The sequence below is a fragment of the Kocuria arenosa genome (assembly GCF_042879215.1).
Lineage (GTDB): Bacteria > Actinomycetota > Actinomycetes > Actinomycetales > Micrococcaceae > Kocuria > Kocuria arenosa.
Map to the genome: position 1 here is coordinate 56,483 of NZ_JBHZTA010000001.1, position 55,952 is coordinate 112,434.

51 protein-coding genes, 3 tRNA genes and 3 pseudogenes (2 of these 57 running past the window's edge) are annotated in these 55,952 nt (G+C 73.7%); 40 read left to right on the forward strand and 17 right to left on the reverse strand.

Features of this window, described 5'->3' with window-relative positions:
* The 8 genes from ACFYE3_RS00260 to ACFYE3_RS00295 all read left to right on the forward strand — a co-directional run.
* Positions 1-1,086, forward strand: the 3' portion of a protein-coding gene (locus ACFYE3_RS00260) for a nitrite/sulfite reductase (protein ID WP_387605911.1). Its footprint begins 609 nt before the window's first position; 1,086 of the gene's 1,695 nt are visible here — the last part of the coding sequence; its start codon lies beyond the left edge, outside the window; the stop codon is at positions 1,084-1,086.
* The gene (locus ACFYE3_RS00265) at positions 1,083-1,850 is read left to right on the forward strand and encodes a phosphoadenylyl-sulfate reductase (RefSeq protein WP_368830907.1); all 768 of its coding nucleotides are present in this window, start codon (positions 1,083-1,085) and stop codon (positions 1,848-1,850) included. Before ACFYE3_RS00260 ends, ACFYE3_RS00265 begins: the two co-directional genes overlap by 4 nt.
* Before the next feature lie 26 nt (positions 1,851-1,876).
* A complete protein-coding gene (gene cysD / locus ACFYE3_RS00270) occupies positions 1,877-2,809 on the forward strand; it encodes a sulfate adenylyltransferase subunit CysD (RefSeq protein WP_368830906.1) in 933 nt (310 codons plus the stop codon).
* A 2-nt stretch (positions 2,810-2,811) separates the two neighbouring features.
* Entirely contained in the window at positions 2,812-4,203 is a 1,392-nt protein-coding gene (locus tag ACFYE3_RS00275) for a sulfate adenylyltransferase subunit 1 (RefSeq protein WP_387605909.1), read from the forward strand.
* A 1-nt stretch (position 4,204) separates the two neighbouring features.
* On the forward strand, positions 4,205-5,338 hold the full coding sequence (locus ACFYE3_RS00280) for an ABC transporter substrate-binding protein (RefSeq protein WP_387605906.1): 1,134 nt from the start codon (positions 4,205-4,207) through the stop codon (positions 5,336-5,338).
* Positions 5,335-6,114 (forward strand): ABC transporter ATP-binding protein, encoded by a 780-nt coding sequence (locus ACFYE3_RS00285; protein WP_368822084.1) that lies wholly within the window; start codon positions 5,335-5,337, stop codon positions 6,112-6,114. The genes ACFYE3_RS00280 and ACFYE3_RS00285 overlap by 4 nt, the downstream gene beginning before the upstream one ends.
* Positions 6,104-7,075 carry an ABC transporter permease gene (locus ACFYE3_RS00290; protein WP_387605904.1) on the forward strand — a complete coding sequence of 324 codons (972 nt, stop codon included), beginning with the start codon at positions 6,104-6,106 and terminating at the stop codon, positions 7,073-7,075. The genes ACFYE3_RS00285 and ACFYE3_RS00290 overlap by 11 nt, the downstream gene beginning before the upstream one ends.
* Before the next feature lie 98 nt (positions 7,076-7,173).
* Entirely contained in the window at positions 7,174-8,601 is a 1,428-nt protein-coding gene (locus ACFYE3_RS00295; RefSeq protein ID WP_387605901.1) for an FAD-dependent oxidoreductase, read from the forward strand.
* A gap of 99 nt (positions 8,602-8,700) precedes the next feature.
* Here ACFYE3_RS00295 and ACFYE3_RS00300 read toward each other — a convergent pair whose 3' ends face one another.
* Entirely contained in the window at positions 8,701-10,062 is a 1,362-nt protein-coding gene (locus ACFYE3_RS00300) for a D-arabinono-1,4-lactone oxidase (RefSeq protein WP_387605898.1), read from the reverse strand.
* 179 nt (positions 10,063-10,241) lie between these two features.
* On the opposite strand from ACFYE3_RS00300, the gene ACFYE3_RS00305 reads away from it, so the two are divergent.
* Positions 10,242-11,321: a universal stress protein gene (locus ACFYE3_RS00305; RefSeq protein WP_387605896.1), complete on the forward strand. Its 1,080-nt coding sequence runs from the start codon at positions 10,242-10,244 to the stop codon at positions 11,319-11,321.
* Positions 11,322-11,331: 10 nt separating this feature from the next.
* Here the strand turns inward: ACFYE3_RS00305 and ACFYE3_RS00310 are convergent, their stop codons facing one another.
* On the reverse strand, positions 11,332-11,676 hold the full coding sequence (locus tag ACFYE3_RS00310; RefSeq protein WP_387606027.1) for a metallopeptidase family protein: 345 nt from the start codon (positions 11,674-11,676) through the stop codon (positions 11,332-11,334).
* Between the two features lie 166 nt (positions 11,677-11,842).
* Between ACFYE3_RS00310 and ACFYE3_RS00315 the strand changes: the two genes are divergently transcribed.
* The 6 genes from ACFYE3_RS00315 (at position 11,843) to ACFYE3_RS00340 (ending at position 13,490) form a co-directional block, all read left to right on the forward strand.
* A tRNA-Glu gene (locus ACFYE3_RS00315) sits at positions 11,843-11,915 on the forward strand.
* Between the two features lie 78 nt (positions 11,916-11,993).
* Positions 11,994-12,067 (forward strand) — tRNA-Asp (locus tag ACFYE3_RS00320).
* Positions 12,068-12,131: 64 nt separating this feature from the next.
* A tRNA-Phe gene (locus ACFYE3_RS00325) sits at positions 12,132-12,204 on the forward strand.
* Between the two features lie 108 nt (positions 12,205-12,312).
* On the forward strand, positions 12,313-12,774 hold the full coding sequence (locus tag ACFYE3_RS00330; RefSeq protein WP_387605893.1) for a hypothetical protein: 462 nt from the start codon (positions 12,313-12,315) through the stop codon (positions 12,772-12,774).
* 63 nt (positions 12,775-12,837) lie between these two features.
* Positions 12,838-12,996, forward strand: coding sequence for a hypothetical protein (locus ACFYE3_RS00335; RefSeq protein ID WP_387605891.1), 159 nt, complete (start codon positions 12,838-12,840; stop codon positions 12,994-12,996).
* Positions 12,993-13,490: a hypothetical protein gene (locus ACFYE3_RS00340; protein WP_387605890.1), complete on the forward strand. Its 498-nt coding sequence runs from the start codon at positions 12,993-12,995 to the stop codon at positions 13,488-13,490. The genes ACFYE3_RS00335 and ACFYE3_RS00340 overlap by 4 nt, the downstream gene beginning before the upstream one ends.
* A 40-nt stretch (positions 13,491-13,530) precedes the next feature.
* Here the strand turns inward: ACFYE3_RS00340 and ACFYE3_RS00345 are convergent, their stop codons facing one another.
* Together ACFYE3_RS00345 and ACFYE3_RS00350 are read right to left on the reverse strand one after the other, a co-directional pair.
* Entirely contained in the window at positions 13,531-15,234 is a 1,704-nt protein-coding gene (locus ACFYE3_RS00345; RefSeq protein WP_387606024.1) for a glycoside hydrolase family 13 protein, read from the reverse strand.
* Between the two features lie 324 nt (positions 15,235-15,558).
* Positions 15,559-16,422: pseudogene (locus tag ACFYE3_RS00350) on the reverse strand (EamA family transporter); the annotation flags it as partial.
* A 256-nt stretch (positions 16,423-16,678) separates the two neighbouring features.
* Between ACFYE3_RS00350 and ACFYE3_RS00355 the strand changes: the two are divergent.
* Entirely contained in the window at positions 16,679-18,193 is a 1,515-nt protein-coding gene (locus tag ACFYE3_RS00355; RefSeq protein WP_387605888.1) for a carboxylesterase family protein, read from the forward strand.
* Here the strand turns inward: ACFYE3_RS00355 and ACFYE3_RS00360 are convergent.
* The 6 genes and pseudogenes from ACFYE3_RS00360 to ACFYE3_RS00385 all read right to left on the reverse strand — a co-directional run.
* A pseudogene (locus ACFYE3_RS00360) lies at positions 18,136-19,086 on the reverse strand (Gfo/Idh/MocA family protein); the annotation flags it as partial. The gene ACFYE3_RS00355 and the pseudogene ACFYE3_RS00360 overlap by 58 nt on opposite strands.
* 51 nt (positions 19,087-19,137) lie before the next feature.
* Positions 19,138-20,385, reverse strand: coding sequence for an MFS transporter (locus ACFYE3_RS00365; protein ID WP_387605887.1), 1,248 nt, complete (start codon positions 20,383-20,385; stop codon positions 19,138-19,140).
* Positions 20,386-20,397: 12 nt separating this feature from the next.
* On the reverse strand, positions 20,398-20,604 hold the full coding sequence (locus ACFYE3_RS00370) for a hypothetical protein (RefSeq protein WP_387605885.1): 207 nt from the start codon (positions 20,602-20,604) through the stop codon (positions 20,398-20,400).
* Between the two features lie 413 nt (positions 20,605-21,017).
* A complete protein-coding gene (locus ACFYE3_RS00375) occupies positions 21,018-21,323 on the reverse strand; it encodes a DUF4193 domain-containing protein (RefSeq protein WP_368822070.1) in 306 nt (101 codons plus the stop codon).
* Between the two features lie 151 nt (positions 21,324-21,474).
* Positions 21,475-22,347 carry a hypothetical protein gene (locus ACFYE3_RS00380; RefSeq protein ID WP_387605883.1) on the reverse strand — a complete coding sequence of 291 codons (873 nt, stop codon included), beginning with the start codon at positions 22,345-22,347 and terminating at the stop codon, positions 21,475-21,477.
* 6 nt (positions 22,348-22,353) lie between these two features.
* Complete coding sequence (locus tag ACFYE3_RS00385) at positions 22,354-23,160, reverse strand: exodeoxyribonuclease III (RefSeq protein WP_387605881.1); 807 nt, start codon at positions 23,158-23,160, stop codon at positions 22,354-22,356.
* Positions 23,161-23,273: 113 nt separating this feature from the next.
* Here ACFYE3_RS00385 and ACFYE3_RS00390 point away from each other — a divergent pair, with 113 nt between their 5' ends.
* From ACFYE3_RS00390 to ACFYE3_RS00405, 4 genes are all read left to right on the forward strand, one after another.
* The gene (locus ACFYE3_RS00390) at positions 23,274-23,672 is read left to right on the forward strand and encodes a GntR family transcriptional regulator (RefSeq protein ID WP_387605880.1); all 399 of its coding nucleotides are present in this window, start codon (positions 23,274-23,276) and stop codon (positions 23,670-23,672) included.
* Entirely contained in the window at positions 23,669-24,592 is a 924-nt protein-coding gene (locus tag ACFYE3_RS00395) for an ATP-binding cassette domain-containing protein (protein ID WP_387605877.1), read from the forward strand. Before ACFYE3_RS00390 ends, ACFYE3_RS00395 begins: the two co-directional genes overlap by 4 nt.
* Before the next feature lie 281 nt (positions 24,593-24,873).
* Positions 24,874-25,158, forward strand: coding sequence for a hypothetical protein (locus tag ACFYE3_RS00400; protein ID WP_387605876.1), 285 nt, complete (start codon positions 24,874-24,876; stop codon positions 25,156-25,158).
* Between the two features lie 278 nt (positions 25,159-25,436).
* Positions 25,437-26,732 (forward strand): CAP domain-containing protein, encoded by a 1,296-nt coding sequence (locus ACFYE3_RS00405; protein ID WP_387605875.1) that lies wholly within the window; start codon positions 25,437-25,439, stop codon positions 26,730-26,732.
* Positions 26,733-26,808: 76 nt separating this feature from the next.
* On the opposite strand, the gene nadE is transcribed toward ACFYE3_RS00405, so the two are convergent.
* A complete protein-coding gene (gene nadE / locus ACFYE3_RS00410; protein WP_387605872.1) occupies positions 26,809-27,633 on the reverse strand; it encodes an ammonia-dependent NAD(+) synthetase in 825 nt (274 codons plus the stop codon).
* A gap of 155 nt (positions 27,634-27,788) precedes the next feature.
* On the opposite strand from nadE, the gene ACFYE3_RS00415 reads away from it, so the two are divergent.
* The 13 genes from ACFYE3_RS00415 (at position 27,789) to ACFYE3_RS00475 (ending at position 40,593) form a co-directional block, all read left to right on the forward strand.
* A complete protein-coding gene (locus ACFYE3_RS00415; protein WP_387605870.1) occupies positions 27,789-28,640 on the forward strand; it encodes an enoyl-CoA hydratase in 852 nt (283 codons plus the stop codon).
* 46 nt (positions 28,641-28,686) lie between these two features.
* On the forward strand, positions 28,687-31,041 hold the full coding sequence (locus tag ACFYE3_RS00420; protein ID WP_387605868.1) for a glycoside hydrolase family 65 protein: 2,355 nt from the start codon (positions 28,687-28,689) through the stop codon (positions 31,039-31,041).
* A complete protein-coding gene (recQ, locus tag ACFYE3_RS00425) occupies positions 31,038-32,879 on the forward strand; it encodes a DNA helicase RecQ (protein WP_387605866.1) in 1,842 nt (613 codons plus the stop codon). Before ACFYE3_RS00420 ends, recQ begins: the two co-directional genes overlap by 4 nt.
* Positions 32,880-32,904: 25 nt before the next feature.
* On the forward strand, positions 32,905-33,303 hold the full coding sequence (locus tag ACFYE3_RS00430; RefSeq protein WP_387605864.1) for a TOBE domain-containing protein: 399 nt from the start codon (positions 32,905-32,907) through the stop codon (positions 33,301-33,303).
* A gap of 7 nt (positions 33,304-33,310) precedes the next feature.
* The gene (modA, locus tag ACFYE3_RS00435; protein WP_387605861.1) at positions 33,311-34,063 is read left to right on the forward strand and encodes a molybdate ABC transporter substrate-binding protein; all 753 of its coding nucleotides are present in this window, start codon (positions 33,311-33,313) and stop codon (positions 34,061-34,063) included.
* Positions 34,060-34,866: an ABC transporter permease gene (locus ACFYE3_RS00440; RefSeq protein WP_387605859.1), complete on the forward strand. Its 807-nt coding sequence runs from the start codon at positions 34,060-34,062 to the stop codon at positions 34,864-34,866. Before modA ends, ACFYE3_RS00440 begins: the two co-directional genes overlap by 4 nt.
* Positions 34,863-35,519 (forward strand): sulfate/molybdate ABC transporter ATP-binding protein, encoded by a 657-nt coding sequence (locus ACFYE3_RS00445; protein ID WP_387605856.1) that lies wholly within the window; start codon positions 34,863-34,865, stop codon positions 35,517-35,519. The genes ACFYE3_RS00440 and ACFYE3_RS00445 overlap by 4 nt, the downstream gene beginning before the upstream one ends.
* A gap of 123 nt (positions 35,520-35,642) precedes the next feature.
* Entirely contained in the window at positions 35,643-36,851 is a 1,209-nt protein-coding gene (locus ACFYE3_RS00450) for an acyl-CoA dehydrogenase family protein (protein ID WP_387605855.1), read from the forward strand.
* Positions 36,852-36,914: 63 nt separating this feature from the next.
* Positions 36,915-37,673: an SDR family NAD(P)-dependent oxidoreductase gene (locus tag ACFYE3_RS00455; protein WP_387605852.1), complete on the forward strand. Its 759-nt coding sequence runs from the start codon at positions 36,915-36,917 to the stop codon at positions 37,671-37,673.
* Positions 37,674-37,698: 25 nt separating this feature from the next.
* Positions 37,699-38,280 (forward strand): orotate phosphoribosyltransferase, encoded by a 582-nt coding sequence (pyrE, locus tag ACFYE3_RS00460; RefSeq protein ID WP_387605850.1) that lies wholly within the window; start codon positions 37,699-37,701, stop codon positions 38,278-38,280.
* Positions 38,273-38,926, forward strand: coding sequence for a TrmH family RNA methyltransferase (locus tag ACFYE3_RS00465; protein WP_387605847.1), 654 nt, complete (start codon positions 38,273-38,275; stop codon positions 38,924-38,926). The genes pyrE and ACFYE3_RS00465 overlap by 8 nt, the downstream gene beginning before the upstream one ends.
* Before the next feature lie 99 nt (positions 38,927-39,025).
* Positions 39,026-40,048: a class II fructose-bisphosphate aldolase gene (fbaA, locus tag ACFYE3_RS00470; RefSeq protein ID WP_368830875.1), complete on the forward strand. Its 1,023-nt coding sequence runs from the start codon at positions 39,026-39,028 to the stop codon at positions 40,046-40,048.
* Between the two features lie 125 nt (positions 40,049-40,173).
* The gene (locus ACFYE3_RS00475) at positions 40,174-40,593 is read left to right on the forward strand and encodes a DUF3151 domain-containing protein (protein WP_298584880.1); all 420 of its coding nucleotides are present in this window, start codon (positions 40,174-40,176) and stop codon (positions 40,591-40,593) included.
* 51 nt (positions 40,594-40,644) lie between these two features.
* Here ACFYE3_RS00475 and ACFYE3_RS00480 read toward each other — a convergent pair whose 3' ends face one another.
* The 3 genes from ACFYE3_RS00480 to ACFYE3_RS00490 all read right to left on the reverse strand — a co-directional run bounded on the left by ACFYE3_RS00480 (position 40,645) and on the right by ACFYE3_RS00490 (position 43,360).
* Positions 40,645-41,400, reverse strand: coding sequence for a trimeric intracellular cation channel family protein (locus tag ACFYE3_RS00480; RefSeq protein WP_387605843.1), 756 nt, complete (start codon positions 41,398-41,400; stop codon positions 40,645-40,647).
* Between the two features lie 162 nt (positions 41,401-41,562).
* The gene (locus ACFYE3_RS00485; RefSeq protein ID WP_387605842.1) at positions 41,563-42,813 is read right to left on the reverse strand and encodes a phospholipase D-like domain-containing protein; all 1,251 of its coding nucleotides are present in this window, start codon (positions 42,811-42,813) and stop codon (positions 41,563-41,565) included.
* Positions 42,814-42,853: 40 nt separating this feature from the next.
* Positions 42,854-43,360, reverse strand: a complete 507-nt coding sequence (locus ACFYE3_RS00490; RefSeq protein ID WP_387605840.1) for a RidA family protein — start codon at positions 43,358-43,360, stop codon at positions 42,854-42,856.
* A gap of 55 nt (positions 43,361-43,415) precedes the next feature.
* On the opposite strand from ACFYE3_RS00490, the gene ACFYE3_RS00495 reads away from it, so the two are divergent.
* Positions 43,416-44,174, forward strand: a complete 759-nt coding sequence (locus ACFYE3_RS00495) for a maleate cis-trans isomerase family protein (protein ID WP_387605837.1) — start codon at positions 43,416-43,418, stop codon at positions 44,172-44,174.
* Positions 44,175-44,278: 104 nt separating this feature from the next.
* Here the strand turns inward: ACFYE3_RS00495 and ACFYE3_RS00500 are convergent, their stop codons facing one another.
* Positions 44,279-44,989, reverse strand: coding sequence for a maleate cis-trans isomerase family protein (locus ACFYE3_RS00500; protein ID WP_387605836.1), 711 nt, complete (start codon positions 44,987-44,989; stop codon positions 44,279-44,281).
* A 121-nt stretch (positions 44,990-45,110) separates the two neighbouring features.
* On the opposite strand from ACFYE3_RS00500, the gene ACFYE3_RS00505 reads away from it, so the two are divergent.
* Positions 45,111-45,614: a DUF3830 family protein gene (locus ACFYE3_RS00505; protein WP_387605834.1), complete on the forward strand. Its 504-nt coding sequence runs from the start codon at positions 45,111-45,113 to the stop codon at positions 45,612-45,614.
* Positions 45,615-45,660: 46 nt separating this feature from the next.
* Here the strand turns inward: ACFYE3_RS00505 and ACFYE3_RS00510 are convergent, their stop codons facing one another.
* A complete protein-coding gene (locus ACFYE3_RS00510) occupies positions 45,661-46,662 on the reverse strand; it encodes a D-2-hydroxyacid dehydrogenase (protein ID WP_387605831.1) in 1,002 nt (333 codons plus the stop codon).
* 65 nt (positions 46,663-46,727) lie between these two features.
* On the opposite strand from ACFYE3_RS00510, the gene ACFYE3_RS00515 reads away from it, so the two are divergent.
* The 3 genes from ACFYE3_RS00515 to ACFYE3_RS00525 are packed head-to-tail and all read left to right on the forward strand — an operon-like array spanning position 46,728 to position 52,581.
* Positions 46,728-48,005, forward strand: a complete 1,278-nt coding sequence (locus tag ACFYE3_RS00515) for an aspartate aminotransferase family protein (protein ID WP_387605828.1) — start codon at positions 46,728-46,730, stop codon at positions 48,003-48,005.
* An 8-nt stretch (positions 48,006-48,013) separates the two neighbouring features.
* Positions 48,014-51,094 (forward strand): FAD-binding and (Fe-S)-binding domain-containing protein, encoded by a 3,081-nt coding sequence (locus ACFYE3_RS00520; protein ID WP_387605825.1) that lies wholly within the window; start codon positions 48,014-48,016, stop codon positions 51,092-51,094.
* Complete coding sequence (locus ACFYE3_RS00525; RefSeq protein ID WP_387605824.1) at positions 51,091-52,581, forward strand: NAD-dependent succinate-semialdehyde dehydrogenase; 1,491 nt, start codon at positions 51,091-51,093, stop codon at positions 52,579-52,581. Before ACFYE3_RS00520 ends, ACFYE3_RS00525 begins: the two co-directional genes overlap by 4 nt.
* Positions 52,582-52,829: 248 nt before the next feature.
* Here the strand turns inward: ACFYE3_RS00525 and ACFYE3_RS00530 are convergent, their stop codons facing one another.
* On the reverse strand, positions 52,830-53,492 hold the full coding sequence (locus tag ACFYE3_RS00530; protein ID WP_387605821.1) for a GntR family transcriptional regulator: 663 nt from the start codon (positions 53,490-53,492) through the stop codon (positions 52,830-52,832).
* A 593-nt stretch (positions 53,493-54,085) separates the two neighbouring features.
* Between ACFYE3_RS00530 and ACFYE3_RS00535 the strand changes: the two are divergent.
* Positions 54,086-55,501: pseudogene (locus ACFYE3_RS00535) on the forward strand (amidase).
* Positions 55,502-55,724: 223 nt separating this feature from the next.
* Positions 55,725-55,952: the 5' portion of an MFS transporter gene (locus ACFYE3_RS00540; RefSeq protein WP_387605819.1), read on the forward strand. The gene runs 1,170 nt beyond the window's last position; the window shows 228 of its 1,398 coding nt (coding positions 1-228); the start codon lies at positions 55,725-55,727; the stop codon falls past the right edge of the window.

The window sequence follows — 55,952 nt, forward strand, 5'->3', positions numbered from 1 at the left end:
CCGGAGTTCTCCAACCTGCCGCGCAAGTACAAGACCGCGATCACCGGCCACCCGTCCCTGGACGTGGTGCACGAGATCAACGACTGCGCGTTCGTGGGCGTGGTCCACCCCGAGCTCGGCCCCGGCTACGACCTGTGGGTGGGTGGCGCCCTGTCCGTGGTGCCGTTCCTCGGCAAGCGCCTCGGCGCCTTCGTGACGGAGGAGCAGGCCCCCGCGGTGTGGAAGGGCGTCACCAGCATCTTCCGCGACTACGGCTACCGGCGGCTGCGCAACCGCGCCCGGCTGAAGTTCCTGGTCCAGGACTGGGGGCCGGAGAAGTTCCGGCAGGTGCTCCAGGACGAGTACCTCGGCTACGAGCTCGCCGACGGCCCCGCGCCGGAGAAGGCGGCCACCCCCGGCGACCACATCGGCGTGCACCGGCAGAAGGACGGCCGGTTCTACATCGGCGTGGCCCCGCGCGTGGGCCGCGTCTCCGGGGCGAAGCTGCTGGCCCTGGCGGACGTGATGGAGAAGTACGGCTCCGACCGGCTGCGCACCACCCCGCACCAGAAGCTCGTGCTGCTCGACATCGAGGAGGCCGACGTCGAGAACGCCGTCGCCGACCTCGACGCCCTGGACCTGCCGGCGAGGCCCTCCGCGTTCCGCCGCTCGACCGTGGCGTGCACCGGCATCGAGTACTGCAAGCTCGCGATCGTCGAGACCAAGCAGACCGCCTCCGACACGATCGACGAGCTCGAGCGACGGCTCGACGGCGTGGAGCTGCCCCACCCCATCTCGATGCACGTCAACGGCTGCCCCAACTCGTGCGCCCGCATCCAGACCGCGGACATCGGGCTCAAGGGCCAGTTGCTGCCCACCGAGGACGGCGGGCAGAAGCCCGGCTACCAGGTCCACCTGGGCGGCGGGCTCGCCGCCGACGACCGCGCCGAGGCCGGCCTGGGCCGGACCGTGCGCGGACTGAAGGTGTTCCAGGACGACCTCGCCGACTACGTCGAGGGACTGGTCCGGCGCTTCCTGGCCCAGCGCACCGGGGACGAGAGCTTCGCCGAGTGGACCCACCGGGTCGAGGAGAGTGAACTCGCATGACCGGCACCGACACGGGCACCCGCCCCGCCCTGCGCGACGAGCAGCAGCTGCGCGACCTCGCGGCGGCCGGCGCCGCCGCCCTGCACGCCGAGCTCGACGCCGAGGGCCGGGTCCCGGCCGCGGGGGAGGCCTCCACGGAGGAGGCGATCCGCTGGGTCGCGGAGAACTTCGACCTGCGCAACGTCACCGTGGCCTGCTCGATGGCCGACGCCGTGCTCCCGGCCCTGGTCGCCGAGCAGTTGCCCGGCGTGGACGTGCTCTTCCTCGAGACCGGCTACCACTTCCCGGAGACCATCGGCACCCGGGACGCCGTGGCCCACATGCTCGACATCACCGTGGTCGACGCCCTCCCGGAGCTGACCGTGGCGGAGCAGGACGAGAAGCACGGCAAGGACCTCTTCGCCCGCGACCCGGGCCTGTGCTGCGCGATCCGCAAGGTGGCCCCGCTCAAGAAGTCCCTCGAGGGCTACGAGGTGTGGTTCACCGGCGTGCGCCGCGACGAGTCCTGGACCCGCACCAACGCCCCGATGGTGACCTTCGACGAGACCCACAAGCTCGTCAAGGTCAACCCCATGGTGCGCTGGACCCTCGACGAGCTGGTCGAGTGGTCGCAGGACCACGGGGTGCCGACGAACCCGCTGATGGCGGAGGGCTACCTCTCCATCGGCTGCGCCCCCTGCACGCGGCCCACCGCCCCGGGCGAGGACCCGCGCGCGGGCCGCTGGGCGGGCAAGGACAAGATCGAGTGCGGTATCCACCTGTGAGCGCACCCACGACGACGGAGGCGAACGTGACCACCCCGACCACCGCCCCGGCCCCTGCGGAGGCCGGCGTGCACAGCAGCCTCGACGCGCTCGAGGCCGAGTCCATCCACATCCTGCGCGAGGTCGTGGCGGAGTTCGACCGCCCGGCCATGCTGTTCTCCGGCGGCAAGGACTCGGTGGTCATGCTGCACCTGGCGGCCAAGGCCTTCTGGCCCGGGCGGATCCCCTTCCCGGTGCTGCACGTGGACACCGGCCACAACTTCCCGGAGGTCCTCGGCTTCCGGGACCGCACCGTGGAGCGGCTCGGTCTGCGGCTGGTCGTGGCGAGCGTGCAGGACTACCTCGACGACGGCCGGCTGCTCGAGCGCGCCGACGGCACCCGCAACCCGCTGCAGACCGTCCCGCTGCTGGACGCCATCGCGGAGCACCGGTTCGACGCCGTGTTCGGCGGCGGCCGCCGCGACGAGGACAAGGCCCGCGCGAAGGAGCGGATCCTGTCCCTGCGCGACGAGTTCGGCCAGTGGGACCCCCGCAACCAGCGCCCCGAGCTGTGGAACCTCTACAACGGCCGGCACACCCCCGGCCAGCACGTGCGGGCGTTCCCCATCAGCAACTGGACCGAGCTGGACATCTGGCGCTACATCGAGCGCGAGAACATCGAGCTGCCGCCCATCTACTACGCCCACGAGCGGGACGTCTTCCGCCGCGACGGGATGTGGATGGCCGTGGGCGAGTTCTCGGCACCGGCCGGGGCCGAGACCGTGGAGCGGCAGACGGTGCGCTACCGCACCGTGGGGGACATGTCCTGCACCGGCGCCGTGCTCTCCGCGGCGCGGACCGTGGCCGACGTGGTGGCCGAGGTCGCCGTGTCCACCCTCACCGAGCGCGGGGCCACCCGCGCGGACGACAGGATCTCCGAGGCCGCCATGGAGGACCGCAAGAAGGACGGGTACTTCTAGACATGACTTCCCCCAGCACCGTGACCGGGCACGCCCCCGCCGCCGAGCACGTCCCCACGATCGACCCCGGCTCGCTGTTCCGCTTCGCGACCGCGGGCTCCGTCGACGACGGCAAGTCCACCCTGGTGGGCCGGCTGCTCCACGACGCCAAGGCGATCCTCGCCGACCAGCTCGAGGCCGTGGGCCGCACCTCCGCCGAGCGCGGCTTCGGCGGCGGCACGGGCCGGCTCGACCTCGCGCTGCTCACCGACGGCCTGCGCGCCGAGCGGGAGCAGGGGATCACCATCGACGTGGCCTACCGCTACTTCGCCACGGACCGCCGCTCCTTCATCCTCGCCGACTGCCCCGGCCACGTGCAGTACACGAAGAACACCGTCACGGGCGCCTCGACGGCCGACGCCGTCGTGCTCCTCGTGGACGCCCGGCACGGCGTGGTCGAGCAGACCCGGCGGCACCTGGCCGTCGTGTCGCTGCTGCGCGTGCCGCACGTGGTGGTCGCCGTGAACAAGATCGACCTCGTCGACTACGACCAGGAGGTCTTCGACCGGGTCGCGGCCGACGCCACGAGCATCGCCGCCCGGCTGGGCATCGAGGACGTGCACGTGGTGCCCGTCTCCGCCCTGGAGGGCGACAACGTCGTGGAGCCCTCCGCGCGGACCCCCTGGTACTCCGGGCGGCCGCTGCTGCGGGTGCTCGAGGAGCTGCCCACGGTGGACGAGTCCGGCCGCGGCACCGCCCGCCCCTTCCGCTTCCCCGTCCAGTACGTCATCCGCCCGCAGGGCGGAACGGCGCCGGGCGCGGACGCCGAGGCGCTGCGGGACTACCGCGGCTACGCGGGCCAGATCGCCTCGGGCACCGTCGCGGTCGGGGACGAGGTCGTGGTCCTGCCCGCGGGCCGGCGCACCACCGTCACCGGCATCGACGTGGCGGGCACCGCGCCCGCCCCCGGAGCGCCCCTGCCCGGGAAGCAGCTGACGGAGGCCGCGGCGCCGCTGTCCGTGACCCTGCGGCTGGCCGACGACATCGACATCGCCCGCGGCGACCTCGTCGCGAGCGCCGACGACGAGCTGCCGGAGCCCGTCCGGGACCTCGTCGCCTCGGTGGCCTGGCTCGGCGAGCGGCCCCTGCAGCCCCGCGCCCGCGTGCTCGTCAAGCACGGCGCCGCCACGGTCCAGGCCATGGTCGTCGAGCTCGAGGGGCGGCTGGACCTCGAGGAGCTCGTGCTGCGGGACGCGGCGACCCTCGAGCTCAACGACATCGGGCGGGTCCGGCTCCGGCTGGCCTCCCCGCTGCCCGTCGACCCCTACGACCGGCTGCGGCGCACCGGCGCCTTCCTGGTCGTCGACCCGGCCACGGGCAACACGCTCGCCGCCGGGCTCGTCCGGGACGCCTGAGGTGGCTCGGCAGCAGCCGGCGGATCTCGTCACGGTAACGGCCGGGGACGGCGGCCGGCCCGCCGGCGGGCGCCGCCCGGGCTGGCCGCTGGTGCTGGTCTCCCTCGCGCTCCTGGCCGCCCTGACCGTGGCCGCCACCGTGCTGCGTGCCAACGGCACCCTCGAGGCCTGGGAGTACGCCGCGGTGGAGACCTCCGACGCCGCCGAGCTGCGGCTGGGCTACTTCGGCAACCTCACGCACGGACCCGCCCTCGTCGGGCTGGAGAACGACTACTTCGCCGAGGAGCTGGGGGGCACCGGGCTGGCCACTCAGGTCTTCAACAGCGGTCCCACGGCGGTGGAGGCCATGAACGCCGGGTCGATCGACGCCGCGTTCGTGGGCCCCAGTCCGGCGATCAACTCCTTCGTCCGCTCCCAGGGCCGTTCCCTCGCCGTGGTCGCGGGCGCCGCCTCCGGCGGGGCGCAGTTCGTGGTGCGTCCCGGGGTCACGGGTCCGGAGGACCTGGCCGGGCACACCGTCGCGAGCCCCGAGTTCGGAGGGACCCAGGACGTGGCCCTGCGTACCTGGCTCACCGAGCAGGGCTACGAGGTGGACGGCGACGGCGAGCGCGCCGTGGCGATCACCCCCATGGCCAACGGCCAGACCATCTCGATGCTGCGCCAGGGTCGCGTGGACGGCGCCTGGCTGCCCCAGCCCTGGGCCACCCGCGCCGTCCAGGACGGGGCCCGGGTCCTCGTGGACGAGCGGGACCTCTGGGCGGACGGGCGCTACCCCACGACCGTCCTGGTGGTGCGCAAGGAATACCTGGAGCGCCATCCGGAGACGGTCGAGAAGCTCGTGCGCGGACTGCAGCGGTCCGTGGACTGGCTGCACGAGCACGAGGAGGAGCCCCGCCTGCTGGCCTTCACCCTGAACCGGGGACTGGAGCGGGCGCAGACCGAGACGCTGCCCGAGGAGACGGTCGAGGGCGCCCTCGCGTCCATCGAGTGGACCACCGACCCCCTCGCGGACACCTACACCGCGCTTCTCGCCGACGGCGTCACGGCCGGGACCACGGACGACGCCCCGCTCGACGGGCTCGTGGACACCACGGCCCTCGACCGCGTCCGCCCGACCGAGGAGGGGGGCTCATGAGCACCACGACCACCACTGCGATCCGCCTGCACGGCCTCGGCAAGACCTTCGCCGCCGAGGACGGGCCCGTCCTGCAGGGCGTGGACCTCGACGTGGAGCGCGGGCAGTTCGTCGCGCTGCTCGGCGCCTCGGGCTGCGGCAAGTCGACGCTGCTGAACATCGTCGCGGGCCTCGAGGAACCGACCGAGGGCTCCGTGACCGTCCCCGCGGAGGGGGCGGCCCTGATGTTCCAGGACGCCGCGCTGTTCCCCTGGCTCACGGCGCGGCGCAACGTCGAGCTCGCCCTGGAGCTGCGCGGTGTCCCCGCCGCGCAGCGTCGGGAGCGGGCCGGGGAGCTGCTCGAGCTGGTCCGGCTGCCGCACGCGGCGGACAAGCGCCCGCACGAGCTCTCCGGCGGAATGCGCCAGCGCGTGGCCCTGGCCCGGGCCCTGGCCCAGGAGCGGGAGGTCCTGCTCATGGACGAGCCGTTCTCCGCCCTGGACGCCATCACCCGGGACCTGCTGCACGAGGAGCTGCTGCGCGTGTGGCGCGCCACCGGCCGGACGATCGTGTTCATCACCCACAACGTCGCCGAGGCCGTGCGGCTGGGCCAGCGGGTGCTGCTCATGTCCTCCCGTCCCGGGCAGGTGGTCCAGGAGTGGGACACCCGGCCGTGGAAGGACCCCGAGTCCTACGGCTTCGAGGGCAGCGCGCAGTCGCTCGACGACACCCTCGGCGAGCTGACCCGCACCATCACCGCACGTCTGCGTGAGGAGATCAGCCGCCATGCGAAATGACACCGTCGTCCCCGCCGCGCCGCCGGCGGCCCCCGGGCCCCCCGCGTCCCGGGACGCCGAGCGGCCGGTCCCCGCCCCGCCCCCGGTGCCGCACGACGACCGGGACGGCGCCGGCGAGGAGCTCGCCGGGCTCGACGCCCTGCAGACCGAGCGCACGCGCAAGACCTCGGCCGGCGAGGTGCTCCGCACCAAGGTGGCCCCGCCCCTGGTCGCCCTGGTGGCCGCGCTGCTGCTGTGGCAGCTGCTCGTCGCGCTCCTCGGCCCCCGTCCGGACGTCATGCCCGGCCCGCTGGACGTCGCGCGGCAGTTCGGCGCGCTGCTCGGCGACGGCACCGTCCTGAGCGCCCTGGGCACGAGCCTGTGGCGGGGGATCAGCGGCTTCCTGGTGGCGGCGGCGGTGGCCACGCCGCTGGGGCTGCTCATCGCCCAGTGGCGCGGACTGCGCGACGCCGTGGGCCCGATCATCTCGGGCCTGCAGGTGCTGCCGTCGATCGCGTGGGTGCCCGCCGCGATCATCTGGTTCGGTCTGTCCGACGCCACGGTGTACTTCGTGGTGCTCATGGGCGCCATCCCCTCGATCATCAACGGCATGCTCGCGGGCGTGGACCAGATCCCGCCGCAGCTGCGCCGGGCCGGGCACGTGCTCGGCGCCCGGGGGTGGACCATGGCCAGCAAGGTCGTGCTCCCCGCGGCCCTGCCCGGATACCTCGCCGGGCTCAAGCAGGGGTGGGCCTTCTCCTGGCGCTCGCTCATGGGCGCCGAGCTCATCGCCATCGGCGGCTCGATCGGCTTCGGCCTCGGCTCCCTGCTGGAGCAGGGCCGGACGGTCTCCAACATGGCGGTGGTGATGGTCGCCGTCCTGGCGATCCTCGTCGTCGGCATCCTCGTGGAGCTGCTGTTCTTCAACCCCGTGGAACGCCGGCTGCTGCGCGGGCGGGGGCTGCTCGGCCACCGGCCGTGAGCGTCCGCACCCAGGAGATTCTGCGAGAACTTCACTAATCTTGGACCCGGTCTACGTTGCGCGCGGTGCACGCCGTGCGCGCCATCGAAAGGAACCTAGTGGCTGACACCACCACCCGCCCCCTGCGCGTCGCCGTCATCGGCGCCGGCCCGGCCGGCATCTACGCCGCGGACATGCTCACCAAGTCCGAGCTCGTGAAGAACGGGCAGCTCGAGGTCAGCATCGACCTGTTCGACCGCTACCCGACGCCGTTCGGTCTCATCCGCTACGGCGTGGCCCCCGACCACCCCCGGATCAAGGGCATCATCACCGCGCTGCGCGCCATCCTGGGCCGCGGCGACATCCGCTTCTTCGGCAACGTGGAGTTCGGCCGGGACCTGACCCTCGCCGACTTCGGCGCCCACTACGACGCCGTGATCTTCGCGACCGGGGCCGTCTACGACGCCCCGCTGAACATCCCCGGCAACGACCTCAAGGGCGTGCACGGGGCCGCCGAGTTCGTGGCCTGGTACGACGGCCACCCGGACTTCCCGCGCACCTGGCCGCTCGAGGCCCGCGAGATCGCGGTCATCGGCAACGGCAACGTGGCCCTCGACGTCGCCCGCGTGCTCTCCAAGCACGCCGACGACATGCTCGTCACCGAGATCCCCGGCAACGTCTACCAGGGGCTCAAGGCGTCCCCGGTCACGGACGTGCACATCTTCGGCCGCCGCGGCCCCGCCCAAGTGAAGTTCACGCCCCTCGAGCTGCGCGAGCTCGCCAAGTCGCGGGACGTCGACATCGTCGTCTACGACGAGGACTTCCAGTACGACGAGGGCTCCGAGCGGACGATCGCCGAGAGCAACCAGGTCAAGGTGATGGTCAAGACGCTCGAGAAGTGGCGGGCCGACGACTCACCGCAGACCGCCTCCCGCCGGCTGCACCTGCACTTCCTGCAGAGCCCCCGCGAGGTGCTGGGGGAGGACGGCCGGGTCACGGGTCTGCGCATGGAGCGGACGCGTCTCAACGGCGACGGCTCCGTGTCCGGGACCGGCGAGCACGTCGACTACCCGGTGCAGGCCGTCTACCACGCGGTCGGCTACCTGGGCTCCCGGCTGCCCGAGCTGCCGTTCGACGACGGCCGCGGCGTGATCCCCAACGTGGAGGGCCGCGTCCTGGCCGAGGACGGCACCGTGCTGCACGGCCTCTACGCCACCGGGTGGATCAAGCGCGGTCCGGTGGGGCTGATCGGCGCCACCAAGTCCGACGCCCTCGAGACGGTCACCCACCTCCTGGAGGACCGCTCCGTGCTGCCGGGCGCCACCCGTCCCGACCCCGAGTCCGTCAACGACGTGCTCGAGGCCCGCGGCGTCGAGTACACCACCTGGGAGGGGTGGCTGGCCCTCGACGAGTACGAGCAGAATCTCGGCCAGTCCTCCCACGACGCCGAGGGCAACCCGCGCGAGCGCGTCAAGGTGGTGGAGCGCGAGGAGATGGTCAGCGTCTCCCGCGAGGGCGTGACGGAGCCGGTCTCCTCACCCGTCTGATCCGCGGGCCCGGCCGCCGTTCCGGGCCGCCGTGCTGAGCCGAGAGGGGCCGCGTCCTGCCGGGCGCGGCCCCTCTTGCCTGTCGGACCGTGCGCCGGGCTACAGGCCCAGCAACCCGCGGACGTGGTCGTTGAGGAACACCCCGTCCGGGTCCGCCGCCGCCCGGGCGTCGAGGAAGTCCTGGAACCGCGGGTACACCGCGTGCAGGTGCTCCGCGTCCTGTGTGTGCACGGTGCCCCAGTGCGGGCGGCCGCCGTGGGCCACGAAGATCTCCTCCGCCGCGGCGAAGACCTTGGGGTCGTACCTCCGCCAGTACTGCCGCAGCGCGATCCAGCCGGTCTCCCGACCGTGGGCGGGGGAGAGCCAGGCGTCCTCCGCCGCGGAGCAGCGCACGTCCACCGGGAGCGAGAACGAGTAGTCGCGGCGCTCGATGAGCGTCTGCAGCTCACGGAAGGCCACGACGAGCTCCTCGACGGGCAGCGCGTACTCGGAGGAGACGAACCGGGTCCGGCGCGGCACGGTGAACACCCGGAAGGAGAGGTCGCTGTACTGCCGCGGGCTGTTCGTGAGGGCGTCGAGGCGGTTGAGCCCCGGCGTGGAGCGGGGCAGGGCGGTGGCCAGCTGGTTCAGCCCCGCGGTGAGCGTGTTGCGCAGCAGGGCGTCGTCGAGCCGGCGGACGGTGCGGGCCACGGGGGAGCCGGGCCGCGTGTAGGAGTCCGGGAGCTTGTGCAGGCGCGTCAGGATCCGGGTCTGGGCGGTGGCGGTGCCCGGCGTCCAGAAGAACTGGAAGTGGTCGGCCCCGGCCATCCGGCTCCCCAGGGTGTCCACGAGCTGGCCGAGGGGTTCCTTGAGCTCGGCCGCGTGCAACCGGAACGTCGGCTCGCACACCAGGGTGACGCTCGCGATGATCCCCACGGCTCCCAGGCCCACGCGCGCGGCCTCGAACAGCTCGGGGCGCTGCTCGGCGGAGCACTCCACCAGCTCGCCCCCGGCCGTGACCAGGCTCAGGGCGACCACCTGCTGGGAGAGGGAGCCGAAGGCCAGGCCGGTCCCGTGGGTGCCGGTCGAGACGGCGCCGGCGACCGTCTGCCAGTCGTTGTCGGGCAGGTTGGTCAGGGCCAGACCGTGGGCGTCCAGCTCCTGGTTCAGGTCGCGGATCGTGGTGCCCGCGAGGACCGTGACCCGCTGGTTCTCCCGGTCGACGGCCGGCAGCCCGGAGAGCTCCGAGAGGTCGAGCAGGACGTCGGGGGCGAGGGGCAGCGCCGAGAAGCTGCACCCGGAGCCCACCGCGCGCACGCCCAGTCCGCGGCGCACGGCGGCGGCGACGCCCTCCGCGAGCTCCGGCACCGAGCTGGGGCGCAGGACGTGCCGGGGAGTGACGGAGTGCGTCCTGGCCCACGTGGCCCACTCTTTCGTCCCGGTCTCGCCGGGCAGGGCGTCGGGCAACGAGACCTCGCTCATCGGCGGGACCGTCCTTCCTCGCAGGCAGGTGCACAGTGCGCCCTCATCCTCTCATCCCGGGGGCGCTCCGGCGCCCCGCACGACCCCGTCCTGCCGCCCCGCCGCGCGTACCATCGGAGGCGAAGCCCGCGGCGGGACCGGAGCACCGCGGACCGAGGACGCGCACAGGAGGCAGCACCATGACCGACCACCCGTCCCCGGACCGGGAGCGCGAGGAGCCGCACGAGACCACGCTGGGCGAGGAAGCGGTGCGCCACCGCGTCCCCTCGGGCGGCGGGCAGAGCCGGTCCCTCGACGCCACGGGGGAGGTCGTCGTGGGCATCGACGGCTCCGAGCAGAGCCTCGGGGCCCTGCGGTGGGCGGCCCGTGAGGCGCGCCGCCGGCGCCGCCCGGTGCGGCTGGTCACCGCGTACAGCCTGCCCGTGTTCTCCGGCTCGGGGTTCGACACCGGCTACGCCACCGTGGACGAGGCGGCCCTCACCCAGGGCGTCGAGGAGCTGCTGAACCACGCGGCGGACCAGGTCCGGGACGTGGGGGTCGAGCTGCGGGCGACCGTCGAGACGGGGGACCCCTCCGGGGCCCTGCTCGAGCTGAGCCGCACCGCGGAGCTGCTGGTCCTCGGCTCCCGCGGCCGGGGCGGTCTGCTGGGCCGGCTGCTCGGCACGGTCTCCACTGCGGTGCCGGCGCACGCGAAGTGCCCCACGGGCGTGGTGCCCCTGCCGTGGGCGCAGCAGCACCTGGGCGCGGAGGAGCTCACGAGCAGCCGGGCCCTCGTGGACCGCGTGGTCGTCGGCTCGGACGGCTCCGCCCAGGCCCGGGCGGCCATGCTCTACGCCGCGGAGGAGGCGCGCCTGCTGGGCGTGCCGCTGACGGTGCTGTGCGCGCTCCCGCCCGTGAGCGGGGCGCTCGCGTGGATGCCCACGGCGGTGGACTTCGAGGCGATGTACGACGACGTCGCGCGGGCGCTGAACGGCGGCGTCGCCTGGCTCGAGAGCTGGTTCCCGGACCTGCAGATCGGCTCCGAGCTCGCGGACGGGGCGCCGGTGCAGGTGCTGGTCGAGCAGACCCGGCGCAACGGCCTGGTGGTGATGGGCACGCGCGGCCGGGGCGGGTTCGCCGGGATGCTCCTGGGCTCCACGTCGCAGGGTGTGCTGCACAACGCGGCCGGGCCCGTGCTGATCGTCCCGGACCGCTACGACGAGCGGATCGAGACCCGCAAGGACTTCGACTCCGACGACGTCCGCCCCTGGGACGCCTGAGCGGACCGGCTCAGCCCCAGCCCAGTTCGTGCAGGCGCTCGTCGTCGATGCCGAAGTGGTGGGCGACCTCGTGGATGACGGTGACCGTGATCTCCTCCACGAGCTCCTCGCGGTCCGCGCACATGCGCTGCAGCGGTCCCCGGTAGACGAAGATCCGGTCCGGCAGGGACCCGGCGCCCCAGCCGCCGTCCCGGGCGGTGAGGGGCACGCCCTCGTAGAGGCCGAGCAGCGCGGGGGAGTGCTCCGGCGGCTCCTCCTCGACGAGGATCACCACGTTGTCCATCGCCCGGAAGAGCGCGTCCGGGATCAGGTCGACGGCGTCGTCGACGGCGCCGTCGAACTCCTCGCGGGTCATCTCGATCACTCTCCCATTCCTACCGCACGAGCCCGGGCGGCGGCCGGTTCCCGAGGGGGCGGGCGTGGATTGTGCAGGATCCGCGCGAGCCTCTAAGCTGTACTCGGTTTCTCCCGTGTCACGGTCCTCGGTCGCCGAGGTCGTGGCCGTCGGCGCGGGTGTCCTGGCCCCCATCGTCTAGCGGCCTAGGACACCGCCCTTTCACGGCGGCGGCACGGGTTCGAATCCCGTTGGGGGTACGCGATCGGAGGGTCACCCGCCGATTTGCACAACCGCCGAGGAATGCTGGTAAGATCAGTCCTCGTTGGAAACAGCAAGGCCCTGTAGCGCAGCTGGTTAGCGTGCCGCCCTGTCACGGCGGAGGTCGCGGGTTCAAGTCCCGTCAGGGTCGCTCAGACGGCGTTTCATCGACACGATGCGGCGCCGTCGCGGCATATCCGCTGCGGATGTGCCGGGGCTCTGTAGCTCAGTTGGTAGAGCGTACGACTGAAAATCGTAAGGTCACCGGATCGACGCCGGTCGGAGCCACCGCGGAAACCGCCGGTCCCCCTCGTGGGGGCCGGCGGTTTTCTCGTGCCGGGGGTCGTGCTGCCGGCTGCCAGCCGACACGGAGGTTCGCTCCCTACCCTGGGAGCCGTGATCCGGTATCCCCGTCCCCCGAGCCCGCGCGGGGCAGCAACGGCCGCGCTGACCGTCCTGTGCCTGCTGGCGCTCATGGGCTGCGGCACCGGCCCGCAGACGTCCGGGCTCGTCCTCGAGCCGACGGCGGGCTCGCCCTCCCCGGCGCCGTCCGGGCCCTCCGCGGAGCCGGAGACCTGCTTCGACGTGGCGAGCGCCTACACCGCGCTGACCCTCGTGCCGCTGTCCGGCGACGAGCCGGACCCCCACTTCCGGCCGCAGGGGGCGGCCGCCTCCGTGCGGGACCTCGCCCCCCGGCTGCCCGCCGAGCTGCGCCCCGCGTTCGACGACGCCGTGGCCGCCCTGGACGCGGCAGGCCCGTCCGTGCAGCCCGCCGAGCTGGCCGAGCTGCAGCGGACGCTGGCGCCGGTCAGCCACTGGCTGCAGCGGGCGTGCGCGGAACCCACCCCCTCGGAGTGATCAGCGCCCTGCCTACACTGGGGGCAGGCCGCCGGCCCGGGGGCCGCGACGGAGGGAGCCGACATGACCGAGCACGGACGCGAGCAGGAACCGGGGCACGGACCGGTCGACGACCAGCGCGAGGACGGCGTGGTCGTCGAGCCGGGTGCCGAGCTCGACCGCGACCTGGAGCAGCAGGGGCTGGGCCCCGAGCAGACCCGCGACGAGCAGGAGCGGCCGTGACCGGGCCGGCCCGCCGGAGCGTGCTCGGACGGGCCGCGGCGACCGGTGCCGCGGCGGGGATCGCCGGCGCGGGACTGATGCTGCTGAGGGAGAAGGCCGAGCAGGCGCTCACCCGCCGCCCGGACTCCTACGTCCCGGCGCGCGCCCTGCTCACCCTGCTGGGGCGGCAGCCCGGCGACGACGAGCAGCCCGCGGGCTGGAACTCCGCCATGCACTACGGCACGGGTGCCGCCCTCGGCGCCCTGCGCGGGGTGTGGGCCGTCACCGGCATCCGGGGCCCGCACGCCAACGCCTGGCACACGGTGGTGCGGCTGGCCTTCGACCAGACCGTGGAGAACGCGACCGGCGTCGGGGCCCCGCCGGCGTCCTGGCCGGCGGGCGAGCAGGCCGTCGACGTCCTGCACAAGGCGGTGTACTCCGTGGCGACGGGCGTGCTCGCCGACCGGCTGCTCGCACCGGTGCTCGCGTCGACCCGGGGGCGCTCCAGCCACTGACCCGCCGGCCGGCCCGGCCGGTCCCGCCGGGAGGGGGCGCTCAGGCCAGGCGCCACCACACCGCCCGCTCGGGCCGCAGGGCACCGTCCAGCACGGCGTCCTGGTGGCTGAGCACGAGCGGCTCTCCCGGGGGCAGGGGCACCGGGGCGCCGCCCAGGTTCGCCGCCACGAGGACCCGCTCCCCGGCGCCGGTGGTGTTCACGAAGGAGAGCAGGCCCGTCGCGGCGTCGTGGGTCCCGTGCCAGGCGAAGGTACCGCGGCCGAGACCGAGCTCCCGGCGCACCCGGAGCGCCGTGCGGTACACCGTGTGCGTGGAGCCGGGGACCCCCACCTGCCGGTCCGCCGCGAGCTCCGCGAAGACCTCGGGCTGCGGCAGCCACGGGTCGGCCCCGAAGCCGTGGCCCGGCTCTCCCGCGGCCCAGGGCAGCGGGACACGGCAGCCGTCGCGGCCGATCTCCTCGCCCCCGGTGCGGGCGAACGCCGGGTCCTGGCGCAGCTCGGCGGGCAGGCGCGTGTGGTCGGGCAGGCCCAGCTCGTCCCCCTGGTACAGGTAGGCGGAACCGGGCAGGGCGAGCTCCACCAGGGCGGCGGCGCGGCCGCGGGCGAGACCCTGCTCGTGGTCCGGCTGCTCGCCGTCCGCGTCGATCCCCTTGGGGTAGGCGATGGGGTCGGCGAGCCCGAAGCGGGAGACGTGCCGGACGGTGTCGTGGTTGGACAGCACCCAGGTGGTCGGGGCGCCGACTCCCGCCGCCTCCCTGAGGGAGTCCTCGATGGCCCGGGACATCCGGGCCCAGTCCCACCCGGCCACCAGGAAGTCGAAGTTGAACGCCTGGTGCATCTCGTCGGAGCGGACGTACATCGCCAGCCGGTGCGCCGGTTCGACCCACGCCTCGGCCACCATCATCCGGTCGCCCTCGTACTCGGCGAGAACCCGGTGCCAGTCGCGGTAGACCTCGTGCACGCCGTCCTGGTCGAAGTAGGGGCTGCCGGTGCTCAGGGGGGTCTCCGGGGCGTCGTGCTCCCGCGCGTCGTGCTCGCCCTCGACCATGCGCACCTGGTGGTCCCAGTCCGGCAGCCCCTCGGCCTTGACGAGGCCGTGGGCCACGTCCACGCGGAAGCCGTCCGCGCCCCGGTCCAGCCAGAAGCGCAGGACCGAGCGGAACTCCTCCCACACCTCCGGGTTCTCCCAGTTGAGGTCCGGCTGGGTGCTGTCGAACAGGTGCAGGTACCACTGCCCGTCCGGCAGGCGGGTCCAGGCCTCGCCGCCGAACACGGAGCGCCAGTTGTTCGGCGGCAGCTCGCCGTGCTCGCCCCGGCCGTCCCGGAACAGGTACCGGTCCCGCTCGGGGCTGCCGGGCCCGGCCGCCACGGCGGCCCGGAACCACTCGTGCTCGCTCGAGGTGTGGTTGGGCACCAGGTCCACGATCAGCCGCATGCCCAGCTCCGCCATCCGGGCGCGCATCCGGTCGAAGTCCTCGAGGGTGCCGAAGCGGGGGTCGATGTCCCGGTAGTCGGAGACGTCGTAGCCGGCGTCGTGCTGCGGCGAGACGTAGAACGGGGACAGCCACAGGGCGTCCACGCCCAGGTCCGCGAGGTAGTCCAGCCGGTCGATGATGCCGGGGAGGTCGCCCAGGCCGTCACCGTCGGAGTCGTTGAAGGAGCGCGGATAGATCTGGTAGATCACCGCGGAGCGCCACCACTGGCCGTCCTCGGCCGTGGGGGACTGGCTGACCTGCTGCGTCATGGGCTGCTCCTCGGGTTCTTCGTCGGGGGTGTCCGGTGCGGGGTGTCCGGTGCGGGGGCTCCGGTGCCGCGGCGTCCGGTGCGGGGCGTCCCCAACCTGGTCAGTCCCCGGGGGCGGTGTCACGGCCGCCTGCACGGCGGCCGTTCGCGCCGCGGCCGGGTGCTCCACGGACCGGTGCCCCGCCGCGGGCGCCGGGGCGGACGGTATCTCGGCGGACGGTGTCTCGGCGGACGGTGCGTGGGCGGCCTGCGCCGGGGCGGTCGGGGCCTGTGCGCCGGGCGGGAGCGCGACGACGTTGGTGGGGGCGAGGGCCAGGACGACGAGCGCGGCGGCGATGACGGCCAGCCCGGTCCAGCCGGCGCCCGTCAGCCGTTCGCCGACGACGACGACGGCCAGGACCGCCGCGACAGCCGGTTCGGTCAGGGTGAGGGTGGTCGCCGTGCTCGGGCGCACCCGTGCGAGTCCCACGCCGAACAGGAAGTACCCGAGGAACATCGGCACCAGCGCCATGTACGCGGCCACGGCGAACGCCTGCCCCGAGGCCAGCAGGGGCGCCCCCGTGAGGGCGAGGACCGGGAGCAGGAGCGCCCCTCCGGCGCCGAAGACGGCGCCCATCGAGGCCGCGCGCCCCACCCCGTGGCCCATCAGCCGGTGCACCACCCACGAGTAGAGCGCGTACGTCGCCCCGGCCACCAGCCCGAGCCCGATGCCGGCGGCGGTGTCCGCGGCCGAGGCCTCGGACCCCCCGGCCCTGGACAGGCACAGCAGGGCGCTGCCGAGGACGCCGAGGAACGCGGCGCACATCCACCACCGGCTCAGGGGGCGGCGCTCGAGGAAGCGCTCCAGGACGCCCGAGGCCAGCGGCGCGGAGGCCAGGGAGACGACCGTGCCGATCGCGACGCCGCCCAGGTGCATCGAGCTGTAGAACGCGAGCGGATAGACGGCCACGGCCACGGCCCCGGCCGCCACCAGCCCGGCGCGCGAGCGCAGCGCCCGCCGCGAGCGGCGCAGCGCGGGCAGGGCGATCGCCGCCTGCAGCAGCCCGCCCACCCCCAGGGCGGCGGCCCCGATCGCCAGCGGCCCGGCGCCGGGGGCGAAGGTCGCCGCGGTCCCCGTCGTGCCCCACAGGACCGAGGTCACCAGGATCGCGGCGACGCCGAGGCCGGCGTGGCGCCCCGTGCGGCTCACGTCGCGTCCACCACGTCGTCGGCGGGCACGTCGCCGGCCGTCGAACGGGCGCGCGCGGAACCGCGGCACCGCGCCGGGCGCTGCGGGGGTGCGGTCATGGAAGGCTCCTGTCGGTCGACAGCCCAATCTACCCAGGGCGGCCGACGGATGCCGCCGGGCAGGGCGCGGTGGGGCGGGCGAGGACGACGCTCCCCGGCGCCCGCCGGGCCGAAAGCGCCGCTGACGTCCTCGGCGGGCCGCGTGGTAGAAGGAGAGCATGACCACTTCGACGTGCGCGTTCGCCCCTCCCTGCGGTCCGGTGCGCGGCCGCGTCGACGGCGACGTCGTCCGGGCGACCGGGATCCCGTACGCCACCGCCGACCGGTTCGCCGCGCCCGTCCCGGTCGCGGACCGGGAGGAGCCGTTCGACGCCACGGACCCGGCCCCGGCCTGCCCCCAGGCGCACTCGCCCTTCCTCACCGGGGTCCTCGGCGACACCCTCGCCGGGCTCCCGCAGGACGAGCACTGCCAGCGGCTGTCGGTGACCCTGCCCCTCGAGCGCACAGCGAACGAGCGTCTGCCGGTGATGGTCTGGATCCACGGCGGCTCCTACACCACGGGGGCCGGGGACGCCCCGATCATGGATCCCCGGCCCCTGGTCGCCGAGCAGCGCGTCGTGGTCGTGAACGTCACCTACCGGCTGGGACTGTTCGGCTACCTCGGCGCGGGCCGGGACCGCCCCGCCAACCTCGGTCTGCTCGACCAGCTCGAGGCGCTGGGCTGGGTGCGGCGCAACATCGCGGCCTTCGGCGGCGACCCGGACCGGGTGACCGTGTTCGGCCAGTCCGCCGGCGGCGACGCCGTGGCCCACCTCATGGCCGTCCCCGGCGCGGAGCTGCTGTTCCGCCGGGCCATCCTGCAGAGCCCTCCGCTGGGCATCGCCCGCGGCCGGGCGGCGATGACCGCGGCGATGGCGGCCGCGGCCGGGGCCGTCACCGCCGGGACGCCGGCCGCCGAGGTGGTGGCCCTGCAGGCCGAGGTCGAGGCCGGCGCGTCCTCCTTCGGGCTCCGGGGCCGGATGCCGTTCGGCACCCAGTACGGGCACCACCCCCTGCCCGACGAGGAGGGCGTCGAGGCGGCCTGGGACCGGGTGGCCCCGCACATCGACGTCCTCATCGGCCACACCCGCGAGGAGGCCCGGCTGTACCTGCCCACGCTGCCCGCTCTGCACCAGGTCACCCGGCTCCCGCTGATCGGCCCGGTGCTCCGCCGGGCGGTCGTGGGGCACGTGACCGCGGCCGTCCACGCCCGGGCCGTCCGCCGGTTCGCCGCCCGGCACGCCCGGGCCGGCGGCAGCGCCCACGCCTACGTGCTCACCTGGGGCGCGCCGGGCAGCCCGTACGGATCCGCCCACACGGTCGACCTCCCGCTGCTGTTCGGCGACGAGGCCGCGTGGGCCGGTACCGGGCTGCTCGCCGGGGCCCGGTGGGAGGACGTCCAGGCCCACGGCCGGCGCCTCCGGCGGCTGTGGGCCGACTTCGCCCGCGGCGTGCCGCTGGGGGACGCCGGGGGCGTCCCCGGCGTCCTGCGCTACCGGGCGGCCGGGGGCGCACGGCTCCCCGGCCGCGTCCTCGGCGCGGTGCGCCGCGCTCAGGGGGCGGCGGGCACCTCCCGCGCCCCCGTGCGGGCGCTGCGCCGGGCGGCGTCCAGCACCGCGGCGACGGCCACGGCGTCCCAGGGGTCCACCGGGACCTCGCCGCCGCCGAGCAGCCACCGGGCCACGGCCCGGTAGAAGTCGGCGGGCTCGCCGGGCGCGGTGGGCACGGGGTCGCCCCCGCTGCCGTGGACGAGCAGGCCCGTCATCCCCTCCCCGGGGTCCAGGGGGTCGAAGGGCGCGGGGCTGTCGTCGTGCCCGGGAACGAGGAAGGCACCGGCCGAGCCGAGCACCCTGGTCCGCGGACCCGGCGCTCCCACGAGGCTCCCGGCCCACAGATGGCTGATCGTGCCCGAGGCGTGGTCCAGGGCCAGGAAGACGTCGTCCTCGGCCGGGGTCGTCAGGGCGCGCAGCTCGGCCCGCACCGCGGCCACCGGCCCGAACAGCTGGATCGCCGCGTCCACCAGGTGCGGACCGAGGTCCAGCAGCAGTCCGCCGCCCTGGCCGACCGCGTTCTCCCGCCACCGGTCCTTGGGCACCGGGCGCCACCGCTCCCAGCGGCGCTCGAACCGGTGCACGTCCCCGAGGTGCCCCTCGGCGAGCACCCGGGCCAGGGTCAGCTGCTCGCTGTCCCAGCGCCGGTTGTGGAAGACCGTCAGGGGTGTCCCGGTCTCCTCGGCACGGCGGACCACGGCCGCCGCGCCCTCGTGGTCCAGGGCCAGCGGCTTGTCGACCACCACGGGGATCCCCGCCTCCAGGCCGGCCAGCGCGTGCTCCACGTGCAGCCCGGTGGGGGAGGCGACGACCAGCACGTCGGGCCGCGCGTGCTCCAGCAGGCCGGTCAGGTCCCGGTGCACCTGCACCCCCGGCCAGTCGGCGCCCGCGCGGGACGCCCGCTCCGGGTTGCCGGTGACGACGTCGGTGACCCGGCCGCCGGCCCGCCGCAGCAGGTCTCCGTGGAAGTCCCGCCCGGCCATGCCGTATCCGACCAGTCCGGCGGTGAGCACTCGTCCTGCACCCTGTTCGGTCATGCGGTCACGATAGTCCCTCCGTGCCGTGCCGTGCCGTGCCGTGCGGTGCCGCTACGCCTCGCCGGTGCCCGCGATCTCGTCGTCGACGAAGCGGGGCGCCGCCGCGACGCCGCCGGCGACGACGAGGAGCGCCGCGGTGGCCATCAGCAGCAGCAGGGGGGCGGTCCAGCTGCCGGTGGCCTCGTGCAGGGCGCCGACGGCGAAGGGCCCGGCCGCCGCGAGCAGATAGCCCACCGGCTGGGTGAACCCGGACAGCTGCGCGGTGACCCGGGGGTCCCGGGACCGGGCCGTGAGCAGGGCCAGGGCGGTGGGGAACGCGAAGCCGCCCACCCCCAGCAGCAGGGCCCAGGCCCAGGGGGCGGTGGCGGGCGCCAGGAGCAGCCCGAGGTAGCCGGCGACCATGCAGGCGCCCAGGCCCACGATCCACCGCCGCAGGTGCGGTGAGCGGGCCACGAGGACGGGCATCAGGAGTCCGCCCGGAATGCCCATGGCGGCGATGAGGGCGGCCATCAGTCCCGCCTGGGCCTGGCCCAGGCCGCCGTCGCGGTAGATCTGGGCCACCCAGCCGAACTGGACGTAGGCGTGCATCGACTGGATGCCGAAGTAGACGCACAGCGCCACGGCGGTGCGGGAGCGCAGGATCGAGGTGGTGCGCCCGGCGCCCAGGGCGCGGCCCGGGGCCGTGGCGGGCTCCCGCCGGTCGCGGACGGTGACGAGGACCCACGGGACCACGGCGGCCAGGGCCACGAGGCCCCACAGGCCCAGTGCGGCCCGCCACCCGTCGGGTCCGCGTGCGGCCAGCGGCCCGGCCGCCAGCAGGGGCAGCGTGGCGCCGACGGCCAGGCCGGTCGTGTAGAGGGAGTTCAGCGCCGCCGTGCGCCGGCCCCCGTGGCGCTTGATGAAGGCCGGCACCAGGATGTTGCCGACGGCCATGCCGGCGAAGCCCAGCACGGTCAGGCCCAGGAACACCGGCACCGACCCGGTGACCGACCGGGCCAGCAGCCCGACGGCCACCAGCACGAGACCAGCGGTGACGGCACCGCTGATCCCGGTCCTGCGCGACAGCGCGGCCGCGCACGCCCCCGCCGCGGCGAACGTGAGCCCGGGCAGGGCGGTCAGCACCCCGGCCATCGTGGGGCTCAGCCCCAGCCCCTGCTGCACCTCCGCGAGGACGGGTCCCACGGAGGTGGCCCCGGGGCGGAGGTTGATCGCCACGACCAGCACCGCGAGCACCACCAGCCACCCCGGCACCCGGGGCGAGGAGGGGGAGCGGTCAGGGGACGGGGTGGACTGGCGCACCGGCCCGTTCTATCACGGAGCGCGCTCGGTCCCAGGACGGGACGGCGAGCGCGGACCCTGCCGGGCGGTGTCCCGCAGCGTCAGGGCGGTGTCGACCAGGGCGGCGTGGGTGAGGACCTGCGGGAAGTTGCCCAGGTGCTCCCCGGTGGCCGGGTCCACCTCCTCCCCGTAGAGGCCCAGGACGGTGGAGCGCTCGAGCAGCTCCTCGAACAGTGCCACGGCCTCGGGACGGCGACCGGTGGTCGCCAGGGCCTGGACGAGCCAGAACGAGCACGGCAGGAAAGCTCCTTCCCCGCCGGGCAGCCCGTCCCGGCCGGGGGACAGCGGTGGAGCAGCGGCCCCCGGCCGGCGGCTCGGTCCGGATGGCGTCCACGGTGGCGCGCGCCCGCGAAGCCCAGGGCGAAGCCCTGGCCGGCGACCAGGTGCAGGAACTCCCCGACGACCCGGGCCCGGTCGGGGTCGCCGGTCATCAGCGTGCCCGGCACCAGGGGCAGGACCAGGCGGGTGAAGCCGTCCATCTGCGCGGCGATCAGCACCACGGTCAGCGCGCTGGTGGACGGGCAACGACTCAGGCCCCGGGCGCATCGTGCGCCGGGGCCTGAGTCGTGTCTGCCGTCAGTGGTCCGCGGGGCTCAGCCCTCGCAGTCGGTGCAGTAGCTGGCCCCGTTCTTCTGATGGGCGAGCTGGGAGCGGTGGCGGACCAGGAAGCAGGAGGCGCAGGTGAACTCGTCGACCTGCTCCGGGATGACGGCCACGGTGAGCTCTTCGTGGGAGAGGTCGGCGCCGGGCAGGTCGATGCCCTCGGCGGTGTCGAAGTCCTCGGCGTCGATGACCGCGGTCTGGGTGGTGGCGCTGCGCTGGACCTGGATCGCCTCCAGGGACTCGTTGGCCGGCTCGTCCTCGGGTCGGGTGCGCGGGGCGTCGTAATCGGTGGCCATGATGTGGTGCGTCCTCCTGGAACGGGGTGTTGCTGTGCAGAGGGTGCCCTGCACGGAAGGACCAGAGTGTACCCCTTCGACATGGGGAACTGTCGAGTCCCCGGCTGACGGGCGGGTCCACGGCGGTGCGACGGGTGGTCCCCGGGAGGGCTCAGCTGGCGCTCTCCAGGTGCGCGAGGCGCAGCCAGCGGTGCATGAGCCGGCGGAACGCCACGGCGGCGCCGTGGGCGTCCCGGGAGGCCAGCAGCTCCACGGCGTCCGAGAAGTCCTGCGGGCTCTCGTCCGGCTGGAACGGGTCCGCGAGCGAGCCGTAGTGCAGGACCACGAGGGAGTTGGCGGAGAACGCCCCGAGCCACCGGCCCAGGTGTGTGAGGTCCTCGGCGAGGTCCTCCAGGTCCTCCCCGCCCGCGTCCTCCACCACCTGCGCGGCGCGCACCACCCGGCGGGTCGCGAGATCCACCGGCACCGCGCACCGGTGCACGCGGTTGCCGTGGTGGAAGCTCTCGGTGTGGTCCTGGGCGGTGAAGAGGGAGAACCACGCCATGGGCACCGTGAACGCCGACTGGCGGGCGTGGACGGGCACGAAGTGCTCCCGGCTCACGCGCTCGCCCGCGGCCCGGACGGCGTCCTCGGGGATGAGCAGGTTGGGCAGGGGCTGGCCGCCCTCCTCCTCGGCGAGCGCCACGAGCCGCAGCGAGCGCCGCAGCCGCTGCGGGGGGTGGTAGACGGGGAAGTCGCCGACCCCCGCCGCGAGCATGTCCCGGCCGCGGGGCGCCGCGGAGAACGGCAGGGTCCACAGCGGCTCCACGGCCGGGGGCAGCGGCTCCTGGCCCGGCTCGGCCAGGCGGGCGAGCTGCTCGGTCAGCTCGTTGACCCCGGCCTCCTCGGGGGTCAGCGCCCGGGGTACGAGAGGGGCGTACACGGCGTCGAGCTCCTCGGCGGGCACGTACACCCGCAGGGCGAACTGGTGGGGGATCCCGGTGGCCGAGCGGAACGTCCGGCCGACCTGCAGCAGCTGGGCCACGGCCGCTCAGGCGATCTCGACGACGACGGGGGCGTGGTCCGAGGCGCCCTTGCCCTTGCGCTCCTCGCGGTCGATCGACGCGTTCGTGACGCGGTCGGCCAGGGCGGGGGAGTAGAGCTGGAAGTCGATGCGCATGCCCTCCTTCTTCGGGAAGCGCAGCCCCTTGTAGTCCCAGTACGTGTAGACGCCCGGACCGGGGTGCCGGGGCCGCACCACGTCCTGGTAGCCGGCCTCGTCGAGGAAGGCGCGGAAGGCGGCGCGCTCGGGCGCGCTGACGTGGGTCAGGCCGTTGTCGAGGAAGAACTGCAGGTCCCACACGTCCTCGTCCTGCGGGGCCACGTTCCAGTCGCCCACCAGGGCGACCTGCGCCTGCGGGTCGGCGTCGACCCACTGCTTGGCGTGGTCCTTGAGCACGCGCAGCCACTCCAGCTTGTAGGGCATGTGCGGGTCCTCCAGGCCGCGGCCGTTGGGGACGTAGAGGGACCAGACGCGCACGCCGTCGCACGTGGCCCCGATCGCCCGGGCCTCCTGCACTGGCTCCTCGCCGGGCTTGCCGAAGGCGGGCTGGCCCGGGAAGGTGCGCTCGACGTCCTCGAGGCCCACGCGGGAGGCGATCGCCACGCCGTTCCACTGGCTGAGGCCGAAGTGGGCGACGTCGTAGCCCATGAACTCGAAGAGCTCCCAGGGGAAGTTGTCGTCCTTCGCCTTGGTCTCCTGCATGGCCAGGACGTCCACGTCCGAGCGCTGCAGCCACGCCTCCACGCGGTCGGCGCGGGCGCGGACGGAGTTCACGTTCCAGGTGGCGATCCTCATGGGCTCCACGTTACCGGCTGGCCCGGACGGCGATTCCCAGCACCCGCCTGCACCGCACCTCTCCAGGTGCCATGGTTAGTTACATAACTAGTGAACCAGTGATGAGGGTGGGCATGATCGCCGACGACCGCCCGATCTTCCAGCAGATCGCCGAACGGATCTGCGCCGACATCCTCGCAGGTGCCTATCCGGAGGCGACCCAGGTCCCGTCCACCAACGAGTTCGCCGCCTTCTACCGGATCAACCCGGCCACCGCCGGCAAGGGCCTCAACCGCCTCGTGGACCGCGGGATCCTCTACAAGCGCCGCGGCATCGGCATGTTCGTCGCCGCCGGTGCCCGGGAACGGCTCCTCGAGCAGCGGCGGCAGGAGTTCGCCGACCGCTTCGTGGCACCGCTCGTCACCGAGGCGCACTCCCTCCGGCTCCCGCCGGAGGGCGTCCTGGACCTCGTCCGCTCCGCGCTCGGCCGGAACGAGGCCGCCGCACCGACCCGTCAGGAGTCCACCCCATGAACGGCACGCCATCCCCTGTCGTCGCCCTCCGCGGCGTCTCCCGCACCTACCGGGAGACCCGGGCCCTCGACGGCGTCGACCTCGACCTCGTCCCGGACCGGATCTACGGCCTGGTGGGGCGCAACGGGTCCGACAAGACCACCCTGCTCTCCGTGATCGGCCAGCAGGTCCGCCCCGACGGCGGCGGGCGGGTCGAACTGTTCGGCCGCCCCGGGTGGGAGAACCCCGAGGCGCTCTCCCGCACGGTGCTGCTCCGGGACCGGCAGCGCTATCCCGAGGAGTTCCGGGGCCGCCACGTCCTCGAGGCCGCGCCGGCCTTCCACCCCGGCTGGGACGCGGAGCTCGCCCGCCGTCTCGCCGAGGACCTCCGGCTCCCGCCGCGGACCAGGGCCAAGAAGCTCTCCACGGGTCAGCACACGGCCCTCGGCATCGTCCTGGGCCTCGCGTCCCGCGCGGAGCTCACGATGCTGGACGAGCCCTACGGCGGGCTGGACCCGGTGGCCCGGGAGCTGTTCTACGACCGGCTCCTGGAGGACTTCGCACGGCACCCGCGCACCGTGGTGATCTCCACACACCTGGTCGACGAGGTGGCCCACCTCCTCGACCACGTGCTGCTCCTCGACCGCGGCCGGCTCGTCCTGGACACCGGCCTCGAGACCGCCCGCGCCAGCGCCCACACGCTCGCGGGTCCCGCCGCCGACGTCGCCGGCTACCTGACCGAGCGGCAGCTCGAGCACCAGGTGTCCCGCGAGCAGCGGATCGGCGCCCTGCGCACCGTGACCGTGGCGGCGCCCCTCGACGACGACACCCGGGCGGCCGCCGCGCGCCACGGGATCGAGATCGAGGCCGTCTCCCTCCAGTCGGCCGTCACCGCCCACGGACTCGTCCCGGTGGCCGCCGACCAGCTCCAGAACGCCTGAGAGGACCTCCGCCATGTCACGACTCACTCCCGTCCTCAAGCTCAACACCGTCAACCGGTCCGCCGGGGTCTGGACGGTCGTGGGCGTCATCACGGTGTCCGGGCTGCTCAGCCTGCCGGCCGGGGTCGTGCTGCACGTCGTCCTGGGCGCCCCGGTGGACGCCGTGGCCGCGGGGCTGCGCTACAACCAGGTGCCGATCTGGTGGCCGGGGGTCGCCCTGCTCGTCCACGCCGCTCGCCCTGGCGCTGGGGGCCACCCGCCGGTCGATGTGGTGGGGCTCCGTGGCGACCTTCGTGCTCCACGCCCTGCCGGCCGCGGCCGTCCTCACCGCCTTCCTGCTCCTCGAGCGCGTCACCGGCGGAAGGTTCCTGGGCCTGCCCGCGTTCGACGTCGCCCCCTTCGCCGGTGGATCCCCGGCGCGGGCCCTCCTCGTGGCGTTCCTGCTCTACCTCGGCGCGCAGCTGATCGGGGCGGTCTTCGCCACGGTGTACGTCCGGGGCGGCCCCGTAACGCTGACGCTGCCCATCATCGGGACCGTCGTGACGACCCTGGCCGTGCTCCTCTGAGTCGCCGCGACGGCACCGGGCTCCGCGGCGGCCGCCGGCGCCGCGGGGTTCCCGGAGGGGCTCGTGCTGCCGGCCGCGGCGGCGCCGGTGCTGCTCGCGCTGCTGGGCTGGGGCCTGTACCGCCGGGTCTCCGTCCGCTGAACCCTCGGGGCTGCACGGGCGCCGCGCCGGGGGACCAGGGGTTTCCCGGCGAAGCCTTCCCCTCGGAGATTGCACATGCTAATTTCCTGCTGGCCCGTGCCCCCGGCGGCGCCGCCCCCAGCAGGGAGAGACCCCCCATGAACCTCGCACGGACCGCGCTCGTCGTGTCCACCACCTTCGCCCTCCTCCTCGGCGGCGTACCGGCGGCGCTCGCCGCACCGACTCCTCCGGCCGATCCGCCCGAGCACTCCGAGCTGTCCGGCACCGCCGGCGCGCCCGCTCTCAGCCTGCACGGGGGCTCGGGCACCGACGCCGCCCCGGCCGGCGCTCCGGCGCCGGCCCCGGAGGACCCGGCCGTCGGTGCCCCGGCCGCGGGCGCCCCGGCCGCGGGCGGTCTGGCGGGGGCGGCGGCGGCCGACGCCCACCCGACCACGGTCGAGCACATCACCGAGGCCTTCAAGATCGTCAACGACCACCGCGGCCAGGCGAGGCGCGCCCCGCTGGTCTACAACACCGCGCTGTCCCGCAACGCCCAGCAGTGGGCGCAGACCATGGCCGGGGCCCGGAAGGAGTCGCGCAACCCGGACCCCTGGACGGGCGCCCCCGCCGGCGGCGTCCGGATGGACCAGTACTACGGGAAGGGCGTCTTCACCGGCGCCTTCGAGGGCACCGACGCGGTCGAGGCCCTCACGCACTACCTGCTGGACTTCTTTCCCCGCAACGGGACCGACCAGTTCGCCCGGGACCTGACCCACCTCGGGATCGGGGTCAGCCACGTCGCCACGTCGGGCCCGGGCGGCCCCGGGTGGGAGACCTATCTGACGATCTACTACTACGCCTATCCGGCCGGGCAGGCCGTGCCCGGGACGTTCGCGAGCCCGGCGCAGGGGTTCGTGCCGCCGGTGACCGCGCCGACCTATGCCGTCCGGGGGGCGATCGGCACCAAGTACCAGCGCCTGGGCGGGGCCGCCGTGCTCGGCGAGCCCACCATGAACGAGCGCGGCGGTCTCCTGGAGGGCGGCGTCTACCAGCAGTTCCGGAAGGGCACCCGCACCACCACCATCTACTGGGCCCCCGGCTACGGGGCGATGGCCGTGAAGAACTACGGATCCATCGGCGTCCGGTGGGTCTCGGCCGGCCGGGAGCACAACTTCGGCCTGCCTGTCACGGACGAGCGCCCGGTGACCGGTGGCGCGTACCAGGTCTTCCGCCGCGACGGGCGCTCCACCATGGTCATGTGGAGCCCCGGCACGGGCTCCCGCGCGATCAAGCAGTACGGGGCCATCGGACGGGCGTGGAAGGCCGCCGGCTCCGAGCGCGGCTGGGGCTTCCCCGTCACCGACGAGTACCGCTACGGCACCGAGGCGCGTCAGCGCTTCTCGAAGGGCTACACCGCCCACTACGCCGCCGGACGGACCTGGGTCACCCGCTGAGGGGTCCCCGACGACGACGGAGCCGCGCACCCCGACCGGGGTGCGCGGCTCCGTCGTGCTGCCGGTGCTCGGGGCGTCAGGCCCGCCACCAGTCGTCGAAGATCGTGGCGGGGGTCGTGCGCTTGTGCCGGGTGATGCGCCAGCGGTGCTCGATCTGCTCCGCCACGGCGTCGTCGACCTCGCGGCCCTCGAGGTAGTCGTCGATGTCGTCGTAGGACAGTCCGAGCTCCGCCTCGTCGGTCTGGCCCGGGGCGTCGTCGAGCAGGTCGGCGGTCGGAGCCTTCGCCCACAGCCGCTCCTCGGCGCCGAGGGTCTTCGCGAGGAGACGGTTCTGCCGCTTGTCGAGGCCGAACAGCGGCAGGACGTCCGCCCCGCCGTCGCCGTACTTGGTGAAGAACCCGGTCACGGACTCGGCGCCGTGGTCGGTGCCGATCACGAGGAGGTTCCGTTCCCCGGCGATCGCGTACTGGGCGATCATCCGCATGCGGGCCTTGATGTTGCCCTTGTTGAAGTCGGAGATCTCCCGTTCCGTGGCGCCCTCGAAGCCGTGCTCGAAGCCGTCCACCGCCGGGGCGATGTCGTAGGTGATGGTGCGGTCGGCGGAGACGAAGCGCAGGGCCGCCTGGGCGTCCTCCTCGTCGTGCTGCTTCCGGTGGGGCAGGCGCACCCCGACGAACTCCGCCTCGCCGCCCTCGGCGCGCAGCCTCTCGACCGCCAGCTGGGCGAGCCGGCCGGCGAGCGTGGAGTCGAGGCCCCCGCTGATGCCGAGCACGAAGCCCTTCGTGCCGCTGGCCCGCAGGTAGTCGCAGAGGAAGCCGACGCGCGCCTCGATCTCCTGCTCGGGGTCGATCTCGGGCTTCACGCCCATCTCTTCGATGATTGCTGCCTGCAGTGTCCGCATGGGCCCATGCTAGTGCGGGCCGCTCCCGGGAGGGCAAGGGAACACGGCCGGGAGACGGCGGGGCCGTTGCGTAGGATGCGGGCCATGCCCCCGCACCGCCCCACCGCACCCGGGAGCACCGAGACCCGACCGACCGAGCGAACCAGGAGCGCAGCATGAGCGAGCAGCACGGGAGCGACCACCGGAACACCCCCGGGAGCACCCCGGAGGACGGCCCGGGGAACACTTCCGGGAGCACGTACGAGAACATCCTGGTCGAGATCCGCGGGAGGGTCGGGGTCATCACCCTGAACCGGCCCAAGGCGCTCAACGCCCTCGACGCCGCGACCCTGCGGGAGGTCGTCGCCGCGTCCGCCGCCCTGGACGCCGACCCCGGGATCGGGGCCATCGTCCTCACGGGCTCGGAGAAGGCCTTCGCCGCGGGCGCCGACATCAAGGAGATGGCGGGGCGCAGCGCTCCGGAGATGTACCTCGCAAACTGGTTCGCGGGCTGGGACGCCTTCACCCGGGTGCGCACGCCGGTGGTCGCCGCGGTCTCGGGCTACGCCCTCGGCGGGGGGTGCGAGCTCGCGATGATGTGCGACCTCCTGATCGCCGCGGACACGGCCCGCTTCGGGCAGCCGGAGATCAACCTCGGGGTGATCCCCGGGATGGGCGGCTCCCAGCGCCTGGCCCGCGCGGTGGGCAAGGCCAAGGCCATGGACATGGTCCTCACCGGCCGGCACATCGACGCCGCGGAGGCGGAGCGGGCGGGCCTCGTCTCCCGCGTCGTGCCCGCCGCGGACCTGCTGCAGGTGGCCCTGGACGTCGCCGGGACCATCGCGGCGAAGTCCCTGCCCTCGGTGCTCGCGGCCAAGGAGGCCGTGGACACGGCGTTCGAGACCACTCTCGCGCAGGGGGTGCACCTCGAGCGCCGGCTCTTCCACGCCCTGTTCGCCACCGAGGACCAGAAGGAGGGCATGGCGGCGTTCACGGAGAAGCGCGAGCCGCGCTTCACCCACCGCTGAGTCCCCGCCGCGGGTGCTGCCCGGCCGTGGGGGTTAACGTGGTGCCATGCCGAACCCCTCGATCGACGCGTCCGCCTGGCAGGTCCGCGAATCCGCCCTCGACCCCGGTGCGCACGGCGCCCTGGAGTCCGTCTTCGCCCTGTCCAACGGGTACATCGGCGTCCGTGGCACCCTGGATGAGGCGCAGCCCAGCGTCTCCCGCGGCACCTTCATGTCGGGGGTCCACGAGTACCATCCGCTGTCCTACCCCGAGGGCGGCTACGGGCACCCCGAGCACGGGCAGGCCATCATCGGCGTGGCCGACGGCAGCACCGTGCACCTGCAGGTCGACGGCGTCCCCCTGGACGTGCGGGACTCGCCGCCGGAGCGGCACGAGCGGCTGCTCGACCTGCGCGAGGGCACGCTGCGCCGCGAGACGGAGTGGATCACCCCCCGGGGTGCCCGGATGCGCCTGACGTCCACCCGGCTCGTCTCGCTGGTGCAGCGCCCGGTGACGGCGATCCACTACGTCGTCGAGGCGGTGGACCGGCCCGTCCAGGTGGTGCTCCGGTCCGGTCTTGTGGTCAACGGCACCCCGCCCAAGGTGGAGAACTCGGACCCGCGCGTGGCCGACGCCCTGGAGAAGCCGTTCCGCCCCGAGGTCCACCACTGCCACGACACGGGCGGGGTCCTGGTCCACCGCACCGCACAGAGCCGCATCGGGGTCGCGGCGGCCGTCGAGCACGACGTCGACCTGCCGGCCGGCGGCGCCGTCAGCACGCAGTGCGACGAGGACCACGTGGTGACGACCGTCGTCGCCGACGTCGGACCCGGTGAGAGCGTGCGCTTCGTGAAGTACCTGTGCCACTCCTCCGGCGCGGACGACCCCGCCGACGACCTCCGCGGCCAGGTGCTCGCCGCGATGGCCGGGGCCCGGCGTGGCGGCTGGGACGGGCTGCTCGCCGACCAGCGCGCGGAGCTGGACGAGTACTGGGACGGCGCCGACGTGGAGATCGACAGCGACCCCGAGCTGCAGCTGGCGATCCGCTTCGACCTGTTCCAGCTCCTGCAGGCGGCCGCCTGCGTCAGCCGGGCCCCGGTCGGGGCGAAGGGTCTGACCGGCGGCGGGTACAGCGGGCACACCTTCTGGGACGTCGAGGGCTTCGTGCTGCCGGCCCTGGCGCTGCTGCGACCCCGGGACGCCGCCCGGCTCCTGCAGTGGCGCTCCTCGACCCTGGACCGGGCGCGGGAGCGGGCCCAGGTCCTGGACCTGGACGGCGCCTCCTTCCCGTGGCGCACCATCGACGGGCGTGAGACGTCGGCGTACTGGCCGGCCAGCACCGCGGCCATGCACGTCAACGCCGACATCGCCCGGGCCTTCAGCTGGTGGGCCGACGTGACCGGCGAGGACCTCACCACGGTCGGCGGGGTCGACGTCCTCGTGGAGACGGCGCGCGTGTGGGCGGCCATGGTGCACGAGGACCACGAGGGCCGCGCCCACCTGCTCGGGATGACCGGGCCGGACGAGTACACCGGCGTGGTCGAGGACAACGTGTTCACGAACCTCATGGCCCGGCGCAACCTCCGGGCGGCCGCCGACGCGTGCGAGGAGCACCGCGAGCACGTGGGGCGGCTCTCCGTGACGGCGGACGAGCTCCAGCGGTGGCGGGCGCTGGCGGACGCGATCCACGTCCCCTACGACGCCGTGCGCGGTGTGCACCCCTCCAACGCGGGGTTCACCACCTACCGCGAGTGGGACTTCGAGGCCAAGCGCGACGGCTACCCCGTCGAGGAGCACTTCCACTACGCGAAGATCTACCGCCGCCAGGTCGTCAAGCAGGCGGACCTGGTGCTCGCCCTGTGGTGGTGCTCCGAGGCGTTCACCCCCGGGCAGACCGCCCGGGACCTGGACTACTACGAGCGGCGGACCGTGCGCGACTCGTCCCTCTCGGCCTGCGTCCAGGCCGTGGTCTGCGCCCGCGTGGGCCACCTGGACCTCGCCCTCGAGCACCTGCGCGAGTCCGCCCTCGTGGACCTGCGGGACATCCAGCAGGACGCCGAGCAGGGCCTGCACCTGGCCTCCGCCGCCGGGTCCTGGCTGGCCGTGGTCTGCGGGTTCGGCGGGCTGGACCCGGACGGGGACGTGCTGCGCCTGGCCCCCCGCCTGCCGGAGGGGCTGCACCGGATCGCCTTCCGCCTCCGGTGGCGCGGCCACCGGATCGGTGTGGAGATCACCCGCTCGGGCACGACGGTGCGGCTCCTGGACGGGGCCGCCGGCGAGGTGGCGCTGCGGATCGACGACGAGCCCCTGACCGTCACGGCCGGCCGGCCCGCGACCGCCCCGCTGCACACGCCCCACCCGCCCACTCCCGCACCGCGCCAGCCCCCGGGCCGCGCCCCGCGCGCCCCCCGCACCCCATGACGCCGTCCGCGCCCCTCGAGGTGCTCACCCGCGTCTGGGGCTACGACGCCTTCCGCGGGCAGCAGGCCGAGATCATCGAGGCGGTCACCCGCGGTGACGACGCGCTCGTGCTCATGCCCACCGGCGGCGGCAAGAGCCTCTGCTACCAGATCCCCGCGCTCGTCCGGGAGGGCACCGGCGTCGTCATCAGCCCCCTCATCGCGCTCATGCACGACCAGGTCGACGCCCTCGGGCAGGTCGGGGTGCGCGCCGCGTACCTCAACTCCACCCAGACGGCCGAGGAGCGCCGCGCCGTCGAGAGCCGTCTGCTGACCGGCGAGCTCGACCTGCTCTACCTCGCCCCCGAGCGGCTGCCGGTGGCGGCCGACCTGCTCGACCGCGCCCGCATCGCGCTCTTCGCCGTCGACGAGGCGCACTGCGTGGCCCAGTGGGGCCACGACTTCCGCCCCGACTATCTCGGGCTGACGATCCTGCACGACCGCTGGCCCGGGATCCCGCGCATCGCGCTGACCGCCACCGCGACCGCGGAGACGCGCGAGGAGATCGTCCGCAACCTCCGCCTGGACGACGCCCGCGTCTTCGTCTCCAGCTTCGACCGGCCCAACATCCAGTACAGTGTCGGACCCAAGAAGGACGCCCGCCGGCAGCTGCTGCAGCTCATCCGGACCGAGCACGACGGCGAGGCCGGCATCGTCTACTGCCTCAGCCGCGCCTCGGTCGAGCGCACGGCCGAGTGGCTGGCCGGCCAGGGCGTCACCGCGCTGCCGTACCACGCCGGCCTGCCCGCCGAGCTGCGCTCGCAGCACCAGACCCGCTTCCTGCGCGAGGACGGCGTCGTCATGGTCGCGACCATCGCCTTCGGCATGGGGATCGACAAGCCCGACGTGCGCTTCGTCGCCCACCTCGACCTGCCCAAGAGCGTCGAGGGCTACTACCAGGAGACCGGACGCGCCGGGCGGGACGGGCTGCCGTCGACGGCGTGGCTGGCCTACGGGCTGCAGGACGTCGTCCAGCAGCGGCGGATGATCGACGACGGGGAGGGGGACCGGCAGCGCAAGCGCGCCCAGACGCTCCACCTGGACGCGATGCTCGCGCTGTGCGAGACGGTGCAGTGCCGCCGTCAGCAGCTGCTGCGCTACTTCGGCGAGGCGAGCGGAGCGTGCGGCAACTGCGACAACTGCCTCAGCCCGCCCGAGGCCTTCGACGGCACGGTCCCGGCGCAGAAGCTCATGTCCACGATCGTGCGGCTGCAGCGGGAGCGGGGCCAGCAGTTCGGCGCCGGGCACCTGGTGGACATCCTGCTCGGCCGGGAGACCGAGCGGGTGGTGCGGATGCGCCACACCGAGCTCACCACGTTCGGCATCGGCACCGAGCTGAGCGACCAGGAGTGGCGCGGGGTGGTGCGCCAGCTGCTGGCCCAGGGCCTGCTCCAGGTGCAGGGCGAGTACGGCGTCCTGGCGCTCACCGACGCGGCCGGGGAGGTGCTGCGCGGGCGGAAGGAGGTGCGCCTGCGCCGCGAGCCCGAGCGGGTCAAGGCCGTCCGCTCGCCGAGGACCTCCGCCGCACCGCCGGTCCTCGACCAGCCCCAGCAGGAGCTCTTCCAGCAGCTGCGGGCCTGGCGCTCCACCGTGGCGAAGGAGCAGGGCGTACCGGCGTACGTCGTCTTCAACGACGCGACCCTCGCCGCGATCGCGCAGGCCCGGCCGAGCTCGCTGAGCGAGCTGCGCGGCATCTCCGGGGTCGGCGACGCCAAGCTCGAGCGCTACGGCGAGGCCGTCCGCCAGGTCGTCGCCGACGCCTCAGGATCCGCACCTGCGGCCCGCATGACGGGTGAATGACCGCAGACGCGGATATCATGGCGCCATGACCGAGATCAGGATCGCCGACGCCGCCCGGTTCCTCGGCGTCAGCGACGACACCGTCCGGCGCTGGATCGACCAGGGCACGCTGAACAGCGCCCGGAGTGCGACCGGCCAGACCGTGGTGGACGGACTGGAGCTGGCCCGCCTGCTCAAGGAGCGCTCCGTCCGGCCCGAGGACCCCGCGCGCGTCGCCAGCTCGGCGCGCAACCGGTTCGTGGGGCTGGTCACCGAGGTCGTCTCGGACACCGTGATGTCCCAGGTGGAGCTGCAGTGCGGCCCGCACCGGGTCGTCTCGCTCATGAGCACCGAGGCCGTCCGGGACCTGGGCCTGGAGCCCGGCCGCGTGGCCACGGCCGTCGTCAAGTCGACCAGCGTCGTCGTCGAGACCCCCGGGGAGTGAGGCAGCGGTGCACCCCAGGGCCTCCGCCGTCCTCCTCGCCGCCCTCGGACTCGCCGTCACCGGGTGCGGGGCCGGCGAGGCCCCCGCGACCGTCCTCGACGTCCACGCCGCCGCCTCCCTCACGGACACCTTCACCGGGCTCGCCGAGCAGTTCGAGGCGCAGCACCCGGGGGTCGAGGTGTCGCTGAGCTTCGCCGGGTCCTCCACCCTGGTCCAGCAGCTCGCGGAGGGCGCGCCCGCCGACGTCCTCGCCACCGCGGACGAGCGGAGCATGGCCGGGGCCGTGGACGCCGGCCTCGTCGCCGGCGAGCCCGAGGTCTTCGCGACCAACGTCCTGACCGTGGTCGTGCCCGCCGCCAACCCGGCCGGTGTCGGGACCTTCCGGGACCTGGCCGACCCGGGCGTGCAGGTCGTGGTGTGCGCGCCGCAGGTGCCGTGCGGTGCCGCCACCGAGCGGGTCGAGGAGGCCTCGGGCGTGCGACTGAGCCCGGTGAGCGAGGAGGGCTCCGTGACGGACGTGCTCGGCAAGGTCGTCTCGGGTCAGGCGGACGCCGGCCTGGTCTACGCCACGGACGCGCGCTCGGCCGGGGACGCGGTCGAGGTCGTCGGGATCCCGCGGGCGTCCCGGGCCGTCAACCGCCTGTCCGTCGCCGCGCTCGCGGCCTCCGACGAGACGGAGCTGGCCCGGCAGTTCGCCGAGCTCGTCGCCGGCGACCGCGGCCGGGAGGTCCTGGCCGGGGCGGGCTTCGGGGCGCCGTGACCCGGCGTCGTCCCCGCGGCTTCAGCACCGTCCCGGGCTGGGTGTGGATCCCGGCGGCCCTGGGCGCCCTGGTGGTGGTCCTGCCGGTCCTCGGGATGCTCGCCCGGGTGGACGGGGGCGGCTTCCTCGGCCTGGTCAGCTCGGAGGCCTCCCGCACCGCCCTGTGGCTGAGCCTGCGCACCGCGACCGTCTCCACCGCGCTGTGCGTGCTGCTGGGCACCCCGATGGCCCTGGTGCTGGCCCGTGGGCGGCTGCCCGGCGCGCGGCTGCTGCGGGCGCTGGTGCTGCTGCCGCTGGTGCTGCCGCCCGTGGTCGACGGGATCGCCCTGCTCCACACCTTCGGGCGCTACGGGCTCGTCGGGCGCCACCTCGAGCTGGCGGGGATCAGCATCGCCTTCACCACCGTGGCCGTGGTGCTCGCCCAGACGTTCGTGGCGCTCCCGTTCCTCGTGGTGGGTCTCGAAGGGGCGCTGCGCAGCGCGGCGGCGGGCTACGAGGAGGTCGCGGCCACGCTCGGCGCCCGGCCCACCACCGTGCTGCGACGCGTCACCCTCCCCCTGGTCCTGCCGGGGCTCGCGTCCGGCGCGGTGCTCTCCTTCGCCCGCTGCCTGGGCGAGTTCGGGGCCACCCTGACCTTCGCGGGCAGCCTGCAGGGGACCACCCGGACCCTGCCCCTGGAGATCTACCTGCTGCGGGAGACGGACCCGGACGCCGCCGTCGCCCTCTCGCTCGTGCTCGTGGTCGTGGCGGTGCTCGTCGTGGGCCTCACCGCCCCCGTGCGCCGGGCAGGGGGCCGGCGATGACGGAGGGGCTGTCCGTGACCGCCCGGCTGGCCGCCCGGGACGTGTCCCTCTCGCTGACCGTCCCCCCGGGGACCACCGTGGCGGTGACCGGCCACAACGGCGCGGGGAAGTCCACCCTGTTCGCCGTCCTCGCCGGCCTGCTCGTCCCGGACACCGGCCGGTGCACCCTCGACGGGGCCGTGCTCTTCGACCTCGACGACGCCGGGCGCGGGAGCTGGCTGCCCCCGCACGAGCGCGGCATCGCGCTCATGGCGCAGGAGCCGCTGCTGTTCCCGCACCTGAGCGTGCTCGAGAACGTGGCCTTCGGCCCGCGCAGCCGCGGGGCGGGCCGCGCCCGGTCGCGGGCCGCCGCCCGGCACTGGCTGGCCGAGGTGGGGGCCGAGCAGTTCGCCGACCGCCGGCCGGCCCAGCTCTCCGGCGGCCAGGCGCAGCGCGTGGCGATCGCCCGGGCCCTGGCGGCCGAGCCGCAGCTGCTGCTGCTGGACGAGCCGTTCTCCGCCCTGGACGCGGCCGCTCGGCCCCTCGTCCACGAGCTGCTCGTCCGGGTGCTGGCGGGGCGGACCGCCCTGGTCATCAGTCACGACCCCGGGGACGCCGCCGCCCTGGCCGAGCACGTCGTGGTGCTCGAGCACGGCCGGGTCGCGGCGGGCTGACCGCCGCGCGGGCCGCTCCGGCGCCGCCCGGGTGCGCGCAGTACCATCGGGACCACCACCGTTGTCGTATGACCCGGCTCACACGACCCACCCCGTCGTGTCGGGCCGACGAGAGGACCACCCATGACTCCCGTCCTGCCCGGAGAATCCCCGTCCGTGGAACGCCGCTCCGGCATCCCCTTCCCGGACGCCGACCTCTACTGCTTCGCCTCCCTCCTCCCGCCGCCCGAGCGCGCGCGGCTGGCCGAGCTGCACGCGTTCCTCCAGGAGGAGGTCCGCCCCGTGGTCACCCCCTACTGGAACCGCGAGGAGTTCCCGGCCCACCTGCTCCCGGCGCTGGCCGACCACGGGCTCGGGGAGCTCGAGCTCTCCGGGGCCAGCCGGCTGTTCCGGGGGCTGGCCTACGCCGAGGTCGCCCGGGCGGACGTGTCGCTGAGCGCCCTCGTCGGAATCCACAACGAGCTCATCGTCGACCTGATCGACGCCCTGGGCTCGGCGGAGCAGAAGGCCCGCTGGCTGCCGGAGCTGCGCCGCTTCCGGGCCCTCGGCGCCTTCGCCCTCACCGAGCCCGAGCACGGCTCCGACATCGCCGGCGGCCTGGCCACCACCGCGACCCGGGACGGCAGCGAGTGGGTGCTCACCGGGACCAAGCGCTGGATCGGCGCCGGCACGATCGCCGACGTCGCGATCGTCTGGGCCCGGGACACCGCCGACGGGCACGTCAAGGGCTTCCTCGTGGAGACCGACCGCCCGGGGTGGACCGCCACCAAGATCGAGCACAAGATCGGCCTGCGGATCATGCAGAACGCCGACATCGTCCTGGACGAGGTCCGGATCCCCGCCGCCGACGCCCTGCCCGGAGCGCAGAGCTTCACGGCCGCCAACGAGATGCTGCGCAACTCCCGCGCCTGGGTGGGCTGGCAGGGCGCCGGGGTCCAGCTCGCGATCTTCGACGTCGCCCGCGACTACGCCCTGGCCCGGCGGCAGTTCGGCCGCCCGCTCGCGAAGTTCCAGCTGGTGCAGGAGCCGCTGTCCCGGATCCTCGGCAACGCGACCGCCTCCCTGGGCCTCATGGCCCAGATCGCCCGGCTGCAGGAGGACGGGGGCTTCGACATGCCCCACGCCGCCCTGGCCAAGGCCACCACCACGTCCCTGGCCCGGGAGTCCGCGGCCCTGGGCCGGAGCCTGCTCGGCGGCAACGGCGTGGTCACCGACCACGAGATGGCCAAGCTCTTCAACGACGTCGAGATCCTCTACACCTACGAGGGCACCTACGAGATCAACGCCCTCATCGTGGGCCGCGCCGTCACGGGCGTCTCCGCGTTCGTCTGAGCCGGGCCCACCGCCCGGCACCTCCCACAGCCCCCCCCCAGCAGCTCCCCGGAAGGACCCCGCATGGACGTCACCGACACCTCCGCCCTCGTCACCGGCGCCGCCTCGGGCCTCGGTGCGGCCACCGCCGCGATGCTCGCCGGGCGCGGCGTGCGGGTCTTCGCCGTGGACCTCCCGGCCGCCGTCGAGCAGGTCCCCGACGTCGTCGGCGTCAGCTACGTGCCCGCCGACGTCACCGACCGGGAGCAGGTGCGCGAGGCCGTGGCGGCCGCGGCCGGCGCCGGGCCGCTGCGCACCGTGGTCAACTGCGCCGGCATCGGCCCGTCCGCCCGGGTGCTGGGGCGCGGCGGCGTGCACGACCTCGACCTGTTCGAGACCGTGCTGCGCGTCAATCTCCTCGGCACCTTCACGGTCCTCGCCCTCGCCGCGGAGCGGATCGCGGCCACCGACCCCGTCGACGACGACGGCCAGCGCGGGCTGGTCGTCAACACGGCCTCCGTCGCCGCGTTCGAGGGGCAGGTGGGACAGGCCGCCTACGCGGCGTCGAAGGGCGGGGTGCACAGCCTGGGCCTCACCGCGGCGCGGGACCTCGCGAGCGCCGGCATCCGGGTGAACACCATCGCCCCCGGCGTCATCGAGACGCCCATGCTCGCGGCGGTGAGCGACGAGTTCCGGGCCGGGCTCGCCGCGGGGGTGCCGTTCCCGCGCCGGCTCGGCCGCCCCGGGGAGTTCGCCCAGCTCGTGGCGACGTTCCTCGACAACGACTACCTCAACGGCACCACCGTGCGGATGGACGGGGCGCTGCGCATGGCACCCCGCTGAGAGCCCGCCCCATAGACTGGGACCCATGAGCACCGACTTCTCGCCCGTCGACCTCGCGACGGCCCGCGACCGCCTCCGCCAGCTGATCATCGACCTCGCCGTGGTGCGGGGCAAGGTCACGCTCGCCAGCGGCATCGAGGCCGACTACTACGTGGACCTGCGCCGCGTGACCCTCCACCACGAGGCGTCCCGCTACGTGGGCCAGGTGATGCTGGCGCTGCTCGACGAGGCCGGGATCTCCTGCGCCGCCGTGGGCGGGCTGACCATGGGCGCGGACCCCGTGGGCCACGCGGTCATGCGCACGGCGGGGGACCAGGGCCGGGCCGTCGACACCTTCGTGGTCCGCAAGGCGCAGAAGAGCTACGGGATGGGCCGCCAGGTCGAGGGCCCCCCGGTGCAGGGCCGCGACGTCGTCGTGGTGGAGGACACCTCCACGACCGGCGGGTCCGCCCTCACCGCGGTGGAGGCCCTGCAGGGGGCCGGCGCCAACGTGGTGGCCGTGGCGATCATCGTGGACCGGCGGACCGGCGCCAAGGAGCGCATCGAGGAGACGGCGGGCGTGCCCTGCCTCTACGCCTTCACGAAGGACGAGCTCGGGCTTGACTGACCCCGCCGCCGAGACCGGCGCCCCGGCGCCCGCCCCCACGGTGGGCGTCGGCCCCTGGGAGGGCCCGTGGCCCGAGGGCGAGCACTGGGACCCGGAGCTGCTCGAGCACGGGGACCGGCGCAACGTCGTGGACGCCTACCGGTACTGGACGATGGCCGCGATCGTCGCCGACCTGGACACCCGCCGGCACGGATTCCACGTGGCCGTCGAGAACTGGCAGCACGACCTGAACATCGGCTCGGTGGTGCGCACCGCCAACGCGTTCCTCGCCCGGGAGGTGCACATCGTGGGCCGGCGGCGCTGGAACCGCCGCGGAGCGATGGTCACCGACAGATATCAGCACGTGCGCCACCACGCGAGCGTCGAGGAGTTCACGGCCTGGGCGGACGCCGAGGGCCTGCCGGTGATCGGGATCGACAACTTCCCCGACTCGCAGCAGCTCGAGACCTACGACCTGCCCGAGCGCTGCGTGCTGGTGCTCGGCCAGGAGGGGCCGGGGCTGAGCCCGGAGATGCACGCCGCGGCCGGGACCACCCTGTCCATCGCCCAGTTCGGCTCGACCCGCTCCGTCAACGCCTCCGCCGCCGCCGCGGTGGCGATGCACGCCTGGATCCGGCGGCACGTCTTCGGTCAGCCGGTCGCCTGACGGGCGACCCGCGACGACCATCCACCGTCTCCCCGTCGTCCCACGGCGAGGGTTTGGCTAGAGTGGGAGCCAGGCCACACCCGAACCGAAGGAGCCAGCATGCCCATCGCAACCCCTGACGTCTACGCCGAGATGATCGACCGGGCCAAGGAGAAGGGTTTCGCCTACCCGGCGATCAACGTCACCTCCTCCCAGACCCTCAACGCCGCCATCCGCGGCTTCGCCGAGGCCGGCTCGGACGGCATCATCCAGGCCTCCACCGGCGGCGCCGCCTACTGGTCCGGCGCCTCCGTCAAGGACATGGTCACCGGCTCGCTCGCGATGGCCGCCTTCGCCCGCGAGGTCGCCAAGAACTACGACGTCAACATCGCCCTGCACACCGACCACTGCCCGCAGGACAAGCTCGAGGGCTTCGTGCTGCCGCTGCTCGAGGAGTCGGAGCGGGCCGTGGGCCGCGGCGAGGACCCGATCTTCCAGTCCCACATGTGGGACGGCTCGGCCATCGAGCTCGACGAGAACCTCAAGATCGCCCAGGACCTCCTGGCCCGCACCAACAAGGCCAAGATCATCCTCGAGGTCGAGATCGGCGCGGTCGGCGGCGAGGAGGACGGTGTGGAGAACGAGATCAACGAGAAGCTGTACTCCACCGTCGAGGACGGCCTCGCCACCGTCGAGGCCCTCGGCGCCGGCGAGAACGGCCGATACCTCACCGCCCTGACCTTCGGCAACGTGCACGGCGTGTACAAGCCCGGCGGGGTCAAGCTGCGCCCCGAGCTGCTCAAGCAGATCCAGGAGGAGGTCGGGGGAAAGCTCGGCCAGGACCGTCCGTTCGACCTCGTCTTCCACGGCGGCTCCGGCTCCTCCGCGCAGGAGATCGCCGACGCCGTCTCCTACGGCGTGGTCAAGATGAACGTGGACACCGACACGCAGTACGCCTTCACCCGCCCCATCGCCGGGTTCATGTTCGCCAACTACGACGGCGTCCTGAAGATCGACGGCGAGGTCGGCAACAAGAAGAAGTACGACCCGCGCGTGTGGGGGGCCCTGGCAGAGGAGTCCATGGCCGCCCGCGTGGTCGAGGCCTGCCAGAACCTCGGCTCCGCCGGGACCTCCGTCAAGTAGCCGTTCCACCCTCCGCGGCCGCGGAGGACGACGGCGGCGTCCTGCCCGAGCGGGGCGCCGCCGCCGTTCCTGCGCCCGTCCCGCACGACCCCGCCGTACCGCGCACCGAAAGGACCCCGTCCCCCATGAGCCTCACCGGCAAGAACCTGCTCGGCGGACCCGAGCCCACCTACCTCACCGAGGACCCGGGCCTGGTCGAGCGCATCGAGGCGGGCGACGAGGCGGAGGACCTCGCCGCGCGCTTCCCGAAGGCCTCCCTCGCGTGGGCCATGTGCGCCGAGGACGCCCTCGCCGAGGGCCGCACCCTCGAGGGCTACGCCTTCGCCCGCGTGGGCTACCACCGCGGTCTCGACGCCCTGCGCGGCCACGGGTGGAAGGGCCACGGTCCCGTCCCGTTCTCCCACGAGCCCAACCGCGGCTTCCTGCGGGCGCTCGCGGCCCTGGGCCGGGCGGCCGCGGCGATCGGCGAGTTCGATGAGGCCGAGCGCATCCAGAAGTTCCTCAACGACTCGGACCCCACCGCCGCGGAGCAGCTGCAGCGCTGACCCGGTGGCCGAGCGGACCCGGGGACGTGTTCCGCGGCCCCGGCAGATCGGTCAGGACGCGCCGGGGTCCTCCCCCCGGCCGGAACCGTCGCGTCCACCGCTCCCACGGCTCGGCCGGCGCGGACGCCACGTCGGGCGGGGCCAGTCCCGCCTGGGCAGGCGCACGTTCCACTCGCCCGCGCCGGGCAGCCGCCACCCCCGGCGCCGTGCCACCACGGTGACCGTGGCGGCGGTGAGGATCGCCGCTGCCATGCCCCAGTTGGGGTAGCCCATGCCGTGCAGCACCGCCATCTCGGCGCTGCCGATCACCGCGCCGGTGGCGTAGAGGGTGTTGCCGCCGAAGATCATGGGCACCCGCCCCACCGCGATGTCGCGGATCATCCCGCCGCCCACGGCGGTGATCACCCCGATCATGACGGCCGGCAGCCAGCTCAGTCCCACGTCGAGGGCCTTGCCCGTGCCCGTGGCCGCCCAGCAGCCCAGGGCCAGGGCGTCGGCCACGACGAGCACGCGGTTGGTCCACTTCCCCTGGAGCCGGAGGAAGAAGGCGATCGTGGCGCCGGCGATCGCCGTGATGAGGTACGCGGGGTTCGTCAGGGCCACGGGGAAGCCGACCTGCAGGAGGGTGTCCCGCAGCAGGCCCCCGCCGAGCGCGGAGACGACGGCGAGGAACGCGAAGCCGACGGGGTCCATCTTCAGCTGGCGCGCCACGGCCCCGCCCAGGATGCCGTTGGTCAGCACGCCGAGCAGGTCGACGACGTCGAACGCCGCGCTCGGATCGAGGGTCTCCACAGCCACCACGTCCACGACCACCTCACCCCTGTCACACCGACGCCCGAGAGTAGCACCCGGCTCCCCACCAGGACCCGCCCCTGAGCGCGTCACCGAGTTCCCCCGCCTGCGCGGTGCTCGGGATCGTCGTCCTGTTGTCCTCCCCGACGGGCGAGCCGGGCCGAGGCGCCGGGGGAGTCAGAGGAAGGGGCGCAGCGGCACCAGCACGGTCTCGGCGAACCAGGCCGCGGGGTGCCGCTCGTCCCACCGGTCGGCGGTGAGCTCCCGGCAGTTCTCGCTGTCGGCGGCGAAGACCTCCTCCATGTCCGCGGCGAAGTCCCGGTCGTGGATCTCCAGGTTCGTCTCGTAGTTGAAGCCCAGGCTGAGCCGGTCGATGTTGGCGGTGCCGATGATCGACCACTGCCCGTCGATGGTCGCGGTCTTCGCATGGATCATCGCGTGGCGGTAGAGCAGCACCGTGATGTCCTCGGCCAGCAGCGTGGAGTAGAAGCCGCGGGAGAGCCAGTCCGCCAGGACGTGGTTGGAGTCCTCGGGCACGATGACGCGCACGTCCACTCCCCGCCGGGACGCCTCGATCAGGGCCGAGAGGATCTGCTGGTCGGGGATGAAGTAGGCGGTGGTCAGGTAGATGTGGTCCGTGGCCCGGTGGATCGCGTCGAGGTAGACGCTGCGGATCGGGTACACCAGGCTGGCCGGGATGTTGTTGATGGCCCGCACCCGGGAGTCCCACGCGCCCGGGTTCACGTGCGGCAGCCTCGGCCGCCGCGCCGAGGGGTGGTTCCACACCGCGGCGAAGGAGTGGCCCAGCTCGAAGGCGGCGGGGCCGGTGAGCCGGACATGGGTGTCCCGCCACTGCGTGGCGTAGAGCGAGCCGATGTTGTAGCCGCCCACGAAACCGATCTCGTCGTCGACGACCAGCAGCTTGCGGTGGGTCAGCCCGGTCGCCTGCAGCGGGCTCAGCAGCAGGCGCGGGCGCAGGACGGGGAAGCGGAAGACGTGCACGTCCGGGTGGAAGCGGTAGAAGCCGCGGGGCACCACGAGGTTGCCGAAGCCGTCGTACATCACGTGCACCTCGACACCGCGGGCGGCGGCGTCGTTGACGGCGTCCAGGAACTCGCGGCCGACCTCGTCGTCCTTCCAGATGAAGGTCTCCAGCTGCACCCGGTGCTCCGCGCCCCGGATCGCGGCGAGCATGTCCCGGAAGAGGTCCTCCCCGTAGGTGTAGACCGTGGTGCCGGTCTCGGCGACCGTGTGCTCGAACGTGCCCGGGCGCGGGAACCCGGAGCGCCGCGAGCGGCTCCGGCGCTCGACCGCGTCGGTGGCCACCAGGGTGGCCACCACCACTGTCTGGACGGCGATCAGGCCCAGGGCGGAGCGGACGACGAGGGAGCGGAGCATGCGGGGGCCCGTGGCGCGAGGGGACGTCATTCGCAAAGCGTACCCGTGGGCGGTTTCCCCGCCGGGCACGTCAGGAACGGAGGGCGACCACCAGGCTGATCTCGACGACCGCTCCGTCGGGCAGGCTCGTGACCCCGACGGCTGCTCGCGACGGCCGGCCGTCCTCCCCGAACGCGTCCAGCAGCTCATCGGAGGCTCCGTCGAGCACGCCCGGGTGGGCGGTGAATCCCGGGGCCGCCGCGACATATCCCGTCATGGACACGACCTGCGCCACCCGGCCGAGGCCGTCGAGGTGGTGGGCGAGGGACGCGAGGCAGTTGCGCACCGCCAGCCGCGCACACTCGCGGGCGTCCTCGGCGGCGGGGCCGTCCGGGGCGCCGACGGCGCCCCGGTGGGTCAGCACGCCCTGCACGGCATGGGTGTGGCCGGCCGTGAAGGCCAGCGCGCCTGCCTCGGTGACCGGCACGTAGGCTCCTGCGGGCCGGGGTGTGGGCGGCAGTCCACGGACGTAGGCCTCGTGGTCGTGGCGGGCGCGGCCCGTGGCGGGGGGTCGGCCGGACGAGGGGTCGAAAGGCATGGCATCTCCCAGGGACGAGGATTGTCGACGATCAGACACTATGGGACCATGAGACATGCCCAACATCCAGCGGTTCATACCTGAGGGCCCCGAGCTCGACCGCGTCATCGGCGTGGTCGATCCCTATGACATGGCGCTGGACCGGGAGCTGTGGCGCTGGATGCCCGACAACGTCTCGCTCGCCGTCGCCCGCACCCCCCATCACCCCATGGTGGTGGACGAGAACATGGCGAGCGCGCTCGGCGACGACGCCGAGATCCGCTCCACCGCCCGGTGCCTCACCTCGGTCGAGCCGGAGGCCGTGGTGTTCGCCTGCACCTCCGGGAGCTTCGTCAACGGGATCGAGGGGGCCCGGAGGATCTCCGCCGCCATCGGGGAGGAGACGCACGCCCCGGCCGTGACCACGTCCGAGGCGCTGCTCGAGGCGCTGGGCGTCCTGGGGGTCGCCCGCCTGGCCATCGCCACCCCCTACGTCCCCAGGCTGACGGAGCGGCTCGAGGACTTCCTGGCCGCCGACGGGCGCACCGTCGTGGGCACCGCGGGCCTGGGCCTGGATCGCCTGATCTGGCACGTTCCCTACCACGTCACCGCCGACCTCGTGCGCCAGGCGGACCGCCCGGACGCGGAGGCCGTGTTCGTGTCCTGCACCAACCTGCCCACGTTCCACATCATCGCGGCCCTCGAGGAGGAGCTGGGCAAGCCGGTGCTCACCGCCAACCAGGTCACCGCCTGGGCGGGTCTGCGGCGGCTCGGCCTGCCCCTGGCGACCGAGGGTCAGCGCCTGGGTGCGGTGGGTCGCGCCGCCCCCGGTTGAGCGGCCCGCCGGAACGGTGACGACCGACGACGACGGCGCCCTGCGGGGCGCCGTCGTCGTCGGTGGAGCGGCTCAGCTGATCGGCGACCCGCTGAGCGTGCCGCTCAGCGGCTGAACAGGGCGCCGAGGCCCTCGGCGCGCGCGGGGTGTCCGGCCAGCCGGAGCCCCTGCCAGGCCGTGACCTGGTTCGCCGTCAGCACGGGCACGCCGAGGGCCTCCTCGAGCCGGGGCAGCACGGCGACCGTGTGCAGCGCGGTGTCCGGGATCAGCAGGCACTCCGCGCCGGTCAGGTCGGCGGCTCGGGCGGTCTCGAGCACCCACTCGGCATCCAGCAGGCCCGCGTCCTCGCCGCTGGGGACGTCGTAGGTGGACAGGGCGGTCACGGTGATCCCGTCCTGCTCCAGGAACTGCACGAAGTGCGAGGCGACGTCCTCCGGGTAGGTTGCGGCCACGGCGACCCTGCTCAGCCCCAGGTGGTGCACCGCCTCGGCGAAGGCCAGGGAGGTGGAGGACGACGGGACGCCGGCGGCCTCCTCGACCCATCCCGCCTGTTCGCGGCAACCCTCCGAGCCGTAGACGAAGCTGCCCGAGGTGCACGCCCACATCGCGGCGTCGGGGGAGAGGTCCCGGGCCCTCTCGGCGGACGGCGCCAGGTTCTCCCGGGAGCCCAGGACCAGCAGCGCGTCGACGTCGTGGTCGGTGCCGCCCTCCCAGGTGTGGAGCACCGGGAAGGAGGCGTCCGGAACGAGCTGCTCGAGGGCGGGGAACTCGTCCTCCGCGCTGTGGCCGGGGTAGAGGATGGCGACGGTGTGCATGGTGCTGGAGGCCCCTTCGTGGTGTGTTGCGCGTCTCACGAAAAAGCTTACAGTTGGATTGTAAACAATCATAGGGTGCCGGACTGCGGCACCTCTGCCCTCGATCGGACGGAGACCACCCATGACGCGGTACCTCACCATCACCCTGGAGAAGCGGGGCGTCACCGCCCGGGCGCGACTGCTCGACGACGAGGCGCCGCGCACCGCGGAGGCCGTGTGGCAGGCGCTGCCCCAGTCGGGGCAGGTGTTCCACGGCAAGTTCGCGCGCAACGAGATCTACGCGCTCGTCCCCGCCTTCGCCGAGGAGGAGCCCGGTCCCGAGAATCAGACGATCACGCCGATCCCCGGGGACCTGTGCTACTTCACCTTCGAGGGCGTCCTCGACAATCCCGCCTATGGGTACGAGGCCTCGGCGGGGACCGCGGAGAACCGCCTGCTCATCGATCTGGCCGTCTTCTACGGACGCAACAACCTCCTGGTCAACGGTGACGTCGGGTGGGTTCCGGGCAATGTCTTCGCGACGGTCGAGGAGGGGCTCGAGGAGCTCGCCGCCGCGTGCCAGGACGTCTGGATGGGCGGTGCTCGCGGGGAGACGCTGAGCTTCGCCCGCGCTGAGACGACCTGACGCGGGACTCCGCGCCGGTCCGCGCGCGGGAACCGCCTTCCGTGCCTCAGCCGCGGCGCACGTAGCCCAGCTGCTTGTCCACCTGGTTGACCAGATCCTCCCCGGCGCACCAGCGGGTGAGGTTCTGCGCGAACTGGTCCGCCAGCGTGTCCCGCCAGCCGACGACGTCCCCGCTCATGTGCGCGGACACGTGCACGTTGTCCATCCGCCAGAACGGGTGCTCGGCGGGCAGCGGCTCCTCGTCGAAGACGTCCAGCGACGCGGCGGCGATCCCGCCCTCGCGCAGCGCCCGGACCAGGGTCGGCTCGTCCACGAGTGCGCCCCGGCCCACGTTCACCACGTGGGCGGTGGGCTTCATCCGAGCCAGCACCTCCGTGCCCAGCAGGCCGCGGGTGTCCTCCGTGAGGGGTGCGATGAGCACGAGGTGGTCCGCCCAGCCGGCGTGCTCGGCGAGGTCCGCACTGGGAACCACGGTCCCGAAGTCCGGATCCTCCTCCCGTGCGGTGCGTCCGGCCCCCCGGACTTCCAGGCCGACGGCCCGGAGCAGTCGGGCCGTCGCCCGTCCGATGCCCCCCGTGCCCACCACGAGGGCGTGCTGCCCCGCGCTGCGCTGCACCTCGCGGTGCCTCCAGGCGGATCGGCGCTGGAGGTCCTTGCTGGCGTGCAGCAGCTTGTCGTGGGCGAGCACCGACGCCAGGACGAACTCCGCGATGGGTCCGTCGAAGGCGCCGTGGGCATTGGTGACCTGGACCGGGGACTCCCGCAGCTCGTCGAAGAGCAGGGAGTCCACGCCCGCGGCAGCCACGTGGATCCACTCCAGGGAGTCGGCGTGGGACCAGGCGTCGCGCAGGGCAGGGGAGAAGAAGTCCCACACGAACAGGACCTGGGCCCCGGGCAGGGCCCCGGGCAGGCCCTCTGCGTCGGTCCAGACCACGTCGGCGCGGCCCTCGACGTCCGACGCGTTGTAGGGGGCGCTCGTGGCGGGTGCCGTGAGGATGACGACCTTCGGGCGTCGCCGGGGGGACTGGGTCTGCGTTGTCTCTTCCATGGCGCCACTGTAGGACGCCACAGGATTGTTGACAATAATTCAATTCTCCCCGGAGAATGTGAGCCATGACTTCTCTCAGCCCCGTACTCAAGCAGGCGACCCCCGTGGTCGTGGACCACGCCCAGGGAAGCTGGATCCACGGAACGGACGGGCGGTCCTATCTCGACTTCACCACCGGCATCGGTGTCACCAGCACGGGTCACTGCCACCCGAAGGTGGTCGCCGCCGCTCGTGAGCAGGTCGGCAAGATCATCCACGCGCAGTACACCACCGTGATGCACCAGCCGCTGCTGGCGCTGACCGAGAAACTGGGCGAGGTGCTGCCCGAGGGGCTGGACTCCGTGTTCTACGCCAACTCCGGCTCGGAGGCCGTCGAGGCGGCCATCCGCTTGGCGCGCATGGCCACCGGCCGGCCCAACATCGTCGTGTTCCAGGGCGGCTTCCACGGCCGCACCGTGGCCGCCGCCTCCCTCACGACCGCCGGCACGAAATTCTCCGCCGGCTACGCGCCGCTCATGGCCGGGGTGCACATGTCCGCGTTCCCGTACGCCTACCGCTACGGCTGGGACGAAGAGGCCGCGGTGGCCTTCGCCCTCCAGGAGCTGGACTACCTGTTGCAGACCCGCACGGCGCCCAACGACACGGCGGCGTTCCTCATCGAGCCCGCCCTGGGCGACGGCGGCTACCTCCCCACACCAGGGGCCTTCATGGACGGCCTGCGCGAACGCGCCGACCGGCACGGCATCCAGCTGATCTTCGACGAGGTGCAGGCGGGCGTCGGGCGGACCGGCAGGTTCTGGGGCCACCAGTACTCCAACGTGGCTCCGGACATCATCATCACGGCCAAGGGCATCGCCTCGGGTTTCCCGATCTCCGCCATCGCGGCCTCCACCGGGACCATGTCCAAGGCCTGGCCGGGCTCCCAGGGCGGCACCTACGGCGGCAACGCCGTCTCCGCCGCGGCCGGCGTCGCGACCCTCGAGGTCGTCGAGGAGGAGGGTCTCGTGGAGAACTCCCGTGTGCGCGGCGAACAGCTGCAGGCCGGGCTGATCCAGATCCAGGAGCGCTTCCCCGTGATCGGCGACGTCCGCGGCCGTGGCCTGATGCAGGGCATCGAGTTCACCGCCGAGGACGGGGCTCCGGACGCCCGGACGGCCGCCGCCGTCCAGCAGGCCACCACGGACCAGGGCCTGCTCACGCTGACGTGCGGCCCCACGGGCAACGTGGTGCGGCTCATCCCCGCCCTCGTGGTCACGGCCGACGAGATCAGCACCGGCCTGGAGCGCTTCGAGGCCGCGCTGGCCGCCGTCACCGAGGCGGTCACCACCGCCACCGGATCCTGAAGGACGCCATGAACCCCGCCACCCCCGAGCCCACGACGGCGGTCCGTGCGTGCGCCGACCCGACGACCGCGGACGCCCGGTCCGTCGCCGCGCGCGAGCAGGCCTCGGCGACGCCCGCCGTGCTGGCGCGCCTGGCGGCCGCCGGAGTGGCCGCCGACTCCTCGCCGCGCCGGCTGGCCGAGTACGCCTACGACGCCTCCAACTACCGGGTGGCGCCCCTGGCCGTCGTGTTCCCGCGCACCGTGCAGGACGTGCTGGCAGCGGTGGCGGCGTGCCGGGAGGCCGGGACGCCGCTGATCGGCCGCGGCGGGGGCACGTCCATGGCCGGCAACGCCGTGGGCCCCGGGGTGGTGCTGGACTTCTCCCGCCACATGAACCGCATTCGCGCCATCGACGAGGCCGCGGGCACGGTGGACGTGGACCCGGGCGTGGTCCTCTCGGACCTCACCCGGGAGGTCGAGCGCGTCACCGTCAACCGCGCCACCTTCGCCCCGGACCCCTCCTCGAAGAACCGTGCCACCGTGGGCGGGGCCATCGGCAACGACGCGTGCGGCAACCACTCCGTCCGCTACGGCCGCACCTCCGACCACGTGGCGGAGATCGACGTCGTCACCACCGACGGGGCCCGGCTCACCGCCACGACCACGCAGCTGCGCGCCACCGACCCGCAGGACACGTTCTCCGCCGCCCGTGCGGCGGAGCTGACCGCGTCGCTGACGCGGCTGGCGCGGGAGAACCTGGCCGCCTTCCGGACGGAGCTGGGCCGGATCCAGCGCCAGGTCTCCGGGTACCACCTGGAGAACCTGCTGCCCGAGAAGAAGTTCAACGTGGCACGGGCCCTCGTGGGCTCGGAGGGCACCTGCGCCGTCGTCGTCGGGGCACGGATGAGGATCGTCCCCAAGCCCGCCAGCGCGCTGCTGGTGTGCCTGGGCTACGAGGACGTCGTGGAGGCCGCACGGGACATCACCACCATCCTGGAGTTCTCGCCGGCCGCCGTGGAGGGCACGGACGAGGCCATCGTGGAGACCATGCGGTTCCGGCGCGGGGCGGACTCCGTGCTGGGCCTGCCCGCCGGACGGGCCTGGCTGTTCGTGGACCTGGACGGCGACGAGCCCGAGGCGGTGGCCGCGGAGGCGGACCGCCTGCTGGCGCGGCTGGCGGGAAACGGCCGGCTCGTGGAAGGCCGGGCCGTGCCGGACCTCCTGGAGCGCGCCTCGCTGTGGCGCGTGCGCGAGGACGGTGCCGGTCTGTCCTCCCGGCTGGCCGGCGGCGGGGAGTCCTGGCCCGGATGGGAGGACTCGGCCGTGGCCCCGGAGGACCTCGCGGACTACCTCGCGGACCTGCGCGTCCTGATGGCCGAGCACGGGCTCGACGGCGTCATGTACGGCCACTTCGGCGCCGGGTGCATGCACATCCGGATCACCTTCGACCTGCGCACCGACGCCGGCCGGGAGGTGTTCCGCCGCTTCACCCGCGAGGCCAGCGAGCTGGTGGTCCGGCACGGCGGGTCGCTGTCCGGCGAGCACGGGGACGGGCGGGCCCGCTCGGAGCTGCTGCCGATCATGTACTCCCCGGCGGTGCTCGCGGCCTTCGCCCGGTACCGCCAGCTGTGGGACCCGTCCGAAATCCTCAACCCCGGCTCGGTGACGGCCCCGGACCCGATGGACGCCCACCTGGCGCTGGAGGGCGTGCCGGCGCGGAAGTGGCGTACGAGCTTCGACCTGCGCCCGGTCGGCAGCCACGGCGGCGGCTCCCTGGCGGAGACCGACGACCCGACCACTGCCTCCGGTGCCGGCACGGACCCCTGGGTCCACGCCGTCCAGGGCTGCATCGGCGTGGGCCGCTGCCGTGCGGACACCGGCGGGGTGATGTGCCCCAGCTACCGGGCCACGCGGGACGAGAAGGACTCCACCCGGGGCCGCGCCCGCGTGCTGCAGGACATGGTCCGCGGTGCAGCCACTGTGCAGGCGGGCTGGCGCTCGGAGGAGGTGCGGGAGGTCCTGGACCTGTGCCTGTCCTGCAAGGCGTGCGCCACCGACTGCCCAGCCGGTGTGGACATGGCCACCTACAAGTCCGAGTTCTTCGACCACTACTACCGGGGCCGGCTGCGACCCCTCTCGCACTTCTCCCTGGGCTGGTTGCCGCGCTGGCTCAAGCTGACCGGCCGGATCGCCCCGCTGGTCAACGCGGTGCTGGCCACGCCCCTGGGCAAGGTCGCCGCCGTGCTGGGCGGGGTGACCACCCAGCGCCCCCTGCCGCGCTTCGCCGGGGCGGGGGAGTGGCGACGTGAGGTCGCCGCAGCACGGGGCGCCGGGAAGGAACCGGGAACCGCGGTGCTGTTCGTCGACACCTTCACCCGGGGATTCCGGCCCGAGGTGGCCGGTGCCGCCGCCCGTGTCCTCGCCGACTCCGGCGAGACCGTGGAGTGCTCTGCCGACGCCTGCTGCGGGCTCACCTGGATCTCCACCGGCCAGCTGGGCACCGCCAAGAAGCTGCTGGCCCGGGCGGCGGACACCCTCGACGACGGCACGGACCGCCCGATCGTGGTCGTGGAGCCCAGCTGCGCCGCGGCTCTGCGGAAGGACCTGCCCGAGCTCGTCCCAACGGAACAGGCGCGACGGGTCGCGGCCCGTGTGCGCAGCTTCGCGGCGCACACGGCTGAGCGCGTCGCGGGCGGCTGGGCCCCGTCCCCGGCCCGCCCCGTGCCCGAGCGGGTGGTGCTGCAGACCCACTGCCACGAGTACTCGGTGTTCGGCGCGGGCAGTCAGCGGACGGCCCTGAGGGCCGCGGGCGTGGACGAGGTGGTGGATGCCACCGGCTGCTGCGGGGTGGCCGGCAACTTCGGCTTCGAGAAGCAGCACTACGAGGTGAGCATGCAGGTCGCCGAGAACGCTCTGGCACCGGCCCTGCGCGGGACGGACGCCGAGGCCGCGGTGCTCACCGACGGCTTCTCGTGCGCCATGCAGGTCGACCAGCTCGACGCCGCCCGGCCGGGTCTGCACCTTGCCCAGATCCTGGACCCGGGCCCGCCGCAGCCGGCGGCCTCCGACCGAACCCGTTCCACGACCCCGAAAGAGGACACTCCATGACCACCAACGTCAACGCCTCCCGCACCTCCCGGAAGGCCCTGGATGCCGTCGGCACGGTCAGCACCGGCCTGTTCATCGACGGCCAATGGTGCGAAGCCGCCTCCGGCAAGCGCTTCGACGTCGTCAACCCGGCCACCGAGGAGGTCATTGCCACGGTCGCCGACGGCGGCGCCGAAGACGCCCGGCGGGCCATCGAGACCGCCGGCCGCGTCCAGAAGGACTGGGCGAGGACCCCGCCCCGGGTGCGCAGCGAGATCCTCCGCCGCGCGTACGACATCATCATGGCGCGCCAGGACGAGCTGGCGCTGATCATGACCACGGAGATGGGCAAGCCCTTCGCCGAGGCGAAGGGCGAGGTCGCCTACGCGGCCGAGTTCTTCCGCTGGTTCTCCGAGGAGGCCGTGCGCATCGGCGGCGACCAGACCACCACCGGTGACGGCAAGAACCGGATCCTGGTCTCCAAGGAGCCGGTGGGTCCCTGCGTGCTGGTCACCCCGTGGAACTTCCCGCTGGCCATGGGGACCCGCAAGATCGGCCCGGCCATCGCCGCCGGCTGCACCATGGTGTTCAAGCCCGCGAACCTCACCCCGCTGTCCTCCCTCGCCCTGGTGGACATCCTCGTCGAGGCCGGCCTGCCCGAGGGCGTGCTGAACGTGATCTGCACCTCCAGGGCCTCCACCGTGGTCGGCCCGTGGATGTCCAGCGGCATCGCCCGGAAGATCAGCTTCACCGGATCCACCGAGGTGGGTGTGCGCCTGCTCGAGCAGGCCGCCCAGCACGTCATGCGCTCCTCCATGGAGCTCGGCGGCAACGCCCCGTTCGTCGTGTTCGAGGACGCCGACCTGGACCGCGCCGTGGACGGGGCCGTGGCGGCGAAGATGCGCAACATGGGCGAGGCCTGCACCGCGGCCAACCGCCTGTTCGTGCAGCGCTCGGTCGCGGACGAGTTCTCGAAGCGGCTGGCCGCCCGCCTGAGCGGGCTGTCGGTGGGCGACGGCGCACAGGACGGCATCGACGTCGGCCCCCTGGTGGAGGAGAAGGCCCTCACCAAGGTGCAGGAGCTGGTGGACGACGCGGTGTCCAGGGGCGCCACGGTCGTCTGCGGCGGCTCCCGTCCGGACCGGCCCGGCTACTTCTACAGCCCGACCGTCCTGTCCGACGTCGACGCGTCCGCCCAGCTGATGAACGAGGAGATCTTCGGTCCGGTCGCCCCCGTGATCCCGTTCGACACGGAGGAGGAGGTCGTCCGCATGGCCAACGACACCCCCTGGGGCCTGGTGGGCTACCTCTTCACGCAGGACATCGACCGCGGATTCCGGGTGGGCGACGCCCTCGAGGTCGGCATGCTCGGCCTCAACACGGGCATCGTCTCCAACCCGGCCGCGCCCTTCGGCGGCATCAAGGCCTCCGGGCTCGGTCGCGAGGGCGGCCGCGTGGGCATCGAGGAGTTCCTCGAGACCAAGTACATGGCCGTCCCGCGCGGCTGATGGAACGGCCCGGCGCACCGGGCCCCGATGCACGAGTGCCCCTCGTCCGACCGTCCCGGGCGGACGAGGGGCACGCACGTGCGTGCGCGCCCGCACGCGCTCCCGTCCGCCCCGCGCGCCCGGCGCCCGTCCACGCGGCCCGGGAGCAGAGGTCATGGGCCGCGTGGACGGGCGCCGGGCATCGAAGGGCCCCGGACGTGGGTGGTGCCTGATCCTCGTGGGGCCGGGCACCACGTGATGCCCGCGGCTCAGGCCCCGGCGGGGCGCAGACGGTCGATGGCGTCCTCCATGTGCTCCAGGAGCAGCCGGTCGGCACCCTCGACGTCGGACCGCCCGATCGCCTCGGCGATGCCCCGGTGCTCGTCCAGCCGGAAGGCGGGAGAGCTGTACCGGTTCTCGAGCGCGGTGATGCACATGCGGGTCTCCACCATGAGCGTGGTGTGCATCCGGGAAAGCCGGGGGCTGCCGGCGAGAGCCACGAGCAGCGCGTGGAACTCCACGTCCGCCTCCGTGAGCGCGTCCGGGTCGTTCTGCGCGACCGCCGACGTCATCGTGCGCACCACCTCGAGAAGCCGTTCACCCGCGAGCTCAGCGTTGATCTGGATGGCTCGTGTCGCGGCCGCCCGCTCCACGGCGGTGCGTGCCAGGTACATGTCCCGCACATCGTCGTCCGTGACCTCGATGACGAACACGCCCCGATTCCGGATGCTGACGAGCAGGCCTTCCTGGGTGAGCCGCTGCATGGCCTCCCGCAGGGGCCCGCGGCTCACGCCCAGGCCGCGGCTGAGCTCGGCCTCGTTCAGCTGCTGACCGGGCACCAGGTCGCCTTCGCCGATGGCCCGGCGCAACTGCCGTGCAATGAGAGCAGGCGTCGTCTCCTGGACCACCGGGTGGAGTATGGAGCTGGTCATGGCGCCTCCGGCCGTGGTTCGAAGCATTGGACAAGGATATTGTTCACAATCATACCCCGAAGAGGGCGAGGAACGAGGGCCGGGAACTGCGCCTGACCTCCCCGGCCCCGCGGCGCTCCACTCCCACCACCCATGCCCGCTGCGCACCCCTGGCATCCCCGAAGCTCCTGCTCATTCTCTGTTGCTTGGATCACAGTCACGTCCTATGCTAGTTGTAGACAATCGTACGACTGGAGGATGATCATCGCATGTTCCCCCTCGCCCTCCCCGGTGTGCTCCTCCCGCACCGCGCGATCGCAACCGACCTGGTGGCTGGGGAGTCTCGGGCAGCTTCCGCTGTGGCGCGAGCCGTGGAGGGACGCACCACGGCTGTGCGGACACCCCTGTCCGGCCACGGGGCCCCGGAGGGCGCCGGTGGTCCGGGCCGGCATGGTCCTGCCTGTCCTCTCGGAGCTCCCGGACCCGGAGGAGCTCGCAGCAGGTCGTCCAGGACGTCCCTCCCGTCGTCCCCCGGGGCAGGAGGACTCCCACGGCCACCCGGCGTGACCTCACCGTGGTCCCCGTCCGCCCGACCTCGACCCAGAAGGAAGCCCATGACCGACCTGACGGAACTCACGGCCCTCGATCTGCTGGACGGCTACCGCCGCGGCAGCTTCTCCCCGGTCGACGCCACGCGCGCCGCACTGCGGACCATCGACGAGTTCGACGGTGCGGTGAACGCCTTCGTGTCCGTGGACCACGAGCAGGCCCTGCAGGCGGCCGCCGAGTCGGAGAGGCGATGGCACGCGGGGGAGCCGCTCGGCCCCGGCGACGGCGTCCCCACGTCCATCAAGGACATCTTCTACACCCGGGGCTGGCCCACGCTGCGCGGCACCCGGCTCATCGACGCGGACCGACCGTGGAAGGAGGACGCCCCCTGCGTCGCTCGGCTGCGCGAGACCGGTGCCGTGCTCCTCGGCAAGACGACCACCCCGGAGTTCGCGTGGAAGGGGGTCACCGACTCCCTCCGCCACGGTTCCACCGGCAATCCGTGAAACCCCGGTCTGACCTCGGGGGGATCCAGCGGCGGCAGCGCCACGGCCGTGGGGATGGGCATGGGGCAGTGGTCCGTGGGGACGGACGGCGGCGGATCCGTCCGGATCCCCGCCGCCTTCACCGGCACGGTGGCGATGAAGCCGACCTATGGCCTCGTCCCGATGTTTCCGGCCAGTCCTTTCGGCACGCTCGCCCACGCCGGCCCCATGACCCGCTCCGTGGCCGACACCGCACTGCTGCTGGACGTCATCACGGGCTTCGACTCCCGGGACTGGTCAGCTCTGCCGACTCCCTCCTGGTCCTTCCTGGAAGAGCTCGAGGGCGGGGTCCGAGGCCTGCGCGTCGCCTTCTCGCCCACACTGGGGTTCGGGCGGAACGATCCCGAGATCGAGCGGCTCGTGCGGGCGGCGGCCGAGCGGTTCGTGGAGCTCGGAGCCGTGGTCGAGGAAGTGGATCCGGGCATCCAGGACCCGGTCGAGGCCTTCCACACCCTGTGGTTCGCCGGCGCCGCGAAGGTCCTGGAGGGCTACGGTCCCGGCGCGATGGACGAGGTGGATCCGGGGCTGCGCCGCAGCATCGAGGAGCAGGGCGAGATCAGCGCCTCCGACTTCCTGGACGCCACGGCCGTGCGGATGGAGCTGGGCGTGACCATGGGGCGCTTCCATGAGACCTACGACCTGCTGCTCACCCCCACCCTGCCGATCCCCGCCTTCCCCCGGGACCGGGACGCGCCGGAGGGCTGGCACTCCCCGGACTGGACCAGCTGGACGCCGTACACCTACCCGTTCAACATGACCCAGCAGCCGGCCGTGAGCGTGCCCTGCGGCTCGACCGGGGCGGGCCTGCCGGCGGGACTGCAGATCATCGGGCCCCGCCACTCGGACCGGGCGGTGCTCCGTGCCGCCCAGGCGTACGAGCAGGTGGCCGGCTGGGGCGCCCAGCGTCCCGCGCGGGCGGTGGTCGGCGGTGGCTGACGGCCGGCCCGGTCCCGGCGCGCCGCCGCGTCCCGTCCGGCCCGGCGGCCGACCACGGCCGCCCTCGGGGGGAGGAGGCGACGGCCCGTGACCCCGGTGCACCGGAAGCACCACGAAACCTGACGAACCGTCGACCATCATCCACGCGGGCTGCTCCGTCAGAGGAGTGCCCAGCACAACCGGGGCACCGGCCGGTGCACCGTCCGCACTCTTGGAGGGTTCCATGAATTCACACCACAATCCTGGCCATTCGGGCGCCCGACAGGACCACCTGCCCCGCAACCCGGCAACAGGACGGCCCGAACCGGACGCCAAGACGGTCAACCGCGCCGTCGCAGCCTCCGCCATCGGCAATGCCACCGAGTGGTTCGACTACGGCGTGTACGCCGTGTCGGTCGTCTACATCACCCAGAACTTCTTCCCGGGTCAGTACGGCACCATCCTGGCGCTG

Coding starts and splice junctions, on each gene's coding strand:
- ACFYE3_RS00530 (WP_387605821.1), bottom strand. CDS start 53,492: ATGACCAGCTCCATACTCCACCCGGTGGTCCAGGAGACGACGCCTGCT.
- ACFYE3_RS00375 (WP_368822070.1), bottom strand. CDS start 21,323: ATGGCCACCGATTACGACGCCCCGCGCACCCGACCCGAGGACGAGCCG.
- ACFYE3_RS00515 (WP_387605828.1), top strand. CDS start 46,728: ATGACTTCTCTCAGCCCCGTACTCAAGCAGGCGACCCCCGTGGTCGTG.
- ACFYE3_RS00275 (WP_387605909.1), top strand. CDS start 2,812: ATGACTTCCCCCAGCACCGTGACCGGGCACGCCCCCGCCGCCGAGCAC.
- ACFYE3_RS00385 (WP_387605881.1), bottom strand. CDS start 23,160: ATGAGGATCGCCACCTGGAACGTGAACTCCGTCCGCGCCCGCGCCGAC.
- ACFYE3_RS00415 (WP_387605870.1), top strand. CDS start 27,789: ATGAGCGAGCAGCACGGGAGCGACCACCGGAACACCCCCGGGAGCACC.
- ACFYE3_RS00390 (WP_387605880.1), top strand. CDS start 23,274: ATGATCGCCGACGACCGCCCGATCTTCCAGCAGATCGCCGAACGGATC.
- ACFYE3_RS00395 (WP_387605877.1), top strand. CDS start 23,669: ATGAACGGCACGCCATCCCCTGTCGTCGCCCTCCGCGGCGTCTCCCGC.
- ACFYE3_RS00510 (WP_387605831.1), bottom strand. CDS start 46,662: ATGGAAGAGACAACGCAGACCCAGTCCCCCCGGCGACGCCCGAAGGTC.
- ACFYE3_RS00485 (WP_387605842.1), bottom strand. CDS start 42,813: ATGACGTCCCCTCGCGCCACGGGCCCCCGCATGCTCCGCTCCCTCGTC.
- ACFYE3_RS00345 (WP_387606024.1), bottom strand. CDS start 15,234: ATGACGCAGCAGGTCAGCCAGTCCCCCACGGCCGAGGACGGCCAGTGG.
- ACFYE3_RS00490 (WP_387605840.1), bottom strand. CDS start 43,360: ATGCCTTTCGACCCCTCGTCCGGCCGACCCCCCGCCACGGGCCGCGCC.
- ACFYE3_RS00300 (WP_387605898.1), bottom strand. CDS start 10,062: ATGAGCGAGGTCTCGTTGCCCGACGCCCTGCCCGGCGAGACCGGGACG.
- ACFYE3_RS00520 (WP_387605825.1), top strand. CDS start 48,014: ATGAACCCCGCCACCCCCGAGCCCACGACGGCGGTCCGTGCGTGCGCC.
- ACFYE3_RS00305 (WP_387605896.1), top strand. CDS start 10,242: ATGACCGACCACCCGTCCCCGGACCGGGAGCGCGAGGAGCCGCACGAG.
- ACFYE3_RS00335 (WP_387605891.1), top strand. CDS start 12,838: ATGACCGAGCACGGACGCGAGCAGGAACCGGGGCACGGACCGGTCGAC.
- ACFYE3_RS00265 (WP_368830907.1), top strand. CDS start 1,083: ATGACCGGCACCGACACGGGCACCCGCCCCGCCCTGCGCGACGAGCAG.
- nadE (WP_387605872.1), bottom strand. CDS start 27,633: ATGCGGACACTGCAGGCAGCAATCATCGAAGAGATGGGCGTGAAGCCC.
- ACFYE3_RS00475 (WP_298584880.1), top strand. CDS start 40,174: ATGAGCCTCACCGGCAAGAACCTGCTCGGCGGACCCGAGCCCACCTAC.
- ACFYE3_RS00285 (WP_368822084.1), top strand. CDS start 5,335: ATGAGCACCACGACCACCACTGCGATCCGCCTGCACGGCCTCGGCAAG.
- fbaA (WP_368830875.1), top strand. CDS start 39,026: ATGCCCATCGCAACCCCTGACGTCTACGCCGAGATGATCGACCGGGCC.
- ACFYE3_RS00455 (WP_387605852.1), top strand. CDS start 36,915: ATGGACGTCACCGACACCTCCGCCCTCGTCACCGGCGCCGCCTCGGGC.
- ACFYE3_RS00310 (WP_387606027.1), bottom strand. CDS start 11,676: ATGACCCGCGAGGAGTTCGACGGCGCCGTCGACGACGCCGTCGACCTG.
- recQ (WP_387605866.1), top strand. CDS start 31,038: ATGACGCCGTCCGCGCCCCTCGAGGTGCTCACCCGCGTCTGGGGCTAC.
- ACFYE3_RS00420 (WP_387605868.1), top strand. CDS start 28,687: ATGCCGAACCCCTCGATCGACGCGTCCGCCTGGCAGGTCCGCGAATCC.
- ACFYE3_RS00525 (WP_387605824.1), top strand. CDS start 51,091: ATGACCACCAACGTCAACGCCTCCCGCACCTCCCGGAAGGCCCTGGAT.
- ACFYE3_RS00450 (WP_387605855.1), top strand. CDS start 35,643: ATGACTCCCGTCCTGCCCGGAGAATCCCCGTCCGTGGAACGCCGCTCC.
- ACFYE3_RS00495 (WP_387605837.1), top strand. CDS start 43,416: ATGCCCAACATCCAGCGGTTCATACCTGAGGGCCCCGAGCTCGACCGC.
- ACFYE3_RS00430 (WP_387605864.1), top strand. CDS start 32,905: ATGACCGAGATCAGGATCGCCGACGCCGCCCGGTTCCTCGGCGTCAGC.
- ACFYE3_RS00290 (WP_387605904.1), top strand. CDS start 6,104: ATGCGAAATGACACCGTCGTCCCCGCCGCGCCGCCGGCGGCCCCCGGG.
- ACFYE3_RS00355 (WP_387605888.1), top strand. CDS start 16,679: ATGACCACTTCGACGTGCGCGTTCGCCCCTCCCTGCGGTCCGGTGCGC.
- ACFYE3_RS00500 (WP_387605836.1), bottom strand. CDS start 44,989: ATGCACACCGTCGCCATCCTCTACCCCGGCCACAGCGCGGAGGACGAG.
- ACFYE3_RS00445 (WP_387605856.1), top strand. CDS start 34,863: ATGACGGAGGGGCTGTCCGTGACCGCCCGGCTGGCCGCCCGGGACGTG.
- ACFYE3_RS00405 (WP_387605875.1), top strand. CDS start 25,437: ATGAACCTCGCACGGACCGCGCTCGTCGTGTCCACCACCTTCGCCCTC.
- ACFYE3_RS00505 (WP_387605834.1), top strand. CDS start 45,111: ATGACGCGGTACCTCACCATCACCCTGGAGAAGCGGGGCGTCACCGCC.
- pyrE (WP_387605850.1), top strand. CDS start 37,699: ATGAGCACCGACTTCTCGCCCGTCGACCTCGCGACGGCCCGCGACCGC.